Annotated in this window: 48 protein-coding genes, 1 pseudogene and 1 riboswitch (2 of these 50 running past the window's edge); of the genes and pseudogenes, 28 read left to right on the top strand and 21 right to left on the bottom strand. The window is 51.2% G+C overall.

Annotated elements, in window-relative coordinates; all coding sequences use genetic code 11:
- A protein-coding gene (gene tcuC / locus BM191_RS04200; RefSeq protein ID WP_092875471.1) for an MFS transporter crosses the window boundary here: on the top strand, nt 1–1239 show its 3' portion. Its footprint begins 126 nt before the window's first position; 1239 of the gene's 1365 nt are visible here — the last part of the coding sequence; its start codon lies beyond the left edge, outside the window; its stop codon occupies nt 1237–1239.
- A gap of 477 nt (nt 1240–1716) precedes the next feature.
- Here tcuC and exbD read toward each other — a convergent pair whose 3' ends face one another.
- Together exbD and exbB are read right to left on the bottom strand one after the other, a co-directional pair.
- Complete coding sequence (gene exbD, locus BM191_RS04195; RefSeq protein ID WP_092875469.1) at nt 1717–2142, bottom strand: TonB system transport protein ExbD; 426 nt, start codon at nt 2140–2142, stop codon at nt 1717–1719.
- A 4-nt stretch (nt 2143–2146) separates the two neighbouring features.
- Nucleotides 2147–2881 (bottom strand): tol-pal system-associated acyl-CoA thioesterase, encoded by a 735-nt coding sequence (gene exbB, locus BM191_RS04190; RefSeq protein ID WP_092876152.1) that lies wholly within the window; start codon nt 2879–2881, stop codon nt 2147–2149.
- A gap of 238 nt (nt 2882–3119) precedes the next feature.
- Here exbB and metC point away from each other — a divergent pair, with 238 nt between their 5' ends.
- Together metC and BM191_RS04180 are read left to right on the top strand one after the other, a co-directional pair.
- On the top strand, nt 3120–4319 hold the full coding sequence (gene metC, locus BM191_RS04185; RefSeq protein WP_092875467.1) for a cystathionine beta-lyase: 1200 nt from the start codon (nt 3120–3122) through the stop codon (nt 4317–4319).
- Between the two features lie 154 nt (nt 4320–4473).
- Nucleotides 4474–5136, top strand: coding sequence for a DedA family protein (locus tag BM191_RS04180; RefSeq protein ID WP_092875465.1), 663 nt, complete (start codon nt 4474–4476; stop codon nt 5134–5136).
- A 97-nt stretch (nt 5137–5233) separates the two neighbouring features.
- Here the strand turns inward: BM191_RS04180 and BM191_RS04175 are convergent, their stop codons facing one another.
- Nucleotides 5234–6127: an AraC family transcriptional regulator gene (locus BM191_RS04175; RefSeq protein ID WP_092875463.1), complete on the bottom strand. Its 894-nt coding sequence runs from the start codon at nt 6125–6127 to the stop codon at nt 5234–5236.
- Between the two features lie 220 nt (nt 6128–6347).
- Here BM191_RS04175 and dkgA point away from each other — a divergent pair, with 220 nt between their 5' ends.
- Nucleotides 6348–7172 carry a 2,5-didehydrogluconate reductase DkgA gene (gene dkgA, locus BM191_RS04170; RefSeq protein WP_092875460.1) on the top strand — a complete coding sequence of 275 codons (825 nt, stop codon included), beginning with the start codon at nt 6348–6350 and terminating at the stop codon, nt 7170–7172.
- Between the two features lie 327 nt (nt 7173–7499).
- On the opposite strand, the gene ftsP is transcribed toward dkgA, so the two are convergent.
- The 4 genes and pseudogenes from ftsP to BM191_RS04150 all read right to left on the bottom strand — a co-directional run bounded on the left by ftsP (nt 7500) and on the right by BM191_RS04150 (nt 12995).
- A complete protein-coding gene (ftsP, locus tag BM191_RS04165; protein ID WP_092875458.1) occupies nt 7500–8927 on the bottom strand; it encodes a cell division protein FtsP in 1428 nt (475 codons plus the stop codon).
- A 106-nt stretch (nt 8928–9033) separates the two neighbouring features.
- Nucleotides 9034–9771 carry a 1-acylglycerol-3-phosphate O-acyltransferase gene (locus tag BM191_RS04160; protein ID WP_092876151.1) on the bottom strand — a complete coding sequence of 246 codons (738 nt, stop codon included), beginning with the start codon at nt 9769–9771 and terminating at the stop codon, nt 9034–9036.
- 131 nt (nt 9772–9902) lie between these two features.
- Entirely contained in the window at nt 9903–12173 is a 2271-nt protein-coding gene (gene parC, locus BM191_RS04155; protein WP_092875456.1) for a DNA topoisomerase IV subunit A, read from the bottom strand.
- Between the two features lie 133 nt (nt 12174–12306).
- Nucleotides 12307–12995 (bottom strand): annotated as a pseudogene (locus BM191_RS04150) (transporter substrate-binding domain-containing protein).
- A gap of 804 nt (nt 12996–13799) precedes the next feature.
- Between BM191_RS04150 and cadC the strand changes: the two are divergent.
- From cadC to BM191_RS04130, 4 genes are all read left to right on the top strand, one after another.
- Nucleotides 13800–15326, top strand: a complete 1527-nt coding sequence (cadC, locus tag BM191_RS04145) for a lysine decarboxylation/transport transcriptional activator CadC (protein WP_092875454.1) — start codon at nt 13800–13802, stop codon at nt 15324–15326.
- Nucleotides 15327–15686: 360 nt separating this feature from the next.
- The gene (gene cadB / locus BM191_RS04140) at nt 15687–17021 is read left to right on the top strand and encodes a cadaverine/lysine antiporter (protein ID WP_092875452.1); all 1335 of its coding nucleotides are present in this window, start codon (nt 15687–15689) and stop codon (nt 17019–17021) included.
- Nucleotides 17022–17115: 94 nt separating this feature from the next.
- The gene (cadA, locus tag BM191_RS04135) at nt 17116–19254 is read left to right on the top strand and encodes a lysine decarboxylase CadA (RefSeq protein ID WP_092875450.1); all 2139 of its coding nucleotides are present in this window, start codon (nt 17116–17118) and stop codon (nt 19252–19254) included.
- Nucleotides 19255–19315: 61 nt separating this feature from the next.
- Nucleotides 19316–20776 carry an oligopeptide:H+ symporter gene (locus BM191_RS04130; RefSeq protein WP_092875448.1) on the top strand — a complete coding sequence of 487 codons (1461 nt, stop codon included), beginning with the start codon at nt 19316–19318 and terminating at the stop codon, nt 20774–20776.
- 510 nt (nt 20777–21286) lie between these two features.
- On the opposite strand, the gene parE is transcribed toward BM191_RS04130, so the two are convergent.
- From parE to nudF, 5 genes are read right to left on the bottom strand one after another with little or no spacing between them, the layout of a single operon-like run.
- A complete protein-coding gene (parE, locus tag BM191_RS04120; RefSeq protein ID WP_092875444.1) occupies nt 21287–23182 on the bottom strand; it encodes a DNA topoisomerase IV subunit B in 1896 nt (631 codons plus the stop codon).
- Between the two features lie 48 nt (nt 23183–23230).
- The gene (gene yqiA / locus BM191_RS04115) at nt 23231–23812 is read right to left on the bottom strand and encodes an esterase YqiA (RefSeq protein WP_092875442.1); all 582 of its coding nucleotides are present in this window, start codon (nt 23810–23812) and stop codon (nt 23231–23233) included.
- A 5-nt stretch (nt 23813–23817) separates the two neighbouring features.
- On the bottom strand, nt 23818–24645 hold the full coding sequence (gene cpdA, locus BM191_RS04110; protein ID WP_092875440.1) for a 3',5'-cyclic-AMP phosphodiesterase: 828 nt from the start codon (nt 24643–24645) through the stop codon (nt 23818–23820).
- Nucleotides 24646–24690: 45 nt separating this feature from the next.
- Nucleotides 24691–25116, bottom strand: coding sequence for a DUF1249 family protein (locus tag BM191_RS04105; RefSeq protein WP_092875438.1), 426 nt, complete (start codon nt 25114–25116; stop codon nt 24691–24693).
- On the bottom strand, nt 25113–25748 hold the full coding sequence (gene nudF / locus BM191_RS04100) for an ADP-ribose diphosphatase (RefSeq protein ID WP_092875436.1): 636 nt from the start codon (nt 25746–25748) through the stop codon (nt 25113–25115). The genes BM191_RS04105 and nudF overlap by 4 nt, the downstream gene beginning before the upstream one ends.
- 200 nt (nt 25749–25948) lie before the next feature.
- Between nudF and tolC the strand changes: the two genes are divergently transcribed.
- The 3 genes from tolC to BM191_RS04085 all read left to right on the top strand — a co-directional run bounded on the left by tolC (nt 25949) and on the right by BM191_RS04085 (nt 29476).
- Nucleotides 25949–27439, top strand: coding sequence for an outer membrane channel protein TolC (gene tolC / locus BM191_RS04095; RefSeq protein ID WP_092875434.1), 1491 nt, complete (start codon nt 25949–25951; stop codon nt 27437–27439).
- 243 nt (nt 27440–27682) lie between these two features.
- The gene (locus BM191_RS04090; RefSeq protein WP_092875432.1) at nt 27683–28312 is read left to right on the top strand and encodes a DUF1190 family protein; all 630 of its coding nucleotides are present in this window, start codon (nt 27683–27685) and stop codon (nt 28310–28312) included.
- A 3-nt stretch (nt 28313–28315) separates the two neighbouring features.
- Nucleotides 28316–29476 carry a glutathionylspermidine synthase family protein gene (locus tag BM191_RS04085; RefSeq protein WP_092875429.1) on the top strand — a complete coding sequence of 387 codons (1161 nt, stop codon included), beginning with the start codon at nt 28316–28318 and terminating at the stop codon, nt 29474–29476.
- A 136-nt stretch (nt 29477–29612) separates the two neighbouring features.
- Here BM191_RS04085 and ygiD read toward each other — a convergent pair whose 3' ends face one another.
- Together ygiD and ribB are read right to left on the bottom strand one after the other, a co-directional pair.
- Nucleotides 29613–30398, bottom strand: a complete 786-nt coding sequence (gene ygiD / locus BM191_RS04080; RefSeq protein WP_092875426.1) for a 4,5-DOPA-extradiol-dioxygenase — start codon at nt 30396–30398, stop codon at nt 29613–29615.
- A gap of 151 nt (nt 30399–30549) precedes the next feature.
- Nucleotides 30550–31206 carry a 3,4-dihydroxy-2-butanone-4-phosphate synthase gene (ribB, locus tag BM191_RS04075; RefSeq protein WP_092875424.1) on the bottom strand — a complete coding sequence of 219 codons (657 nt, stop codon included), beginning with the start codon at nt 31204–31206 and terminating at the stop codon, nt 30550–30552.
- Nucleotides 31207–31313: 107 nt separating this feature from the next.
- Nucleotides 31314–31463, bottom strand: a riboswitch (FMN riboswitch).
- A gap of 146 nt (nt 31464–31609) precedes the next feature.
- Here ribB and ubiK point away from each other — a divergent pair.
- Nucleotides 31610–31894: a ubiquinone biosynthesis accessory factor UbiK gene (gene ubiK, locus BM191_RS04070; protein ID WP_092875422.1), complete on the top strand. Its 285-nt coding sequence runs from the start codon at nt 31610–31612 to the stop codon at nt 31892–31894.
- 34 nt (nt 31895–31928) lie between these two features.
- On the opposite strand, the gene hldE is transcribed toward ubiK, so the two are convergent.
- The 3 genes from hldE to BM191_RS04055 form a co-directional block, all read right to left on the bottom strand.
- Nucleotides 31929–33356, bottom strand: coding sequence for a bifunctional D-glycero-beta-D-manno-heptose-7-phosphate kinase/D-glycero-beta-D-manno-heptose 1-phosphate adenylyltransferase HldE (gene hldE / locus BM191_RS04065; RefSeq protein ID WP_092875419.1), 1428 nt, complete (start codon nt 33354–33356; stop codon nt 31929–31931).
- Nucleotides 33357–33422: 66 nt separating this feature from the next.
- Nucleotides 33423–36293: a bifunctional [glutamate--ammonia ligase]-adenylyl-L-tyrosine phosphorylase/[glutamate--ammonia-ligase] adenylyltransferase gene (gene glnE / locus BM191_RS04060; protein WP_092875418.1), complete on the bottom strand. Its 2871-nt coding sequence runs from the start codon at nt 36291–36293 to the stop codon at nt 33423–33425.
- A 25-nt stretch (nt 36294–36318) separates the two neighbouring features.
- Nucleotides 36319–37623: a CYTH domain-containing protein gene (locus BM191_RS04055; RefSeq protein ID WP_092875416.1), complete on the bottom strand. Its 1305-nt coding sequence runs from the start codon at nt 37621–37623 to the stop codon at nt 36319–36321.
- Nucleotides 37624–37913: 290 nt separating this feature from the next.
- On the opposite strand from BM191_RS04055, the gene BM191_RS04050 reads away from it, so the two are divergent.
- Both BM191_RS04050 and BM191_RS04045 read left to right on the top strand, forming a co-directional pair.
- Entirely contained in the window at nt 37914–38534 is a 621-nt protein-coding gene (locus tag BM191_RS04050) for a TIGR04211 family SH3 domain-containing protein (RefSeq protein ID WP_092875414.1), read from the top strand.
- 104 nt (nt 38535–38638) lie between these two features.
- The gene (locus BM191_RS04045) at nt 38639–39868 is read left to right on the top strand and encodes a multifunctional CCA addition/repair protein (RefSeq protein WP_092875412.1); all 1230 of its coding nucleotides are present in this window, start codon (nt 38639–38641) and stop codon (nt 39866–39868) included.
- Nucleotides 39869–39900: 32 nt separating this feature from the next.
- On the opposite strand, the gene bacA is transcribed toward BM191_RS04045, so the two are convergent.
- Complete coding sequence (gene bacA, locus BM191_RS04040; protein ID WP_092875410.1) at nt 39901–40719, bottom strand: undecaprenyl-diphosphate phosphatase; 819 nt, start codon at nt 40717–40719, stop codon at nt 39901–39903.
- 134 nt (nt 40720–40853) lie between these two features.
- Nucleotides 40854–41219, bottom strand: coding sequence for a bifunctional dihydroneopterin aldolase/7,8-dihydroneopterin epimerase (folB, locus tag BM191_RS04035; RefSeq protein ID WP_092875408.1), 366 nt, complete (start codon nt 41217–41219; stop codon nt 40854–40856).
- A 107-nt stretch (nt 41220–41326) separates the two neighbouring features.
- Between folB and plsY the strand changes: the two genes are divergently transcribed.
- The gene (plsY, locus tag BM191_RS04030) at nt 41327–41932 is read left to right on the top strand and encodes a glycerol-3-phosphate 1-O-acyltransferase PlsY (protein ID WP_092875406.1); all 606 of its coding nucleotides are present in this window, start codon (nt 41327–41329) and stop codon (nt 41930–41932) included.
- 19 nt (nt 41933–41951) lie between these two features.
- On the opposite strand, the gene tsaD is transcribed toward plsY, so the two are convergent.
- Nucleotides 41952–42965 (bottom strand): tRNA (adenosine(37)-N6)-threonylcarbamoyltransferase complex transferase subunit TsaD, encoded by a 1014-nt coding sequence (tsaD, locus tag BM191_RS04025; RefSeq protein ID WP_092876150.1) that lies wholly within the window; start codon nt 42963–42965, stop codon nt 41952–41954.
- Nucleotides 42966–43228: 263 nt separating this feature from the next.
- Here tsaD and rpsU point away from each other — a divergent pair, with 263 nt between their 5' ends.
- The 3 genes from rpsU (at nt 43229) to rpoD (ending at nt 47482) form a co-directional block, all read left to right on the top strand.
- Nucleotides 43229–43444, top strand: a complete 216-nt coding sequence (gene rpsU, locus BM191_RS04020) for a 30S ribosomal protein S21 (RefSeq protein WP_001144069.1) — start codon at nt 43229–43231, stop codon at nt 43442–43444.
- A gap of 231 nt (nt 43445–43675) precedes the next feature.
- Nucleotides 43676–45421, top strand: a complete 1746-nt coding sequence (gene dnaG / locus BM191_RS04015) for a DNA primase (protein ID WP_092875404.1) — start codon at nt 43676–43678, stop codon at nt 45419–45421.
- Nucleotides 45422–45646: 225 nt separating this feature from the next.
- A complete protein-coding gene (gene rpoD, locus BM191_RS04010) occupies nt 45647–47482 on the top strand; it encodes an RNA polymerase sigma factor RpoD (RefSeq protein ID WP_092875402.1) in 1836 nt (611 codons plus the stop codon).
- 75 nt (nt 47483–47557) lie between these two features.
- On the opposite strand, the gene mug is transcribed toward rpoD, so the two are convergent.
- The gene (gene mug, locus BM191_RS04005; RefSeq protein ID WP_230479512.1) at nt 47558–48091 is read right to left on the bottom strand and encodes a G/U mismatch-specific DNA glycosylase; all 534 of its coding nucleotides are present in this window, start codon (nt 48089–48091) and stop codon (nt 47558–47560) included.
- 985 nt (nt 48092–49076) lie between these two features.
- Here mug and BM191_RS04000 point away from each other — a divergent pair.
- The 10 genes from BM191_RS04000 to BM191_RS03955 form a co-directional block, all read left to right on the top strand.
- On the top strand, nt 49077–50345 hold the full coding sequence (locus BM191_RS04000; RefSeq protein ID WP_329957239.1) for an ammonium transporter: 1269 nt from the start codon (nt 49077–49079) through the stop codon (nt 50343–50345).
- A 95-nt stretch (nt 50346–50440) separates the two neighbouring features.
- Complete coding sequence (locus BM191_RS03995; RefSeq protein WP_092875398.1) at nt 50441–50743, top strand: urease subunit gamma; 303 nt, start codon at nt 50441–50443, stop codon at nt 50741–50743.
- Nucleotides 50744–50828: 85 nt separating this feature from the next.
- The gene (locus BM191_RS03990) at nt 50829–51248 is read left to right on the top strand and encodes an urease subunit beta (protein WP_092875396.1); all 420 of its coding nucleotides are present in this window, start codon (nt 50829–50831) and stop codon (nt 51246–51248) included.
- Nucleotides 51249–51273: 25 nt separating this feature from the next.
- Entirely contained in the window at nt 51274–52989 is a 1716-nt protein-coding gene (locus BM191_RS03985) for an urease subunit alpha (RefSeq protein ID WP_092875394.1), read from the top strand.
- Nucleotides 52990–52999: 10 nt separating this feature from the next.
- Complete coding sequence (gene ureE / locus BM191_RS03980) at nt 53000–53584, top strand: urease accessory protein UreE (RefSeq protein ID WP_092875392.1); 585 nt, start codon at nt 53000–53002, stop codon at nt 53582–53584.
- 5 nt (nt 53585–53589) lie between these two features.
- Nucleotides 53590–54276 (top strand): urease accessory protein UreF, encoded by a 687-nt coding sequence (locus tag BM191_RS03975; RefSeq protein ID WP_092875390.1) that lies wholly within the window; start codon nt 53590–53592, stop codon nt 54274–54276.
- Between the two features lie 22 nt (nt 54277–54298).
- Nucleotides 54299–54934: an urease accessory protein UreG gene (ureG, locus tag BM191_RS03970; protein WP_092875388.1), complete on the top strand. Its 636-nt coding sequence runs from the start codon at nt 54299–54301 to the stop codon at nt 54932–54934.
- Nucleotides 54931–55878, top strand: a complete 948-nt coding sequence (locus BM191_RS03965) for an urease accessory protein UreD (protein WP_092875386.1) — start codon at nt 54931–54933, stop codon at nt 55876–55878. The genes ureG and BM191_RS03965 overlap by 4 nt, the downstream gene beginning before the upstream one ends.
- Before the next feature lie 21 nt (nt 55879–55899).
- Nucleotides 55900–56877 (top strand): urea transporter, encoded by a 978-nt coding sequence (yut, locus tag BM191_RS03960; protein WP_092875384.1) that lies wholly within the window; start codon nt 55900–55902, stop codon nt 56875–56877.
- 28 nt (nt 56878–56905) lie between these two features.
- Nucleotides 56906–57671: the 5' portion of a HoxN/HupN/NixA family nickel/cobalt transporter gene (locus tag BM191_RS03955; RefSeq protein WP_092875382.1), read on the top strand. The gene runs 284 nt beyond the window's last position; 766 of the gene's 1050 nt are visible here — the first part of the coding sequence; the start codon lies at nt 56906–56908; its stop codon lies beyond the right edge, outside the window.

Genomic DNA, 57671 nt, shown 5'->3' with positions numbered 1-57671 from the left:
GCTAAAACCTTTTTCCCTGGTGACGATCCTTACGCATCGCTGATGATGACGCTTATGACCTTCGGTGCCGGATTCCTGATGCGGCCATTGGGTGCCATCATCCTGGGCGCCTATATTGATCATTACGGCCGCCGTAAGGGCCTGCTGCTGACCCTTAGTCTGATGGCAATAGGAACACTAACCATCGCCTGCGCACCCGGCTATAACACGCTGGGGATCGCAGCGCCCATCCTGATCCTTTTAGGACGCTTACTTCAGGGATTTTCCGCCGGTGTGGAGTTGGGTGGCGTGTCGGTTTATCTCGCCGAAATCGCGCCCAAAGAGCGTAAGGGCTTCTATGTCAGCTGGCAATCGGGTAGCCAACAAATAGCGGTGATTTTTGCTGCGCTACTTGGCCTGGCGTTGAACCATATTCTGGAAAAAGATCAGGTGACCGAATGGGGCTGGCGCCTCCCCTTTGTTATTGGCTGCATGATCGTGCCATTTCTGTTCTGGATCCGGCGCATGCTGGCAGAAACCGAAGCCTTCAGTAAACGTAAACATCATCCCTCGATGGGCGAGATTATACGCTCAGTTGCCAGCAATTGGGCATTGGTGCTGTCAGGCATGTTGATGGTAGTGACCACTACCGTGATGTTCTACGCCATTACCGCGTTTACTCCCACATTTGGTAAAACCGTTCTGATGATGAGCGACAGACAGAGCTTTTTTGTTACGCTCTGCGTTGGCCTGTCAAACCTCATCTGGCTACCGGTAATGGGCTCCCTCTCTGACAGGATCGGACGCCGTCCCCTATTGATCACCTTCACCATACTGGCCGCGTTAACTTCATGGCCGGTATTATACTGGCTGGTCAATGCGCCGAGCTTTACTCATCTGCTGGTTGCTGAACTGTGGCTATCCTTTCTTTATGCCAGCTATAACGGTGCAATGGTGGTATATCTGGCAGAGATTATGCCCGCAGAGGTGCGTGCTGCGGGCTTTTCGCTGGCGTATAGCCTCGCGACGGCGCTGTTCGGCGGTTTTACACCGGCGATCTCCAGCTATCTGATCCACACCACCGGCGATAAAGCCATGCCCGGTGTCTGGATAACGTTTGCTGCTATCTGTGGCCTGATAGGCACGTTGTGCATTAAACGTCTGTTAAAACAGTATCAGGCTCCACAGCAAACTGATGGCCAGGCGGTACACAGTAAGTTAGCGCACACACCATCGGCGAATACTGGTGCGGCTAAATGAACGTCTGCAAACTCATGCCATTACAGCATAGTGGTGCCCATCGATTAAAGAGCGATTGAACAGGCTAAAAATGGTCTGAAAATCCGTAATCTCTCAGGGATTACGGTTTTTTTTAAACGATTTCCGCTGCCCTCCTTAACTGACACCAGGAGTGCTTCCAGCTCTCCTCCCATGAACTGATCAAGCAACACCCGGAGCATGGCAATGATAGTCCGGGCGGCAACGAACTGGCATTACCTACCTCACGACACAAGTCAATTAGCAGTGTTATTAGCAGCAAAAATGCGACAGAGAGTCAATGAGATACGAGTAATGGCAGAAAATTCTGTTATGTCAATTCGCAGGCGGAGCACGACGCTTCAGCGGTAAAAAAAGAAGCCGTAACGCTACTCGTTACGGCTACCTTCGAAGCTTACCTGACAAGCATTAACCAGAGCCGGTGTTTTTTGTCGTATGAGGTTACAGATATACCATCACTTAATTGCGCGCGACGGTTTCCATTCCCATCAGACCCACTTTCAGATAACCCGCCTGGCGTAGCTGGTCCATAACACTCATCAGCGTTTCGTAGTCTACGCTCTTATCCGCCTGGAAAAAGATGGTGGTGTCTTTTTTATCTGCGGTTTGCGCATTCAGCACGTTAACCAGCGTTTCAGGAGTGACCGGATCGTTACCAATAAACAGCTGTTTATCGGCTTTAATCGACAGGTAAACTGGCTTCTCAGGACGTGGCTGCGGTGTGCTGGTAGATGGCGGCAAATTAACGCGTATGTCTACGGTAGCAAGCGGTGCGGCAACCATGAAAATAATGAGCAGAACCAACATGACATCAATAAACGGTGTCACGTTGATTTCATGCATTTCACCGTTGTCATCGAGATCGTCGTTCAAGCGCAATGCCATAAACTTACCCCACGCGCAGCGTTTGAGTGACCTTCGCCTGTGCCAGCTGACATGACGTCTTCAGGTCGATATCGCGACTTTGCAGCAACATAATCTGGGCGGCGACATCGCCAAGAGAGGCTTTATAGCCGGCTATCATGCGTACAAAAACATTGTAGATAACCACCGCAGGAATAGCCGCAACCAGTCCAATCGCCGTTGCCAACAGCGCTTCAGCGATCCCCGGCGCAACCACTGCAAGGTTGGTGGTCTGCGTTTGTGCAATACCGATGAAACTGTTCATAATGCCCCACACGGTGCCAAACAGCCCCACAAAAGGCGCTATGGTGCCAATCGTGGCCAGAAAGCCGTTTCCACGTCCCGCGTAGCGGCTAAAAGCCGCTACGCGGCGCTCAAGGCGAAAACCGGTGCGGTCTTTAATTCCTTCGTTATCCTGACTTCCCTGCGATAACGCAAACTCATCCTGCGCCTCTTTAATCAATCGCGCTGACAGGCTATTGCGGTGGAAATTGCGGCTAATTTCTTCAGCCTGATCGAGTGAACGAGCGTCGGCTAACGCATTCTGTTCTTTTTTTACTCGTTTTATGGCGCCACTTAATTCGGTCAATTTGCCAAAAAAAATCGCCCAGGTCACCACAGAGGCAAGTAGCAAGCCAATCATCACTATCTTGACAATGATATCCGCATGCAAATACATGCCCCAGACGGAAAGATCCGTCTGCATTAAGTCATTCATCACGCTGTGTCTCCAACGTTGTCTCACTTTGAAATTTCCGGCGAGGATCATATCAAAATCAGCCTGAATTGATAGTGGTTCTCATTACTATTTACATTTTGAACATTTTTTCCTCATCCCCCTTTGTCTTTATCACTCGCTTTCTTAAGCAAAATTTCTGACTTTCTCTGATGATAATATCCTGATGCTGGCTGGCATGTTAACCTCAGCCTGAACCCATCACCAACAGAACCCGTTCAGAATGACGAGCAAAAAAATCGAAACTGTGCTTATTTCTGCCGGCCGCGATCGCCGCTACACGCAGGGCGCGGTAAATAGCGTGATTCAACGTGCTTCTTCACTGGTTTTTGACAGTGTCGCCGATAAAGCGCGTGCAACGGCCGGACGAGCCGAACGCGAACTCTTTTACGGACGTCGTGGTACGCTAACCCACTTTGCACTTCAGGATGCGATGGCTGAGCTGGAAGGCGGTGCCGGTTGCTATCTTTTCCCCTGTGGTGCTGCCGCAGTAGCAAACACGATCCTGGCATTTGTTAGCAGCGGCGATCATATCCTGATGAGCGGTGCAGTTTATGAGCCAACACAGGATTTATGCACCAAGCTCTTGATAAAAATGGGGGTGGAAACCAGCTGGTTCGATCACTGCATTGGTGAGCAGATTGCCGCGCTTATCCGTCCCAATACCCGCGTAGTATTTCTGGAGTCGCCCGCCTCGATCACCATGGAGGTTCAGGATGTCTCCGCGATTGTCGCCGCCGTACGTAGCAAAGCACCCGATACCGTCATCATCCTTGATAATACCTGGGCGGCTGGCGTGCTTTTTCGTCCGCTGGAAATGGGCGTGGATATTTCCATCCAGGCGGGAACGAAGTATCTTATCGGCCATTCCGACGCAATGATTGGCACCGCCGTAGCAAATAATCGCTGCTGGCCGGAACTACGTGAGAAGGCCTATCTGATGGGGCAGATGGTTGATGCTGATACCGCCTATTTGGCCAGCCGTGGTCTGCGTACGCTAGCAGTTCGTTTACGTCAACATGGTGATAGTAGTCTGGCAATAGCAAACTGGCTGGCAGAACATCCGCAGGTGGCGCGAGTAAATCATCCCGCACTGGCGTTATGTAAAGGGCATGATTTCTGGCGACGCGATTTCAGCGGCTGCAGCGGACTGTTCTCATTCATATTAAAACAGCGACTAACGCCCCTGCAGCTGGCGCACTTCCTTAATAATTTCATCCACTTTCGTATGGCATATTCGTGGGGCGGCTATGAATCGCTAATACTGGCTAATCAACCTGAAGAAATCGCCGCAATTCGCCCCGCCGGCGGCGTTGATTTCAGCGGTACTCTGGTGCGGATACATGTCGGGCTGGAACACGTCGACGATCTCATTGTCGATCTCGCCGCCGGTCTTGCCAGGATCGCTGAGACAGCGCAATGAAATTGTCGACATAAGGGAATAACAGCGGCTCAACTATCATTAGCAGGACCTCGCCTGACGCCAGCAGGATTACTGTAGAAATGATATTATTTGCCAGCTGATTTGAGTCTTCGCACTCGACATTGGGGTTAAATGCAGTTAATCAGGATAAAAAATGAGTGTAATGCATGAGATTGTAAGGGCAATGTGGCACCAGGACTTTGCCGCGCTCAGCAATCCCGAAGTGCTATGGGTAGTTTATGGCATCATGTTTATCGTGCTGCTCCTGGAGAATGGTCTACTGCCCGCGGCTTTTTTACCCGGTGACAGCCTGCTTTTATTAGCTGGCGCAATGATATCTAAAGGCGTGATGGAATTTTTGCCGACGATGATCATTCTGACATCAGCCGCCAGTCTCGGCTGCTGGGTTGGCTACCTCCAGGGGCGATGGCTGGGTGATACACGGCTGGTAAAAAGCTGGCTGCTCCATCTGCCGGCTCAGTATCATCAGCGTGCCTGGAATCTGTTTCACCGCCATGGTCTCATGGCGCTGCTGGTCGGTCGTTTTCTGGCTTTCGTGCGGACCTTATTGCCCACTCTGGCGGGTATTTCAGGGCTTAAAAAAGGCCGTTTTCAGCTGTTCAACTGGCTCAGTGCGCTTCTTTGGGTGGGTATCCTTATCACGCTTGGCTATGCAATCAGCCATGTTCCTTTCATCAAACGCCATGAAGATCAGGTTATGGCGATACTGATGCTGATCCCTGTCGTGCTACTGTGCGTTGGCTTTCTTAGCAGCATTGCCATGGTCATAAAGCACAAAAAACGCGCTAAGTCCTGAACACAACGGGAAGCCCCAGCGCTTCCCGATAACACCCCACCCCATTGGCGTCAGACAGGCGTCGCCTCGTTGATATAGTATAATTCCCAGCCGATCGTTATCCCCCCTGACGCACTCTCAGCATCTCTTCTCCGGGCGTAACGCCGAAATAGCGCTTAAATTCACGGGAAAACTGCGACGCGCTTTCATAACCTACGCGTATTGCCGCCGCGCTGGCTTTTAACCCCTCATACAACATAAGCGTGCGTGCCTGATGTAAACGATAGCTTTTGAGGTATTGCAATGGTGAAGTGCTGGTCACGGCCTTAAAATTATGATGAAACGCCGAAACGCTCATATTAACCTCCGATGCCAGCAGCTCCACGCTGAGGTTCTCAGCATAGTGACTCTCAATGCGGTGTAATGCGCGCGCAATCTGACTAAACTGAGTCTGACGACTTACCATTGTTAGCAATGCGCCACCACAGGGGCCAAGCAGGACATAATAAAGCATCTCCCGCACCAGCTGCGGGCCAAGTACTCGGGCATCGCGCGGATTGCTCATCACGTCCAACAGGCGCTCCGCTGCGCACAGCATTTCCTCAGTCAGGTCAGCAGAATGAATGCCACTTGACATTGGCTGCGACTTGAAGATGCTGTCATCACCTATATCCATCAGCAGATCCTGTAGCTTCAGGCTATTAACCCGCAGCGAAATACCGGCTAACGGTTCCTGAGGGCTGGCAAAAGTTTCACACTCAAATGGTAACGGCACCGTCAGCATCAGATAACGCGTAGGATCGTAATGAAATATCTTGTCGCCGAGATAGCCAGTTTTACGTCCGCGAAACAGGATAACGATCCCCTGCTGATACATAACTGGTCGACGCGCGCAGGGCGCGTCGACGAAAATAAGCGAGACGTCGGGTATCGTAGCTTGCACGTGCTTGCGCTGTGTCATCAGCGTGGTGACTTGCTGTGCCAGCCGATCGCAAACGGCTTCTCTGTTCATTGCAATTCCCCTGTTCCGTAATGGGAATATCATGCCCTGAAGCTGTTATATTCACCAGTTCAACGTAGGATCAGGCAATATCATGACAGGATCAGGCATTAAAATCTGCCGGTTGGCGAATATCTAAAGTTCTTTAAACGAGAGCGTATTTCCCGGCTAAACTTAAGAGCGTATGACGCGGCGCACAGCGTTGACCTGATCGCAGATGAAGGAGTGAAACATGGCAGAACAACCGATTATCAAACTGCATGATGGCACAATGATGCCGCAGCTTGGGCTGGGCGTCTGGCAGGCCAGCATTGAAGAGGCCAAAATTGCGGCACTTAAAGCCCTTAAGATTGGCTATCGTTCAATTGATACCGCCGCTATCTATAAAAATGAGGAAGGCATTGGTCAGGCGTTGCAGGAGGCGGGCCTGCCGCGTGAAGAAATATTCATTACCACCAAACTTTGGAATGATGACCAGCTGAACGCTCTTTCAGCGATAAAAATCAGCCTGAAAAAGCTGCAACTTGAGCAGGTTGATCTGTACCTGATGCACTGGCCCTGTCCCGGTAAAGATAACTATGTTGAAGCCTGGAAGCAGATGATCAGATTGCAGGAACAAGGCCTGACAAAAAGTATTGGCGTGTGCAACTTTCATGAAAGCCATCTCAAGCGCCTGATCGATGAAACCGGCGTAACACCAGTAATAAATCAGATTGAGCTGCACCCGATGTTACAGCAGCGCAAGCTACAGACCTGGAATGCGATGCATAAAATCCAGACCGAATCATGGAGCCCGCTGGCGCAGGGCGGCAAAGGCATTTTTGATCAGCAGGTGATTAAACGCCTGGCGAAAAAATATGATAAAACACCCGCGCAAATCGTTATACGTTGGCACCTTGACAGCGGTCTGGTGGTGATCCCCAAATCCGTTACCCCATCGCGTATTGAAGAAAACTTTACTGTATTTGATTTCCGCCTGGAGAAGCCGGAAATCAGCGAAATAGCCACCCTCGACAATGGTAACAGACTGGGTCCAAATCCTGACCAAATAAACTGATCGCGCCCGAAGGATCGTCAGGCTACGACGATCCTTTTTTATCCGCGTACCCAATAGCAAGCTGGACGTCTCGCCCGGCATCGCGAGCCGCCGGAATGTCACATTACCAGCTTGTTTGGTAGAAACGCAGACAAATGCATTGCGTAACAAATCCGATGCGTGGCCTGAACAGGTTTTTGCTCGCTCAATGTAAACGCCTTCAGTGGCATAGCATTTCCAGCCATCCCCCGCGCAGTAAGTCCAGTCATAGTCAACCTGACGCAGGATTGACCTGAGCGCGGGTCCTTAAATGCCCCTTTTTTCCAAATAAAGTGAGATCATCGTGTCTCAGGACGTCAGGGCCGACACCACCTGTAGCTGCCCCGCCGTGCCGCGATCCGCCATTTCCAGCGTCTGACTGTAATAGATAAACGGGAAATGATCGGATGAAATCTGGGCAAAAGAGACCAGCAGCTCCACCTCACCATCCACCCAAACGGTGTCCTTCCAGCCACGATCTTCTGCCATCGCAGAAGCGCCGTTAACACTTTTAATCAGGAATTTTACTCCCTGAATATAAAAAGACTGCGGCATTTTCGCATGTATTATCCAGCGTTCAAGGCTACCTTGCTGCACCTGCACATCAATGCGTTGCCTATCCCACAGGGCTCCATTAATCCCCGGCTTTCGATCACCGAGACGAAACTCACGCGTGCGGCTAACCACACCGTCCGCCAGCTGCTCGGCCTGCAAGCGCATCGGCAAATTACTGGTGACAAGCGGCAGTAATCCGGTCGGGCGTAGCGTCAGAACGATCGTATTAGACAGCGTTGTGGAGGGCTGAAAAAAATCGCTCAGGCGATCCATTAAACTCGCGGCTTCGCCGGCGGTAATCGAAACCTCATTTCCCTGAGTCATATTAACCACGATCTCCCGCCGCTCACCCGGCGCCAGCGACAGCTTCTGCACGCTCACCGGTGCGGGCAGATAGCCTTGATCGCTGGTGATAACGTTGAAGGGTCGGCCATCGCTCATGCTGAGTTGAAAGCGCCGACTGTTGGCCGCGTTAAGCAGGCGTAAACGCACCCAGCCTCGGGACACGTCAAGATAAGGATTCTGTATGCCATTGACCAGCAGCGTGTTGCCCATAAAACCACCGTTGGACGGCGGGTCATATACCGGTGCGCCGAAGTTATCCAGCAACTTATCCTGAATGATGAGTGGAAAATCATCGACGCCATAATGATTTGGCAACGGCAGAGATTTACTCGCCTCGTCTTCAATCAACCACATGCCTGCCAGACCATTGTAAACATGAGGCGCCATATGGTTGGGTGTGGTGGCATGATACCAGCAGGCGGCAGCAGGCTGACTTATGGGTATCACCGGCGCCCAGTCAGAACCGCTGGACATCTGACGTGGCGGACCGCCCATCAGGACGCCGGGGACTTGTAGTCCGCTGACGCTCATCGCTACCGGTTCCGGCAGGCGGTTGCTCCAGATGATTTTGACATCGTCGCCGCTGCGCACGCGCACAGTCGGCCCAAGATACTGACCATTAATTCCCCATACCATGGATTTATTCGCGTTACTGCCGGAAAAAGACCAGTGGCTATGTTGCAACGTCAGAAATATCGGCTGTCCACGATGTGACTCAATCAGCGGAGGAACGGGTAAAGGGTTCGCGCTGCCGCTGGCACGCGTACATAAAGGCAGTGCCGACGCACAAAGCGCCAGGCCGGATACCTGAATAAACTGACGTCGACTAATGGCCATAAATACTCCGTACTATAGCGGCGCTTCAGGCGCCGCTATAGTTTACTATGATGTTAACGCTTTGCTGTGCGCGATAGAGTTCAGCGCCAAACCGGCAGGCCGCCGGTTAAACATTACCGTTGGTTTCGCGCTGCGCGACCTCTGCGTTTAACGCATCGAGCCTGGCAGACATCAGTTCACGGCAATGGGTGGCCAGCTTGCGTACCGACTCTTTTTCAAAAGCAGAGGTGTCGACAGCTGGCATCATTTCAACGATAACCAGTCCATTGTTACGGCGGTTGAGTTTTATCTTATCGTGGGTATTGGAAACCACTACGGGAATGATCGGTACGCCAGCAGCAACTGCTGCATGGAAAGCGCCGGTTTTGAAAGGTAAAAGACCTCGTCCCCTGCTGCGCGTACCTTCCGGAAACATCCAAAAAGAGATGGTTTTCTTTTTGAACTGCTCAACAATCAGCTCAATCGTGCCGTGCGCTTTAGTGCGGTTATTACGATCGATTAACAAATTACCGGTCAACCAGTAAAGCAGGCCGAAAAAAGGGATCCACAGCAGGCTTTTTTTACCTACTGTGACCGTATTTGGCTGAACAATATTTGCTGCGGTTATCATATCGTAATTATTTTGATGATTAGCGATATAAATAGCATTGGGAAAACTGGCCGCTTCCGGCGGTAAGCGAAGCTCAACCTTGACGCCGAATAGTGGCGACAACCTGCCGAACATGTGGCCAAAACGCGCCACGTGGTTTGGATGCCTGGGACTAAATAAGCACCAGATACAACCCACGACACAAACCAGAATGGAATAGATGACTACGGTAACAATACGAAAAAGTGCGAGCATTCCAACCTCAATGATCATGACTACCTGAACACACCAGAACTCAGACAACTCCGCCTGATATTATAACGTCTCCAGACTAAAAACACTGCGCTGCGAGCCGGGCAGAATACGACCGCTGCCCGACGGCATAATTATCCGATCTCTTCTTCGTCTGCGCTATTCGGCTGATCAACATCAACCCGGTCGATGCGCTGTAAACCACGCGGTAACAACGTGCCACGGCGACCACGCTCAGCGCGGAACTTCGCCAGATCATCAGCTTTCAAGGTCATTTTACGCTTGCCAACATGCAAAGTGATAGCGCAATCCGGCGGTAGCAGTAGCAGCCACGCAAGGCCATCTTCACCTGAAGTCACCTGCGAGGAAGGAATAGAGATAATTTTATTGCCCTTACCTTTCGCCAGCTGTGGTAGACCGCTTACCGGGAAGGTGAGCATGCGGCCCGCCTTCGTTATTGCCAGCAGCATCATGTCGTCGCTGACAATGGCTAGCGGAGGCATGGCTTTCGCATTCTGCGGCAGGCTCAATAAGGCTTTGCCGGCACGATTGCGCGATACAAGGTCGTTGAAGGTACAAACAAAGCCGTAGCCCGCATCAGACGCCATCAACATCTTCTGCTCATCGGCTTCCATTAACACCTGCTCGACACTAGCACCAGGTGGTGGTGTCAGTTTGCCGGTTAAGGGTTCACCCTGGCCACGCGCCGATGGTAGCGTTATGGGATCAAGCGCATAACTGCGACCCGTGGAGTCGATAAATACCACCGGCTGATTCGTTTTACCCCGGGCGGCGGCACGGAAGCTGTCACCGGCTTTGTAGCTTAACCCTTGCGGGTCGATATCATGCCCTTTAGCACTACGCACCCATCCCATTTGTGACAGGACGATAGTTACCGGTTCAGAAGGGATCAGCTCGGCCTCGCTAATCGCTTTCGCTTCGTCGCGTTCCTGCAACGGAGAGCGACGCTCATCGCCATATTTGTCACTATCTGCCTGCAGCTCTTTTTTCAGCAAGCTGTTCATTTTACGCTCAGACGCCAGCGTCGCCTGAATGTTATCGCGCTCTTTTTCCAGCTCCGCCTGCTCACCACGAATTTTCATCTCTTCAAGCTTTGCCAGGTGACGCAGTTTCAGCTCAAGAATTGCTTCCGTCTGAGTTTCTGAAATGGCAAACCGCGCCATCAGCACCGGCTTAGGTTCATCTTCAGTTCGGATTATGTGGATCACCTCATCAATATTGAGGAACGCCACCAGCAAACCTTCAAGGATATGCAAACGCCGCAGCACTTTATCCAGGCGATAATTCAGGCGGCGACGTACTGTGTCACGCCGGAATACCAGCCATTCACTCAATATCTCCAGCAGGTTTTTCACCGATGGGCGGTTATCCAGCCCGATCATATTCAGATTAACGCGATAACTTTTCTCAAGATCGGTCGTGGCGAACAGATGGTTCATCACCGGCTCCATGTCGACCCGGGTCGAACGTGGCACCAACACCAGCCGCGTCGGGTTTTCATGGTCAGACTCGTCGCGTAAGTCCTCGACCATCGGCAACTTTTTGTTGCGCATCTGGCTGGCGATTTGCTCCAGCACGCGAGCACCTGAAACCTGATGGGGCAGCGCGGTGATCACCACCGCACCATCTTCTCTTTTCCACACTGCACGCTGTCGAACAGAACCACGGCCATTCTGGTAAATTTTACGGATCTCATCGCGCGGGGTGATGATTTCAGCATCTGTCGGGAAATCAGGGCCATGAACGATATCCAGTAGCTCATCAAGGCTGGTTTTAGGACTGTCTATAAGCTTGATGGTGGCGGCAGCTACTTCACGCAGATTATGCGGCGGAATATCAGTTGCCATCCCGACCGCAATGCCGGTGGTGCCGTTGAGCAAAATATTGGGCAGCCGTGCTGGCAGCATTTTCGGCTCTTCCATCGTCCCGTCAAAATTAGCGGTGTAGTCCACCGTGCCCTGGCCCAGCTCGCCCAGCAGCACTTCAGCGTATTTTGACAAACGCGACTCGGTATAGCGCATTGCCGCAAAGGATTTAGGATCGTCAGGCGCCCCCCAGTTACCCTGACCATCGACCAGCGGATACCGATAAGAAAAAGGCTGCGCCATCAGTACCATCGCTTCGTAGCAGGCGCTGTCTCCGTGAGGATGGTATTTCCCCAGCACGTCGCCAACGGTTCGCGCGGATTTTTTAAATTTTGCGCTCGCGTTGAGTCCCAGCTCGGACATGGCATAGACAATACGGCGCTGAACCGGTTTAAGTCCGTCACCAATATAGGGAAGCGCTCTGTCCATAATGACGTACATGGAATAATCCAGATACGCCTTTTCGGTAAACTTATGCAGGGCGAGACGCTCTCCCCCATCGTGCGTCAATTCACTCATCACTATTTTATCCTCGGCAGAACGCTGATCACGCAACGCGGGCAGATTTGGCGAGGATAGTACCTCATCTCGCGCGCTTAGTCACAAACAACCCGCAATGTGACTCAGTCTGGCCTGGCCAGCCATTAGCAGGTTAGTTCGTGGCAATCCACTGACTAAGTATCCTTTGGTATTTACCGGTCGCTTTACTGAGATGCAACCACTGGTCGACATACCACTTCCAGCTAATATCATTACGCGACAGCTTGTAAGCTTTTTCACCTTACTGCAGGGGTTTTTGCGGATTTAGCCCGCAATGCTGTGGGTAGTGCTTCATCTGGAACTGCGCTCCAGAAGCATCGGTGAACATGACATGCGCTCGGTTATCCACCATTTGCTGAAAAATCTTCAGATTGTCATAAAACAGCGACAAAGACGCTCGCGGCAAAGGAGAATGAACAAAGGCTTCGTTTGTGCCCCCTGCAGGCTCAATCAGACGGACAACCGGTTGGTTGCGTTGCTCAATGGTTTGATAGTTAGTTCTATCTGCACAGCGCACCCGCGAAATATTTTCATCAGTATCCAGACGTTCAGCAAACCACGCCTGCTGGCACTGCAGCGTAACGGAGATACCGCCCATTGCGATGTCGCATTTTTTCTTATGAAAAAATCCATCAAGGTTTTCCAATCGATCTGCACCCTTTTTATTTTGGCAGCCAGGCTGTCAGCTAACGATTACGCCATGCTGATATCGATCCCTTCATAACTCCCGTAAGGCTTTTTCAGGCCAGAGGATTTGTAACCACCGGTAGTACAAACGCTAAGCGTTTTACTTTGTCTCACGCTGACTAAATGCGACGCAGCTTAACCACGCCAGTAAAGACGTGCCGCAAACAGATAAATATTTTCGATGTTGTGCTCTGGTGCGCCAGCTCAGGTTTAGGTGCTAAAACAGTAATCTGTTTAATGTTATTGTTGCTCAACCTGCAAAATTCTAGTGATTTATCGCGCATTTTCAGTGGTAACTTATAATGCTATACGACGCTGTCGGCACGGTTGTAAAGGCGCCAGAGTCTCGGTCATATTCTTAGCACAACGGCTGTTGCTAACAGTCTTTCCGTAACGAAAACACCGTGATCGCTTCACGCGGGCCTCAATTGCAGTGTCTGTCAATTAACATTATTCTGGCAGCCCAGTCGCAGGAGCAGATAATTTAATTATCCTTAACATCATAGTCATGAAGGTATATCTGCCATCATCAGCGATCGCTAATGTAATATTATTTAGTAACAACCTCTGAGGTTTACCATTATCCAGCTTGTCCCTCAGGAAATATTAAAAGCGGATTAAATAATGTAAAATTTAACTCTTATGGCCTTTAAGTTTGAATGGATAAAATATAGCCATAGATAAAATTGGCTAAGGAGGTGCGGGCTTACATTGGCGAGAATATCTTAACAGTTAGCCAATTACTAAGAATTATCTGTATAAAAAATGTAAGACTAATTTGGTTTTTAAGCTTAAACTTTATAAGGCTAATCTCATAAGGTATGTGAATAAGCGAGATCAACGCTATCGGGTTAAAAAAATCACTCCGGATTGCGTTGATATTGTTATCTAATCAGCTTTTCGTAGGCTCTCATAAAAATGCAGCAATCTGTTGTGCGTGTTGGTAAATGGCTGGTGACACCTTCAGTCAACCAAATTACTCTTCCTGATCGCGTGGTTACGCTAGAACCACGCTTGATAGACCTTCTGGTTTTCTTTGCTCATCATCCTGATGTAGTGCTGAGCCGGGATGAGCTAATAGACAGCGTATGGACGCGCAACATCGTCACTAATCATGTGGTAACGCAAAGCATTTCGGAGCTTCGCAAGTCGCTGAAAGATGGCGATGAAGATAACGTTGAATACATTATTACGGTGCCTAAACGTGGCTATAAATTAGTAGCACCGGTAATCTGGTGTACTGATGAAGCTAATCCCGGCGCGCCAGATTCTTCAGGCTCTACCGATGCTCTGCAGCCAGCAGTGCACGTAGCAGTGGCGTCCATCGCCACTGCTACGCCAACTTTTCCGGTTATGACAAACGGCAGGCAAAAAAAAATAACGCCCATTTTAGTCTGGTTGCTGTTTATTATTTCACTGATAAGCTGTGTCACCCTGGTCGCTCTCTCCAGCATGTCAGGCCGATCACCGCAGGTAAAAACGCTGCTGATGTTAAATCCGCGCGACATTGATGTCCGCCTGCTCAATGGTGACTCTTGCAATGAGCACTCGCTGCAATATCCCTATGCCGTCGGCATCGGCGATCTGATCACCACCTCACTGAATACGTACTCCACCTTCATGGTGCACGATAGAACTAACTACAATGTAAATGAGCCTGACTCGTCGGGTAAGACACTGACTATTGAGTTTGTTAATCAGCGCCACTATCGTTCTCAGCAATGTTTCATGTCGGTTAAACTGATCGACAATGGCGATAGTAGCGTGATGCTGGACAAGCGCTATTTCATCACCAACGACAATCAGCTATCAATTCTTAAAGATCTGCTCAACAACCTGTCAACGGCACTGGCTCAACCCTGGCCTACAGAGATGCAAAAGATGCTGGATGCCTATCTGCCAAAACAGGGCATGGCGCTGGCGCGTTTTTATGATGCTCATCAGCTATTACTGAAGGGTGATGCTGATTCACTTTCTCAGGCCAGTGATATTCTGGCTGGGATCATCAAACAGTGGCCGGATTATACCTGGGCTTATGCGGAAAAGGCATTGGTAGACACTCTAAGGTATTCACAGCAACCCAGTGATGACAGCCGTGATGACGGGCTACAAAGCGAAATCAATCAGGTAACCGCCATGCCGCAGATTAATGGCAGCGCCATTTATTATCAGATAAAGACCATTGATTATCTGGAACACGGCAAGGTCAATGATGCCTATGCAATGATTAACCTGGGAATTGGGCAGGAAATGTCATGGCTCAATTATGTACTGCTCGGCAAAGTATACGAAATGAAAGGGGATAACCGGCAGGCCGCAGATGCTTATCTCACCGGGTTTAATTTGCGTCCGGGCGCCGACACACTCAACTGGATTGAAAACAGCGTATTTCAGACATCCATTCAAGAGGTGGCACCCTATTTAATGAGGTTTAATATCAAATAAGTGTAATGACACCCGACAAATATAAATCAGCCCGCCTGATGCTGGCTAAATAAATGTATCGGAAAAACATCAATAATTAAATTATATTAAACAAAAACAACATCAAATTAACAACGTTAAAACATTACAAAATAAATGCATCTCATTGAATATGCTCAATGTTTACTTTTATTTGATCTAAACATTTACTCTTTACCTGCTGCTTTAATTTCTCAACAAACAGGTTTATAACTTAATTCCCTTAAATTAACTTTATCTTTAGGACTTTCCTCAAGCCCATCTCTATTCTTCTCGCATCTGGTCGGATCTGAATCATTAAGCGCAAATCTGGCCGCATAAAAAAATATTGAGGAGAATTACATGAGTTCTGCTAAAAAAATTGGGCTTATTGCCTGCACCGGGTTGGTGGCCGGAAATATGATGGGGAGCGGGATAGCTTTATTACCCGCAAATCTCGCCAGCATCGGTACAATATCTATCTGGGGTTGGGTTATCTCACTGATTGGCGCAATGTCACTGGCTTATGTTTATGCAAGGCTGGCGACTAAAAATCCGCAACAGGGTGGCCCAATAGCCTATGCTGGTGAGATCTCTCCTGCTTTTGGTTTTCAGACCGGCGTTCTTTATTATCACGCTAACTGGATTGGGAACCTGGCCATTGGCATTACCGCCGTATCTTACCTGTCCACCTTCTTTCCGATATTAAACAGTCCGCTCCCAGCAGGTATCGCTTGCGTGGTGATTGTCTGGCTGTTTACCTTCGTTAATATGCTGGGCGGCAGCTGGGTAAGCCGACTGACCACCATCGGTCTGGTACTGGTACTGATCCCTGTGGTTCTGACCGCAACTGTAGGCTGGCACTGGTTTGATTTGACCACCTATAGCAGCAACTGGAACACGTCCACCACCACCAATTATCATGCGGTAGTGAAGAGTATTCTGCTCTGCCTGTGGGCCTTCGTCGGCGTTGAATCAGCAGCAGTCAGTACTGGGTTGGTTAATAATCCGAAACGTACCGTGCCGTTGGCAACCATGTTAGGTACCGGACTGGCGGGGATTGTTTATATCGCAGCCACCCAGGTAATCGGTGGAATGTATCCAGCAGCAAAAATGGCTGCATCCGGCGCACCTTTTGCCTACAGCACTTCCACCATGTTTGGTCACTGGGCCGCACCGGTTGTTTCTGCATTCACGGCTTTCGCCTGCCTGACTTCACTCGGATCGTGGATGATGCTGGTAGGACAGGCTGGCGTCCGCGCGGCAAACGATGGCAACTTCCCGAAAATTTACGGCGAAGTGGATGATAAAGGCGTGCCTAAAAAAGGCCTGCTGCTGGCAGCAGTAAAAATGACCGTGCTGATGGCGCTGATCACCATCATGAATTCCAAAAGCGGCAAAGCTTCGGATCTGTTCGGTGAATTAACGGGTATCGCGGTATTGCTGACCATGCTGCCTTATTTCTACTCCTGCGTTGACCTGATTCGCTTTGAAGGCGTCAATATCGGTAATCTGGTAAGCCTGCTGTGCTCAGTATTGGGCTGTGGCTTCTGCTTTATTGCCCTTTCAGGTGCCAGCTCTTTTGAGCTCTCAGGAACCTTCATTGTCAGCCTGATCATCCTGATGTTCTATGGCCGCAAAATGCATCAGGGAAAAACCGCGCAGGAAAAAGATAACACCACGGCTGACGCACTTTAAGTCGTTAATCGATTTTAGTCATAAACCTAATTTCATCGCCCCTGTTTTATACATTGCTGATAACAGCAGGGGTTCGTTGTGCCAGGAGAATATTATGAATGTTATCGCTATAATGAATCACATGGGCGTTTATTTCAAAGAAGAACCCATTCGTGAACTGCATAATGCACTTGAGCGCCTCGACTTCCGTATTGTTTATCCTAACGACCGTGAAGATTTACTTAAACTTATCGAAAATAATGCCCGCCTGTGCGGCGTCATTTTCGACTGGGATAAATATAATCTCGAACTGTGCCAGGATATTAGCGCGCTGAATGAATACATGCCGCAATATGCTTTTGCCAACAGCCACTCTACCCTTGACGTTAGCCTTAACGATCTGCGTATGCAGGTACGTTTTTTTGAGTATGCGTTGGGTGCGGCTAATGATATCGCAGCAAAAATAAAACAAAATACCGACGAATACATTGATAAAATTTTGCCGCCGTTGACTAAGGCATTATTCAAATATGTTCGTGAAGGAAAATATACATTCTGTACGCCAGGACATATGGGCGGCACCGCCTTCCAGAAAAGTCCGGTAGGCAGCCTGTTTTATGATTTCTTCGGTCCAAACACCATGAAGTCGGATATCTCAATTTCCGTTTCCGAACTGGGATCTTTACTCGATCACAGTGGGCCGCATAAAGAAGCAGAAGAGTATATTGCCCGTGTATTTAATGCTGAACACAGCTATATGGTGACCAACGGCACCTCGACGGCGAACAAAATTGTCGGGATGTACTCTGCTCCGGCTGGCAGCACGATCCTTATTGATCGTAACTGTCATAAATCGCTAACGCATCTGATGATGATGAGCGATGTGACACCAATTTATTTCCGCCCGACCCGCAACGCCTATGGCATTCTCGGCGGCATCCCGCAGAGCGAATTTCAACACGCAACCATCGCCAAACGGGTAAAACAGACGCCAAACGCCACCTGGCCAGTTCATGCTGTCATCACCAACTCGACTTATGATGGCCTGCTGTACAACACCGATTACATTAAAAAAACCCTGGACGTTAAATCAATACACTTTGATTCAGCCTGGGTGCCATATACCAATTTCCACCCAATCTATGCCGGGAAATGCGGTATGAGCGGTGATCGTGTTGAAGGCAAAGTGATTTATGAAACGCAGTCTACCCATAAACTGTTGGCGGCGTTTTCTCAGGCTTCAATGATCCACGTAAAAGGTGATCTCTGTGAAGAGACCTTTAACGAAGCCTACATGATGCACACGTCAACCTCGCCGCATTACGGCATTGTGGCCTCTACTGAAACCGCCGCTGCCATGATGAAAGGCAACGCCGGCAAACGCTTAATCGACGGTTCAATTCAGCGCGCAATTCGCTTCCGTAAAGAGATTAAACGCCTGAAAGGTGAATCAGAAGGCTGGTTCTTCGACGTGTGGCAACCCGAACACATTGACGGTGCTGAATGCTGGTCACTGCGCTCCGACAGCGCATGGCACGGCTTCAAGGATATCGACAATGAGCACATGTATCTCGACCCGATTAAAGTGACTATCCTGACACCGGGGATGAAGAAGAACGGCACGATGGACGAATTTGGCATTCCCGCCAGCATCGTCGCGAAATACCTCGATCAGCACGGCATCATTGTTGAAAAAACTGGCCCTTATAATCTGCTGTTTTTGTTCAGCATCGGCATTGATAAAACCAAAGCCCTGAGCCTGCTGCGCGCCCTGACTGATTTTAAACGCGCTTTTGACCTCAATCTGAGGGTGAAAAATATGCTGCCTTCGCTGTATAGCGAAGCGCCAGAATTTTATGAAAACATGCGTATTCAGGATCTGGCACAAAGCATTCACAAACTGATCGAGCATCATAATCTGCCAGAACTGATGTACAAAGCGTTCGAAGTACTGCCAGCAATGGTCGAAACCCCTTACAAGGCGTTCCAGAAAGAGCTGCATGGCGAGGTTGAAGAAGTGTACATGGAGGAGATGGTCGGCCGGGTCAATGCCAACATGATCCTGCCGTACCCGCCGGGTGTTCCGCTGGTAATGCCAGGAGAGATGATCACCGAAGAAAGCCGCCCGGTATTGGAATTCCTGCAAATGCTTTGTGAAATTGGTGCGCATTATCCAGGCTTTGAAACCGATATTCACGGCGCTTACCGTCAGCCAGACGGCCGCTATACCGTTAAGGTTCTGAAAGCCGAATAATAACAACAGAAGCAGTTAAAGGGGAGGCGTGTCAGCCTCCCTTTTTTAATCAGGAGCTCACATGAAAACACCCTCACAACCTCCCGCGATTTACTACATCGTGGGATTGCAAATCTGGGAATACTTCAGCTTTTACGGCATGCGTGCCTTACTCATTCTCTATCTGACTCACCGCATGGGTTTTAATGACAGCCATGCCATCAGCCTGTTCAGCGCTTACGCTTCACTGGTCTATGTCACCCCTATTTTTGGCGGCTGGCTGGCAGACCGCTTCCTCGGCAACCGTATAGCGGTCATCTGCGGCGCACTGATGATGACGCTTGGTCATTTCGTGCTCGGTTGCGTACCCGACTCACTGTCCGGTCTTTATTTCGCACTGGCTATTATTATTTGCGGATATGGCTTGTTCAAATCCAATATCAGCTGTCTGCTGGGTGAACTTTATAAACCCGAGGATAGCCGACGGGACGGTGGTTTTTCACTGATGTACGCGGCGGGTAACCTGGGGTCGGTTATTTCCCCCATTGCTTGTGGCCTTGTTGCTCAACGCTATGGCTGGCACCTTGGCTTTACCCTGGCAGGTATCGGCATGGCGATTGGCTTGCTGATCTTTTTAACCGGGCAGCGTCATTTCATCCATACCGCCGGTGTAAATAAAAAAGCATTACGCGCGATCAATGTTGTCCTCCCAAGCTGGATATGGCTGGTGTTGACCTTACTTGTCGCGCCTTTTTTTTTCGTTATCCTGCTGAAATACCATCTGACCGGCTATCTGTTACTGCCCGTCAGCCTCGTCGCCGCTTTTCTGATCGTCAAAATGATGCTGGCTGCCCCCGAACACCGTCGCGCTCTGTGGCAAATCGTTGCGCTGATGGCAGTCGGGATGCTGTTCTGGGTGATGGCACAGCAAGGCGGAAGCTCAATCAGCCTGTTTATCGATCACTTCGTTAATCGTCGCTGTTCAGGTATTGAAATCCCAACAGCACTGTTTCAGTCGGTGAACGCCATCGCTATCATCACCGCCGGTGCGCTACTCGGTTGGCTTTCACGATCTGCCAGACCGCAAAGTAATGGCCCCGTCTTATGGATAAAATTCATTTTCGGTCTGCTGCTGATGGGCTGTGGATTTATGTTGCTGGCTTTTAACGCCCGTAGTGCTCACGCACCAGGGCAGGCGTCGATGAGTATAATGATCATCGGACTGTCGGTGATGGGCGTCAGCGAACTGTTTATCGATCCGATCGCGATGGCACGCATCACCAGACTGGACATGCCGGGTGTTACCGGGGTCCTGACTGGCATTTATATGCTGGTAACCGGTGCGCTAGCCAACTGGCTGGCTGGCGTGGTGGCAATGAATGCCACTGAGCCTCAGCCCAATCAAAGCGCGATGCTCGGTTATCAGCGTTTCTTTTCACACATGGGAATATGGACGCTGGCGCTGGTGGCGCTGATTGCGATGCTGGTTGCTGTATTCGGCCTTATTGGACATAAAAAACCACCATGCCATCAGGATAAGTAGCCGCCTCAGTTGGTAGCGGACTGAGTCAAACTGCTGACTACCCTGCCGCTGACATCCGTCGCAGCTGTCGAGTCGCTTATCTTCGAGTGTGCAACTGACGGCGTAGTAAAAAAATGCAGAGAAGTTAAACCTGCTTCTCTGCATTTCATATAATGAGGTTCTGCGCCAGAACCGCATAGAACACGCTTTTAGACGACCTTCACGGGCGTGCTTTATGGGGTTATAGGCTGGAATCGTCGAAATCTCCGTGACGCATAATTTTGGCGTTCGCTGGCCTGTACCTAAGATCGCTGACAACCGGCCAGCAAAGAAATAGCCGTTTGGAGCGGAAGATCACTGATTGCAATGTTCCATAGAGATGATACGAATTCATTCTCATTCATGTCATCATAAACGTACGCATCAACATACCAGTCATACTTCAAAAATCGATTAATCCCAGTGCCGGAAATTTCGGTGGTTCCGGCATCTGGCCCCAACGTTATTACCCTGCGTGAGCAACGCTGAAAATCAAGCTTCCAGGTCCGCCCGATCACCATACTCCTGTAACCAGTTACGTCGGTCTTCAGAACGCTTCTTCGCCAGTAGCATATCCATCATCCGCAAGGTCTCATCCATATCATCATCGTCGATCGCCAGCTGAACCAGACGACGGGTATTAGGATCAAGCGTCGTTTCCCTCAGCTGCGGTGGATTCATCTCACCGAGGCCTTTAAAACGCTGTACGCCCGGCTTGCCTTTTTTACGCTTCAGCTGGTCGAGAATGCCCTCTTTTTCGGCTTCATCGAGGGCGTAATAAACTTCTTTACCGAGGTCTATACGATACAGTGGGGGCATCGCAACGTAGACGTGGCCGTGCTGTACCAGAGCGCGGAAATGTTTCACAAATAGCGCACACAGCAGCGTGGCGATATGTAACCCATCTGAGTCGGCATCCGCAAGAATGCAAATTTTGCCGTAGCGCAGCTGGCTGAGATCTTCGCTGTCTGGATCGATGCCAATCGCCACCGAAATATCATGCACCTCCTGGGAGGCGAGCACTTCATCAGACGAGACTTCCCAGGTATTCAAGATTTTGCCTTTCAGCGGCATAATCGCCTGAAATTCACGATCACGTGCCTGTTTAGCCGACCCTCCCGCCGAATCACCTTCAACCAGAAAAAGCTCAGTTTTTGCCAAATCCTGCGCGGTGCAATCAGCCAGTTTTCCAGGCAAAGCCGGGCCGCTGGTCAATTTTTTACGCACCACTTTTTTCGCCGCACGCATGCGGCGCTGGGCGCTGGAAATCGCCAGCTCGGCCAGCTGTTCGGCTTGCTGGACGTTCTGATTAAGCCACAAGCTGAAAGCGTCTTTTACCACGCCGGAGACGAATGCTGCGCACTGACGCGACGACAAGCGCTCTTTGGTCTGGCCGGCGAACTGCGGATCCTGCATTTTTACCGAAAGCACGTAGGCGCAACGATCCCAGATATCTTCTGCCGATAGCTTGACGCCGCGCGGCAGAATATTTCGGTATTCGCAGAATTCACGCATTGCATCCAGCAGCCCCTGCCGAAGACCATTAACATGGGTACCCCCCTGCATGGTGGGTATCAGGTTAACGTAACTTTCGGTCAGCAGCTCACCGCCTTCAGGAAGCCAAAGCAGCGCCCAATCAACGGCCTCAATCTCTGCCGCATAGCTACCAACAAACGGTTTTTCTGGCAGCGTCGGCAGGCCGTTCACCGCCTCACTCAGATAATCCGTCAGGCCATCTTCATAACACCAACGTTGCTCGGTATTGTTAACATTATCTTTGAAGACTATTTCAACGCCAGGGCAGAGCACCGCCTTCGCTTTGAGTAAATGAGACAGACGGGAGACTGAAAAGCGAGGGCTATCGAAGAATTTACTGTCCGGCCAGAACTGTACGCGGGTACCCGTGTTACGTTTACCGACAGTCCCCGTAACCGTCAACTCTTGCACTTTGTCACCATTTTCAAACGCCATGTCATAAACCTGGCTGTTGCGGCGCACCGTCACTTCCACTCGCGTTGATAGCGCATTGACTACCGAGATGCCGACACCATGTAGACCACCTGAAAACTGGTAATTTTTATTGGAGAATTTCCCGCCGGCGTGCAGGCGGCAGAAAATAAGTTCGACGGCGGGGACGCCCTCCTCCGGATGGATATCTACCGGCATGCCGCGTCCGTCGTCAATCACTTCCAACGACTGATCGGCATGAAGGATCACCTCCACTCTTTGAGCGTGGCCGGCCAGCGCTTCATCTACGCTGTTATCAATCACTTCCTGCCCGAGATGATTGGGGCGCGTGGTGTCAGTGTACATTCCCGGACGCCGCCGCACGGGTTCAAGGCCGCTGAGTACCTCGATGGAATCAGCGTTATAGCTGGATTGAGTCATCGTCAATTTCTGATAGTGGAGAAAAAATAGTCGCCATCCCTTGTGGCTTCAGTGTGAACTAAAACCAAGGAAATCCATTATCGCCGGGAAATGGCGCTCAAAACCGATGAAAGCATGATTGCCGCCTTCCTCAACCCATTGACGACAGGCCTGGTAATATTCCAGCGCCTGGCGATAGTCAAGGACTTCATCGCCGGTTTGTTGCATCAGCCAGATTAAATCCGGCGACTCCAGCGGGTCAATCTGCATCACTTTCAGCTCATAAATGTGGCGAGACTCTAACACATATTGCTCACCGGTGTACGGATTCTCGTTATCGCCGAGATAATCCAGCAACAGTTCAAAGGGACGCACAGCCGGATTAACCACCACGGCAGGCAGGGTGAAACATTGCGACAACCAGGTAGCGTAGTAGCCACCAAGCGAAGAACCCATCACCGCTAACTTTTCCCCCGTACGGGCCATGACCAGTTCCTCCAGCATCTGCGCAGCTTCGGCAGGAAAAGACGGTAACTGGGGGACCACCAAAGTAATGTCAGGACGCCGCGCCATCAGCCAGTCACTGAGCAGAGTCGCTTTTACTGAGGCAGGCGAACTGTTAAAACCATGCAGATACAGCAGCGTTGACATAGCGATCAGTAGCCTTCTGAGTCGAGGTCGGGGGTGAAAGCACTGATCGTCAGGCGTTCAATAACCGTTTCGACACGGCCATCAGCATAGAGATCAAGCCACCGCCAGCCCGGAGGTTCTTTATCAATTGTAAAACGGGTGCAATGCGGTTTGAACTGCACACAGGTGGAGGGCGTGGCCAACACGCGTCGCCCGTTCCAGTCCAGATCGAGCGCCTGGTGGATATGCCCGCAAACTAACGTTTTAGCGAGTGGAAAGTGTCTCAACACATCATCCAGCATAGGCGCGTTACGTAGGCTGTGTTGATCGAGCCAGGTACAACCCGACGGCATAGGGTGATGATGCAATAGAACCAGCGTATGACGCTGCGGATAGCGCGCTAGCGCCTTTTCAAGCCAGTCGAGTTGATAGTCGCTCAGCTCACCGTAAGGTACACCGGATACCTGACTATCCAGCAGTACCAGCTGCCAGCTATTCCCCAGCAGTACCTGCTTAGCTTGTTCAATTTTTGCTGCCGCAAGCGTCGCGTGCATTGCGGGCTGAAAATCATGATTACCCGGCAGCCACACGCAGGGTGCTGGCAGCCGTTGTATACCTTCAACAAAATGCTGGTAAGCTTCGATACTGTGATCTTGTGCTAAATCGCCGGTAGCGATAATCAGATCATAATGCGTTGACTGAAGGTCGATAGCATCCAGCACCGCTTTATAACTAGCCCAGGTATTAACGCCAAGCAGCGTTTCATGTTTACCAGCAAAAAGATGAGTATCTGTTAGTTGTAAAATCCTGACAGAGGCCCCACTTGCCATCGAAAGTTTCAGCAGGCTATCCAATCAAAATCCTCAGGTTCACGCCATCTCAACATCGGATTAGCGTTATCAGAAAACCGGCGCCACCATCGCACCGTGGGTCAGGCAATGGCGTAACCAATCGCCGAGAAATTGGTTTATCTGATGTTTTTCGTCACGGTGGTGCATTTTTTTATTCGGATAATCATAGCGCGCTTTGAAGCGATAGATCTGCTGCGTCGAACACACTTCTGCAACCATCGCATCGTGATAAAGACGAACAGACATGGATGGCAGACTCCAGTAGCTGACAACCGGCGCAATCTGACGAATCTCAACCAGGGTAGTATAGCGCGTAGCCTCCTGAATCGTCAGCCGGAAGCTGGTGCCATTGACCTGATAATCAATCACCGCTCCCACCTGCTCTTCACGGGGCAGTAACCGACGTAACTGGGCAAAGTTGGTTTCGCACAGTCGCATCATTTCTGGAAAGTCAGGGGTATAGCGCTTGTTCATTCAGTATCCCACTCTTTACGTAATTTCTTATGATTGAGCTGCAACCATTGCAAAGCAATGACAGTGGCCGCGTTATCAATAATCCCCTCTTCTACCCAACTGTAAGCCTGTTCACGGTTAACCACATGGACAAGCGTATCCTCGTTCTCTTCCTCCAGACCGTGATTACCCTGCGCCACGCGGGCATCCACTTCTCCAACCATAATTGCGAGACGTTCGCTGGTACCTCCAGGACTGGCCAGATAGCTTAGCACCGGCTCAATCCGCCGCGGCGTTAAGCCCGCTTCCTCCTGCGCCTCACGCCGGACAACATCCTCAGCACTTTCACCTTCCTCAATAATACCGGCGACTAATTCTAACAGCCAGGGCGAAGGGCTGCTGTCAAAAGATGCAATCCGGATTTGCTCTATTAAAACAACCTGGTCGCTTATCGGATCGTATGGCAGTAGCACCGCCGCATGGCCTCGCTCAAATATTTCACGGCTGACTTCTGCGCTCATCTCACCATCAAAACGACGGTGACGAAATCGATAGCGAACCAGCGAGAAAAAACCCTGGTACAGGGTTTCCCGCGCGATAATTTCCACATCGTTTTTGTTGAATGTTACCGGTAATTCATCTGGTGGACTCATATGAAAGTTTCTCTGTCAGTTAGCGGCGGTGCCTGACTGGGCGATCTGCAAGTAGTTATTTGCCGTTAAATTGCGTAAATTAAGGCCAAATGGCACTTTCAGCCAACTTGCCTTGATGAAAGTCTCTGTTAGAATCGGCGCTAATTTTTCGTTCGCGTCAGCGCTAATCTAGCAATTTTGCTGCACAACAAGGAATGCAAATGAAGAAACTGCTCTCTGTTATTATTGGGCTGAGTCTCGGGGCCTTCAGTATCAATAGTCAGGCTGAGGATTTATTGCAAGTTTATAAACAAGCCCTGCTGACTAACCCTGACCTGCGCTCAGCAGCAGCAAATCGTGATGCGGCATTTGAGAAAATTAACGAAGCCCGCAGCTCCCTGTTGCCACAGCTGGGTCTGGGTGCCGATTATACCTACAACAGCGGCTACCGTGATAACAGCGGTATTCGTTCTAATACCACCAGCGGATCGTTACAGCTAACACAAACTATTTTCGATATGAGTAGATGGCGCGCCCTGACCCTGCAAGAAAAGACAGCGGGTATTCAGGACGTGGTGTATCAGACTGCCCAACAAAATCTGCTGCTAAACACCGCTACAGCTTATTTTAACGTACTGCGCGCCATTGATTCTCTCTCTTATACTGAAGCGCAAAAGCAATCTATCTATCGCCAGTTAGATCAAACCACCCAACGTTTTAACGTTGGCCTGGTCGCTATTACCGACGTGCAGAATGCTCGTGCGCAGTATGACAGCGTGCTGGCAAGTGAAGTTACCGCCCGCAATAACCTGGATAATGCGCTGGAGCAATTGCGTCAGATCACCGGTTCTTTTTACCCGTCGCTAGCGGCACTGAATATCGCGCACTTCAAGACATTGAAGCCGCAGCCAGTCGCAAGTCTGCTGAAAGAGGCTGAGAGCCGTAATCTCAACCTGCTTTCCGCTCGGCTGTCTCAGGGACTGGCTCGCGAGCAGATTCGCTCGGCAGAAACCGGTTACATGCCGACGCTTAATCTGACCGCCTCAACTGGCTTAACAAACAACCGATATGGTGGACGTGATGCTAACCAGACAGCGGCGAGAACTGACAACATCGTCGGAGCAAATCAGGTCGGGCTCAGCTTCTCGATGCCATTATTTAGCGGTGGTTCAACCTCTTCTCAGGTTAAGCAGGCACAGTACGCATTCGTCAGCGCCAGCGAGCTAATGGACAGTGCTCACCGCGAGGCGGTCCAAACCGTTCGCTCTTCGTTTAACAACGTTAATGCAGCAATCAGCAGCATTAATGCTTATAAACAAGCCGTGATCTCTGCGCAAAGTTCATTGGATGCTATGGAAGCGGGTTATCAGGTTGGTACCCGCACCATCGTTGACGTACTGGACGCGACAACGACGCTATATAACGCTAAGCAGCAGCTTTCCAACGCCCGCTACGACTACCTGATAAGCCTGCTGGATATTAAGCAGGCCGAGGGGACGCTAAATGAGCAGGATTTGATGCAACTCAACAGCATGCTAGGCAAAGATGTCTCTACATCGCCAGATATCGTCGCACCTGAAAATCAGCAACAGACACTTAAAGCCGATGATAGGCCGACTTTGACACGGGTTTCCTCATCTACGTCTGTGCGTAACCCCAGCGACAATTTTGCCGATAATATCCGTCAACACGGCAATCCGTTCCAGAACTAACCCACGTTATGACGCCGCTCTGTTTTAAACGGTATGTGAGACCGGTGTTCAGGCATCTCCTTACGGCCAGCCCGGCCAGTATGTGACCGGGTCGGTCGAAGCCAGCAGTTACGACGTTCAGAGCACATAAGATAAAGTCATTCGTATAGCAACGTAAAGATCGTCCCCCACCACACGCCACGGCTTCAATTGTCACCGCATATCTCCTATTCTGATGATCCTTTGGGTATAAGGAAAATAATGATGAAACGGACAAAGGCAATAAATCATGCCGCTTTTCGTAAAAACTGGCGTGCCAGGCATTTGACGCCGGTAGCGCTGGCGGTTTCAGCCGTCTTTATGCTGGCAGGCTGCGAGCAGTCGGACCAAACCGTCTCAATGTACCAGAATGTCGATGACTGCACTAAAGCCAATCCTGGACAAAGTGAACAGTGTAAAATCTCTCATGACAATGCGCTAAAAGAGGCTGAAAAAACTGCGCCTAAATACGCCACGCGCGAAGAGTGCATCGCCGAGTTCGGCGAAGGCCAATGCCAGCAAACCGCTCAGGCCAGCGCTGGCGGCGGCAGTTTCTGGATGCCGCTGATGGCGGGGTATATGATGGGCCGCATGATGGGAGGTGGATTTGCACAGCAGCCTTTGTTCACCTCACGTAATCCGGCCAGCCCGGCCAATGGTAAATTTGTTGACGCTTCCGGCCGCAACTATGGTAGCGCAACGTCAGGCCGTAACATCAGCGTGCCTAAATCAGCACTGGCGCCGAAGCCAGCAACCACCACCACGGTCACTCGCGGCGGGTTTGGCGAAACGGTAGCCAAACAGACAACCATGAGCCGCAGTAGCGCTACGGCAGGCCGCAGTTTTGGAGGCTAGGCCATGAAACGTCTCAGCATCAGTGAACGTCCTGACTGGCGTGAGCGCGCGAGTGAATATGGCTTTCGCTTTCATACTATGCACGGTGAGCCATATTGGTGTGAAGATGCCTATTATCAGTTCACCCTCGCGCAGATTGAAACGCTGGAGTCAGTTACCAGCGAGCTGCATCAGATGTGTTTGCAGGTAGTAGATAAAGTCGTGAAAAGCGAAGCGCTGCTGACACGATTTGGCATTCCCAGGCATACTTGGGACTTCGTACGCGACTCATGGCGTAGCGATCAGCCCTCGCTTTATTCACGCCTCGATCTGGCGTGGGACGGTACGGGCGATGCCAAATTATTGGAAAACAATGCGGATACACCGACCTCATTGTATGAAGCGGCATTTTTCCAATGGATCTGGCTGGAAGATCAGCTTAAAGCGGGCAACCTGCCACAAGACAGCGATCAGTTTAATAGCTTGCAGGAAAAGCTCATTGACCGTTTTGCAGAGCTAAAGCAGCAGCATGGTTTCAATTTTCTGCATTTTTCCTGCTCCCAGGATTCCGAGGAAGATCGCGGTACTGTGCAATATTTACAGGACTGTGCCAGCGAAGCTAGCCTGGAAAGTGCTTTTTTGTATATGGATCAAATTGGCCTCGGCGAGAAGGGACAATTCACCGATGTTGACGACCGGGTAATCAGCAATCTGTTTAAGCTTTATCCGTGGGAATTCATGCTACGTGAGATCTTTTCTACCAAGCTTGCAGACGCCGGCGTGCGCTGGCTGGAACCAGGCTGGAAAAGCATCATATCCAATAAAGCACTGCTGCCGATGCTGTGGCAGATGTTCCCAAACCACCCTAACCTGCTGCCTGCCTTCTTTGCCGACGATAACCCGCCGGCGCTGGATAAATACGTGGTGAAGCCGCTATTTTCCAGGGAAGGTGCCAACATTCGCATTGTGGAAAACGGCAATGAAATCGCCCGTGTTGATGGCCCTTACGGTGAAGAGGGCATGATCGTACAACAGTTCCATCCGTTACCAAAGTTTGGCGACCGCTATACGCTAATCGGTAGCTGGCTGATTAACGACCAGCCAGCAGGTATTGGTCTGCGTGAAGATAAACAGCTTATCACCCAGGATCTCTCACTTTTTTATCCGCATACCTTTGTTGAATAAATCCAGGCACGCGCGGTAAAGCCATTCAGAATGCCCTGGCTATTTGCTGCAAAGGCGAAAAGACGCCCGCCAACACAACAAACATACCGTAGCCGGTACGTAACCTCACCGGCTACGAATGCGATATTAATTATCATTAGCCAACCTGTACCGAAAGCATGCTTAACGCGGCCATAACATTGCCATCGACCAGCACCGTAACGGACTCATCAGGCTGACGGCAACCCAGCACATAAAGCAACGGGAGAAAGTGTTCCGGCGTCGGATTTGCCAGCGCAGCCCACTCATGCTGCATAAAGTTAACCAGCGGGTGCTGATCAGCCACTCCCTGCCAGTTTAGGTTATCACGAACAAACTGATTAAATGACAGAGCCCAGGGCCAGGCCTGATTATCACCCTGCCATTGAAGCATCCGCAGATTATGCACCACGTTACCACTGGCGACGATCATAACCCCCTGATCGCGCAGCGCTGACAACTTTTTTCCCAGTTCATAGTGCCAGAGCGGTGGTTTAGTTGCGTCGACACTGATCTGAACCACCGGGATATCCGCATGCGGATACATCTTAATCAACACGCCCCATGATCCGTGATCGAATCCCCATTCCTGATCCAATGTCACCGGCAACGGTGCCAGTAGCGCCGCGACCTGTTTTGCCAGTGCAGGCGAGCCGGGAGCGCGATAGTAGGTATCAAATAGCGCCTGAGGAAAACCACCGAAATCGTGAATAGTACGCGGTTGCTCCATTGCAGTTACCGCTGTGCTGCGCGTATACCAGTGAGCCGAAACGGCCAGTATCGCCTTAGGCCGGGGCAGTGTATCGCCCAGCTGACGCCAGGACTGAGTAAAGGTGTTTTCTTCAAGCACGTTCATCGGGTTGCCATGTCCGATAAACAGTGCGGGCATGCGGGACTGTGTCATGATTTCCCCCTGAGAATCTAGAGTTCATAGGAAATACGATACGCCTGGCCGCAAAATTAAAAACGCAGATAAGCATGATGAAGATCATCAGAAAATTTGAAAAAACTGAGGGTCAAAAATGCAGGCGGAATCATCCTACCTGCATTTTCAATTAACTGGCCCGGCGGGTTTCACGTGCCTGACGATAGGCAATCAGATCTTCAATGCTGACAACCGGCATCTGCTGCTTTCTGGCGAAAGCGACGCATTCCGGTGCGCGTGCCATTGAACCATCATCGTTACTCAGCTCGCACAGAACGCCGGCAGGTTTGAAACCGGCCAGGGTCACCAGATCAAGCGTTGCCTCCGTATGGCCACCACGAACCAATACACCGCCTTCGCGCGCGCACAGAGGGAAGACATGGCCAGGGCGATGCAGATCAGCAGGCACGGCATTATCAGCAATGGCGGCACGAATGGTCGTAATACGATCGCTTGCCGATACGCCGGTGGTTACGCCTTTAGCCGCTTCGATTGTGACGGTAAAACCTGTGCCGTAAGCGCTGGTATTGTTTTCTACCATCATCGGCAGATCGAGCTGACGGCGGCGCGTTTCAGGAATAACCAGGCAAACGATACCGCTACCATGACGGATTGTCAGTGCCATTTGTTCAGTCGTCATAGTCTCAGCTGCAAAGATCATGTCGCCTTCATTCTCGCGATTTTCATCGTCAAGCACCATCACACCGCGGCCTTCATGCAGCGCTGCGATTGCACGTTCTACACGCTGTTCCGGCGTGCCAAATTCAGAAAGTAGCGTCTGATTCATGGTAAATAAACCTTAAAAATTACATGGGTTACCAGAACCAGGGCGGACTTAGGAGCGTCATGAATGACGGTATAACGGCGAGCGGACGCAATGCGCCCGGCAAGAATCGTTACTCTCTCCCATCCGGACTTTAACCGTCGGCTCCGGAATTACACCGGATCTGCTGACCTCCAGGCTGTTACCCGAAGCGCTCGCGGGCTTTCAGCATAAGCTGATTTACCGCCGGTGGGGAATTTCACCCCGCCCTGAGAATAAGCGAATTTACTATAGCGCTAACCCTGGTCCTGCGCAATGAACAAAAAATGCCGTGCCAACCGACGAAAACTTCTGTCACTTTTCAGGTTTATCAATAACCCAACAGGGATTACACTTAACAAATAATTGCCGTGAACAGGATATATCCATGATTGACCCGAAAAAAATTGAACAACTCGCCCGCCAGGTACATGAGTCTATGCCAAAAGGAATCCGCGAGTTTGGCGACGATGTGGAGAAGAAGATCCGCCAGACGCTGCAAGCGCAGCTTTCCCGACTGGATTTAGTTAATCGCGAAGAATTTGACGTACAGACCCAGGTCCTGCTGCGCACCCGTGAGAAGCTGGCGATACTCGAGCAGCGCGTTTCAGCGCTGGAAAGCCGTGCTGGTAACAGCGGCAGTTCGGTGATCAAAACAGAAGATATACAATAGTAACATCGGGCGGCACAACGTCCGCCCACATCGATTAAACGTTTTTCTTAATACTGTTGATGATATTAGTCGTTGAAATACCATCCTCGAAGTTAAGCACCCGCACTTCACCGCCGTTCGCCCACACCTCTTTACTGCCGGCGATATCCTCCGGTTTATAATCCCCGCCTTTGACGAGCATATCAGGCAATATTTTGCCAATCAGACGCTGAGGTGTATCTTCTTCAAACGGCACAACCCAATCCACCGCTTCCAGTGCGCCAAGCACAATCATACGGTTAATCAACGGGTTCACCGGGCGGCTCTCTCCTTTCAGACGACGGGTAGATGCATCGTTGTTTACCGCGACAATCAGGCGGTCACCAAGCTTGCGGGCATTGGCAAGATAGGAAACGTGGCCAGCGTGCAGAATATCGAAGCAGCCGTTTGTCATCACCACTTTCTCGCCTCGCTGGCGCGCCTGCTCCACCGCCTTTTTGAGTTGATTTTCGCTCATTACGCCAAAACCGCTTTCCGGGCGAGCACGGATAGCGTTTTCCAGCTCTACCGTTGATACTGTAGAAGTTCCCAGTTTACCAACGACTACGCCAGCCGCGGCGTTCGCCAGAAAACAGGACTCTTCCAAGGAATCTCCGGCTGCCAGCGCAGCGGCCAGCACACCGATAACGGTATCTCCCGCGCCGGTGACATCATAAACTTCCTGTGCCTGAGTGGGCAGATGCAGCGGTGCTTTTTCTGGCTGCAACAGTGTCATACCGTTCTCTGAGCGAGTTATCAGTAGGGCGGAAAGCTCAAACTTCTTCAGCAACGCCATGCCACGCTCAACCAGCTCGTCTTCGGTTTTACAACACCCGGCAACCGCCTCAAATTCAGCGAGATTTGGCGTCAGCAGCGTGGCACCGCGATAGCGTTCAAAGTCCGCACCTTTAGGGTCGATCAGTACCGGTACGCCCACGGCTCTGGCCTGCTGAATCATGTTCTGTACGCTGCTCAGCGCGCCTTTTGCGTAGTCCGACAGCACCAGCGCCCCCACGACGGGTAGTGCCTGGTCAATGCGCTCATGCAGCGGCTGCGGATCAACGGCCGAAAAGCCCTCTTCAAAATCCAGCCGGATCAGTTGCTGATTGCGCGACAGTATTCGCAGCTTGGTAATGGTGGGGTGACCGGGTACGGTAACGAAGTCGCAGTTGACATTAAACGCCGTCAAAGAGTTTTGCAGCACTTTAGCAGCATCATCGGGGCCAGTAAGCCCCACCAGCCGCGAACGGGCACCCAGCGCTGCGATATTCATAGCCACATTGGCGGCACCCCCGGGGCGTTCTTCAATCGTTTCAACTTTTACCACCGGAACTGGCGCCTCGGGGGAGATGCGGCTGGTCAGGCCGTACCAGTAGCGATCCAACATAATATCGCCAACCACCAGAACTCCCGCATTCATAAAATCGGGCAGGGTAACTTTCATTCCAGAGACTCCAGACAACGATGAATAAGTTTGCGCGGATAATAACATACATCCCGCAATGGCTGATCACTCATTGGCACCGTCTCTATTAGCAGGTGACAGCCAGCGCTGCCAGCTACGATAGACCTGTTGTTTTTGCTTAATAAAGGCGTCTGGCTCAACGTGTCCTGGTAATGATTGCAGCGCCCGATGATGCAAAGCGTCACGGAGCGTAATGTAAGCGGCAATTAACGCCCGGGACTCATCCTCCGGCATGTGCGAATACTGCGCCATCAGTTCAAATATCCGGACATTATCTGACCAGCGAGTCAGCTCTGGCTGACTCGCTGCGTAACACAACACCAGAAACTGGGCGATGAACTCAATATCGGTAATGCCAGCGGCATCAGCTTTAATATCCCAGCGCCCCTTATGCTTATTACTCAGATGCTCGCGCATTTTTTCGCGCATCTCACGCACCTCAGTCCTGAGTTGACCCGGATCACGCTGGCGGCAAAGAATATCTCGCCGGATGGTATTAAAACGGGCAGTAAGCGCTGCATCGCCATACACAATTCGCGCCCGGACCAGTGCCTGATGTTCCCATGTCCAGGCATCATCGCGCTGATATTCAGCGAAGGCATTGAACGTACTTACCAACATGCCCGCAGCGCCGGAAGGCCGCAACCGGGCATCCACCTCATACAGAATACCCGAGGAAGTTCGAGTGCTGAACAGATGCATTATCCGCTGTGCCAGCCGCAGGTAGAATTGCCTGCCATCAATCTCTCGCTCACCATGAGTCATCACATCTGGCGGGCAGTCGTGCAGGAATACCAGGTCTAAATCTGAGCTATAGCCCAGCTCCCAGCCCCCTAACTTGCCATAGCCCAGCACGGCAAACCCGCGCGTTGCATCGTTTTGCAAATGCTCTGGTCGGCCATAACGCTGGACCATTGTGTTCCAGGCCTGCTGCACCACCGCATCGATAATGGCTTCAGCCAGCCAGGTTAAGTGATCGCTTACTTTCATTACCGGTAATGTGCCGGCTATATCTGCTGCAGCAATACGCAGTTGCTGTACCTGCTTAAACTGCCGAAGCGCCTCCAGCTGTTGCTCTTCATCTTCGACCGGTACACGCAGCAGATATTGCCGCAACTCGTCACGATAGGCATCAGGCGCGGTCACCTGATAAAGAGTTGAGGGATCGAGCAGCTCATCAAGCAGCAGCGGATAGTGTGCCAGCTGGCTGGCAATCATTGGCGAGGCGGCACACAGGCGGATAAGGTGGCGTAAGGCACCATGAGACTCAGTCAGCAACTCCAGATAAGTGCTGCGGCTCACAATACTGAGTAGCAGCGGCGTCAGACGATTGAGCGTTTCAGCGGCATCCTGATGCGGACAAATCTCCGCCAGCAGGCGTGGCATTAGCTGTTCAAGCGCCTGGCGTCCGCGCGGCCCGATAGTGCGGCGGTTAATGTCCTGACGAAATGTGGTAATCGCGTTCAGCAACGACAGACGCGCGGCGTTATCAAGCTGCGGTACGAACGGCAGCAGGTCGGCATCGTCCAGTTGATCCTGCCAGAGCCCCGCGTATTCACCACTATCATTCGTTTCGTCGGTTTCAGGCGCTTCATCACCGATTAGCTCATCGAAGATCGCCCTCACCTGACGCATATGACTTTCCAGCTGCTGACAAAGTCCCTGCCAGTCCGTGCATTCCATCGCCCAGGCCAGCCGCATGCGGTTAAGTTCATCTGCTGGCAAAGTCTGTGTCTGCTCATCGTTAATACTTTGCAGCAGATTTTCCAGGCGTCGCAGGTAAAGATAGGCTTCATGCAACTTTTTTACCTGCAAAGGCTGTAACAGGCCAAGCTCGCCAATCGCATCCAACGTCGGCAGAAGCGAACGCCCCTGAAGCGTACGTTCACGTCCACCGCGTATGAGTTGAAATACCTGCACGATAAACTCAATTTCGCGAATACCGCCAGCACCGAGCTTAATATTACCCACCAGTCCGCGACGTCTGACCTCACGGGCTATCATACTCTTCATAGTGCGCAGCGACTGAATGACGCTGAAGTCGATATAGCGCCGGTAAACGAAGGGGCGCAGCATACTGCGCAGCTCTTCACTCCAGGGATCATCCTGCGCCCCCATCAGACGCGCTTTGATCATTGCATAGCGCTCCCAGTCCCGTCCCTGTTCCTGATAGTAATCTTCCAGCGCAGCAAAACTCATGACCAACGGGCCGCTGTCACCAAACGGGCGCAAGCGCATGTCAACACGATAGACGAATCCGTCAGCGGTGGGTTGGTCAAGCACCTTGATCAGCCGCTGCCCCATGCGAGTAAAAAACTGTGCATTATCCAGCTCGCGCCTGCCGCCACGCGTCATACCATTTTCCGGCCAGGTAAAAATTAAATCGATATCAGAAGAAAAGTTAAGCTCATTGCCGCCCAGTTTACCCATACCCAGCACCAACAGTGGCTGCGGCTCACCCCGATCGTTACAAGGTGTTCCCATTTCGCGGCAGCAGGCAGCGTACAACCAGTCACGCGCTGCGGCAATTAGCGCCTCAGCCAGCATACTGAGTTGCAGCAGGGATACCTCTGTGCTGCAAGTGCCCAGGGTTTGCATCCAGGCAATACGGATCAGCTTTTCGCGGCGAAACAGCCGCAGGACGTGCATTAGCTGATTTTCATCCTGCACTTCTGCCAGTCGCTGCGCCAGCCCGGCGCTGTATCCGGTATATTCATCCGCCTGCGGGGGCTGCTGCCACAGCGTCTGCCACCATTGAGGGTGCGCTCGTAAACCGTCGTTAATAAAATCACTGAAAGCGCATATCGCCAATGTCTCGTCGCCTGGCGGCGGTCCCTCTGTTATCCAGTTATCTTTTATCTGCTGAAGGTGCTGGGCCAGGCGGGCGGGTAAGGGCCGGGATGAAAATGGCGACATAGTGATTCCTGATAATTAACGTTGTTTACTGGCCGCTATGCTTCCAAAAGGGTGCCTGTTGAAGTGCCTCACGCGACCGGGCTTTTAGCAGCTGTTGCTGGAGAACCTCGATCGTTCTCGCCAGAAGCTGCCAGCGCTCCAGCCAACAACGCACGGCTTCAGCCTCGTAAATACCACCCAGTAGATGGACCGCCAGCAGCTGACGATGCAGACGCATTAACTTATCCTGGTACTGGCCTGGCTGCTGAACATTTTCAAAGGTTTCCCGCAGATTGGCGGCAATACGCGACAGCATAATGTCGGCGAAACGTTTGAATGATCCTTGCAAACCTGCGCGATCTTTTTCATTAAGAAACATCAGCCAGCGTTTGCTCACCAGCCAGTCCGTCAGTGCTATCTGGGGTTGTAACCATGCGGCAGAAAAGCAGATATCACTGGCCGTCAGCGGCGTATCACAGAGAATATTTTCCAGTACAGTAAGCTGCTGACGTAGACCGGCGCTCGCTTTACGCGGCACCAGCGCCCCGAACAGCGCCAGCGCTTCCCGAACGAGTGACAGGGCTTTTTTTATTTCCACCAGCGCCTCAGGATCACCGCGTAACCAGAGTTCTTCGTGATATTGCCATTGTGCCAGCCCCAACTGGAGTGCTGCCTGCATCCCTTCTTCAACCCTGGCTTTATTTTTTACCGCCAGCAGTGGCAACGGACGAAGCGAGTATTCCGGGTTCCCCTGAGCCAGCGCGTAGCCACGGGCGGCCTTGCTGAGGCTACCAAGACGTAAACCATCATAGCGGGCCAGTTCAGCGGCAAACGCCATCAAATCTTTACGCTCACCGTGTTTCAGCTCGAGCTCAATTTCATGCAGTACTTCACTCAGGTCGCCTGCAACCACCTCTCCGCGATCAAGCGCGACTTCAATTTCGCTTTGCTGATAAGAAATGACCCATTTTTCACGCACAAAATGCGTGCTAAACAGAGGATTAAGCTGCTGTTGTAACGCCATTACATCGGTATTCTCCGGCCAGATATCACCCGGGAACAGGGAGAGCTCCAGCCTCGGTTGGCTAAGAGGCACATTATATTCCGCGCGCTGATGCAGGCCACCAATGCTGTCTCCTTTCGCCTTCAACGTCATCTCATAGCTATCGCCAAAGCCACGTATGCGCAATCCCATATCCCAACGACGCAGCTGATGATCGACAGTTTCAAAATATATGTTGGTTAGTTTTACACCTTCGTGATGCTGATGGGGCCAGGCTGCGAGCCAGAGTGGTACATTCAATACCGCGGCATCGTTGGCAATGAACTTAACTTCGATTTCTATGGTCATATTTTTTAAATTCAGCTTATTACCGGTTAAATTTGACTTCTGAGTTGATTATAACGCTCTTCTTCTGACATTTTTGCCGTTGTATCCGGCTGAAACAACTATTCTGATAGTGCAACGCGATCCAGATGACGTTCACATAACGCAGAATCACCGGAAAGTGCTTTACCCTGAATATTTTCCGCGCGGACATTCCAGCGTAATGAGACTGAGATTGTTCTCATTTAGAATAATGTTGAGTAGTTTCAGACTGGATCGTTACTTCTTCCAGAAATTAGCTAAAAAGATATCGAATGAAAAAAACACACCTGATTAGCCTGACTTTACTGAGCGTTAGCATCGCAACATCCGTCTATGCCGAAGAAAAACGATACGTTTCCGATGAACTCACTACCTGGCTGCGCAGCGGCCCCGGTAACCAGTATCGATTGACGGGGACCGTTAACGCGGGTGAACAAGTCACACTATTGCAAACTAACGAAAACACCCATTACGCACAGGTTCGCGATGCAAACGGTCGTATCGCCTGGATCCCGCTATCACAGATCAGCAAGGACCCCAGCCTGCGCACCCGCGTACCGCAGCTTGAGCAGCAAGTGAAGGATTTAAGCGATAAACTCACCAACATAGACAGCAGCTGGAAACAGCGCACGGCGGATATGCAGAAAAAGGTGGCGACCAGCGACAGTATTATCAGCAGCCTGAAAAATGAAAATACACAGTTGAGGCAGCAACTTATTATCGCGCAAAAAAGGGTCAGTGCAGCGAATGTTCAGCTTGATGAAAAGCAGCGTGCGATTATTATGCAGTGGTTCATGTATGGTGGTGGCGTAGCTGGCATCGGCCTTCTGCTGGGTCTGCTACTCCCGCATATGATCCCCCGGCGCAAGAAAAGCGACCGCTGGATGAGTTAAGCTTTTGCCATCTATACGAAATACATAGGGGCCTCCTGTCCGGTGTCCCTTCTATCTTGGTCGCCATGGTGTAAGATAATCATTCTCTTTTCGTGGAGGACCTAGTGAAAACCTTTCTCGTCGGCGGCGCAGTCCGCGATACGCTGCTGAATCTACCAGTTAAGGACCGGGACTGGGTTGTAGTCGGTGCCTCACCAGAACAGATGCTGGCTGAGGGTTTTAAGCAGGTAGGCCACGATTTCCCGGTGTTTTTACATCCACAAACACAGGAAGAGTATGCACTGGCGCGCACAGAACGAAAAAATGGCAGCGGCTATACCGGGTTCACTTGCTACAGTGCACCGGATGTTACCTTAGAGCATGACCTGCAACGACGCGATCTGACAATCAACGCCATTGCACGCGATGAAGCCGGCCACTACTACGACCCCTGGCAGGGCCGACGCGATCTGCAACTGCGCCTGCTACGCCACGTATCACCCGCGTTTAGCGAGGATCCGCTACGCGTACTGCGCGTAGCCAGGTTTGCCGCCCGCTACGCTCATCTCAACTTTCGCATTGCTGATGAAACCGCTGTGCTAATGTGCAAGATGGTTGCCAGTGGCGAACTCAATGCACTGACGCCCGAGCGAGTATGGAAAGAGACGGAAAATGCACTCGTCAGTGCGAATCCACAGGTTTATTTCCAGACGCTGCGAGACTGCGGCGCGCTGGCCATCCTGTTTCCGGAAATCGATCGTCTGTTTGGTATACCAGCTCCGGCGAAATGGCATCCGGAAATTGATACCGGCGTTCACACATTGATGGCGCTGGCAATGGCAGCTCAACTCAGCCCGGAGGTGGATATTCGCTTTGCGACGCTGTGCCATGATATCGGTAAAGGCCTGACGCAGCCGGCGCTTTGGCCCAGCCATCATGGACACGGTCCGGCGGGAGTGCTTCTGGTAAAAGAACTTTGCCAGCGGCTGCGCGTACCTAACGCTATCCGCGATCTCTCTCAGCTGGTTGCCGAATTTCACGACCTGGTACACACCATTGATAAACAGTCAGCTGCGGTTCTGATCTCTTTATTCGATAGTATTGACGCCTGGCGTAAACCTCATCGCGTTAAGCAGATTGCCCTGACCAGTGAAGCTGATGCTCGTGGTCGCGCCGGGTTTGAGAGCCACCCCTACCCCCAAGCTCACTATCTGCGCCATGCCTGGAGGGTGGCTTCCGGAGTTGAGGCGCGCGAGGTAATCAATGCGGGATTTAGCGGCGCCGGAGTACGCGAAGAGCTAACACGTCGGCGTATTGCCAGGCTTGCGCAATGGCAGGAACAACAGAAGAAATAAGCAAGAGAGAAATCCTCCCCCGTCGGTAGGTGTTACGCAAATACCTGGTAAACCGCCGCTGCAATAATAAAACGATAAATAGCGAAGGGGACGAACGAGATGTTCTGGATCAGTTTTAAAAAGACGTTGATAGCAATCAGCGCACCGATAAACGCGGTCACAAAACCGGTAGCAAACAGTGGAAGAACGGTCATTTTTAGGTAGAGTACACTCTTGTAAAGATCGCGTACTGTCGCCCCCATCATCACCTGCACCGCAAGAATGAAAGAGAATTCAGAGGTGGCATAGCGGCTCACCCCCACCAGCATACCACCGGAAATGGTCGCCCCGGCGTGTGAAAATCCAGGCCATAGCGCCAGACACTGAAAACAGCCATTAATAAAGCACTGGCGATAGGTGAGATCGTCAATACCGACAGTCTTTGGCTGCTTAGGCTTCAGGTACTCCCCTGCCAGTAGCAGAAAACCGCCGAAGATAAGGGCATCCATCACGTTTATCGGGTTAAACAGCGATTTGATCGTGTCATGTAATAACAGCCCCAGGACGACCGCCGGCACCATACCCAGCAGAATATGAATGAGGTTAAGATGCCCGACTCCGCGCCCTTCATGCGTAACGCTGCCAGAATGGATACCGATAAGACCAAACAAACGGCGCCAGAACACCACCACCACGGCCAGAATTGAACCCAACTGTATGACAACTTCAAACGTCTTTGCCGTGTCGCCTTCAAAGCCGAGCAGTTGGCCTACGATAATCATATGGCCTGTTGACGAGACGGGGAGAAACGCGGTCAGCCCCTCGACTATACCGAGGATGCACGCCACCCAGAGCAGGTGAATATCTGCCATCAAATCACCCCTTTTCTTTTTATAACCGCTGAAAAGGCGGTGAAACTCTGCAACCACTATCAAAATAGCCGCAAACCTTTAAAAGGCGTAAGGCGAGACATAATGAGGTTTGGAATCATTTTGTGGCAACCATATCAGGGCAGTTTCGGAATTGTCCCACGCTCAATAACAACACCAACTGAACGCGCCTGAGCGACCGCTCCGGGCTTGCTCACGCGCAGCCGCACCCAAGGCGTATTAAATTCGTTAATCAGCCGCTGGGCCAGCTCTTCCGCCACACGTTCTACTAACGCGAAGCGACCCGATGAGACATGTTCAATCACCATGCTGGCAACATCGGCATAGTTCAGACAAGCATTAACATCGTCGCTTTGCGCGGCGGGTCGATTAGCCCAGGCCATTTCGATATCGAACACCAGCTTTTGCTGAATGGTCTGCTCCCAGTCGTAGACGCCAATAGTCGTAAAGACTTCAAGCTGTTCAATAAATACTATATCCATGATAGACATCTCTGTTTTTGTGCTGGACGGATACCACTCGCCGGGAAATATGCGTATTATCCACAGATACCGAGAATAAAACGACCTGAATTAGACGGAACGGTGTTATGAGTGTAATCGCGCCAGCCATGATCATTTTCGCCTACCTGTGCGGCTCCATATCCAGTGCCATTTTGGTGTGCCGCCTGGCGCACCTGCCCAATCCCCGGCAAAATGGATCTGGCAATCCCGGTGCCACTAACGTATTGAGGATCGGCGGCAAAGTCTCTGCGGCAATCGTACTGGTATGCGACGTTTTAAAGGGGATGGTGCCGGTCTGGCTGGCTTATTATCTCGGACTGTCACCGATCTGGCTGGGACTTATCGCTATCGCCGCCTGCCTGGGACATATCTACCCGATTTTCTTTCGCTTTCAGGGCGGTAAAGGCGTTGCCACCGCATTTGGCGCTATCGCACCCATTGGCTGGGATCTCACCGGTCTGATGGCGGGTACATGGTTTTTAACGGTGCTGCTGAGCGGGTACTCATCGCTGGGCGCCATTATCAGCGCGCTCATTGCTCCGTTTTACGTCTGGTGGTTTAAACCGCAGTTCACCCTTCCGGTTTCCCTGCTTTCATGTCTGATTCTGTTACGCCATCATGACAACATTCAGCGCCTGTGGCGCGGTCAGGAAAATCGCTTGTGGAAACGACAACCCCGTAATAAGCCCTGATACAGCGTTTTTTATCCGCTTATTTGGCGCTCAGCTCCGCCAACGGCCAGCGTGGACGTACGGTCAGCGCCAGGGGCGTATTGGCACCGGCTTTTAATCGTACCATTCCCGCATAAGCAATCATGGCACCATTATCAGTACAAAACTCCGGGCGCGCATAGAAAACGGCCCCACCCCGTGCTTTCATCATCGTATCGAGATGCGCCCGTAAGGTACGGTTAGCACTAACGCCACCGGCAATCACCAGCCGGTTAAAACCGGTTTGCTCGAGTGCCCGTTTGCATTTAATTGCCAGAGTATCAACGACCGCATCTTCAAAAGCGCGGGCAATATCTGCGTGGGTCTGCGTATCCACAGGATTTTCACGGATAGTATTAGCGGCAAACGTTTTCAAACCAGAAAAACTAAAATCCAATCCTGGACGATCGGTCATCGGCCGCGGAAAGCGAAAGCGCCCTGGCGTGCCACGTTGCGCCATTAGCGAAAGCTGAGCGCCGCCGGGGTAATCCAGCCCCAGCAGCTTAGCGGTTTTATCAAACGCCTCACCGGCAGCATCATCTACAGACTCACCCAGTAGTTGATATTCGCCGATTGCGGTAACGCTAATAAGCTGGGTGTGCCCCCCGGAAACCAGTAGCGCAACAAAGGGAAACTCAGGCGGGTTAGCTTCCAGCATGGGTGCCAGCAGATGGCCCTCCATGTGATGCACAGCCACCGCCGGGACGTTCCAGGCAAACGCCAGAGAGCGACCAATCGTTGCACCGACAAGCAGCGCACCAACCAGCCCCGGACCTGCGGTATAAGCCACCGCGTCAATTTCATGAGGTTGCAAGCGGGCCTCTTTTAAAGCCGCGTTGATCAGCGGAACCGTTTTACGCACGTGGTCGCGCGATGCCAGCTCCGGTACCACACCACCATAATCAGCGTGTAACTTTACCTGGCTGTATAGCTGGTTTGCCAGCAGACCAGACGCTTCGTCATAAATGGCAACACCGGTTTCATCACAGGACGTTTCAATACCCAAAACACGCATCATTTCATCACCTCATTATCGCGACGCAAAGTGTAACATGAACCCGCCGCGCGGGCGATTTTGCCAACCGACTTTTTGTTTCCACTTCGATGCTATATACTCACGTCCCTGCAAAAACCGGCAGCCGCACGGGCGACATTGTTGGTTTAGTATTGCGTTAGTGCTTTACAACGCAGCCTGTGCTGAAGTAGAATTCCGCACCATTTTGAAATAAGCTGGCAGAAAGCCAGCGGCAAAACCGAATTTATCGAGGTGAGAGTTACATGCCGGTAATCAAAGTACGTGAAAACGAGCCGTTCGACGTAGCATTGCGTCGCTTTAAGCGTTCCTGTGAAAAAGCAGGCGTTCTGGCTGAAGTTCGTCGTCGTGAGTTTTATGAAAAACCGACTACTGAACGTAAGCGCGCTAAAGCGTCTGCCGTTAAGCGTCATGCCAAGAAACTGGCTCGCGAAAACGCACGCCGCACTCGTCTGTACTAATTTCGTTTCCGGTGCCTGTTTCCGGCACTACAGACGCGCAGTCGTTAACGAGCCGTGCTTCCGGAAGGAATGCGCGGCTTGTTGTCGTTTATAGAAGTAGTAAAACCCAGCTCAATTCAGACGAAACGGAATAGCGGCAACAAGACGGACATCCGGGAGCAGACATCAGTATGCAACCATGGTGAGAAACAGAAGCCAACGCAGCCAGCGATTGAAAGATGAAGGGGAAAAATGGCTGGAAGAATACCACGCATATTCATTAACGACCTGCTCGCCCGCACTGACATCGTCGATTTAATCGATGCGCGTGTGAAGCTGAAAAAGCAGGGAAAAAATTATCACGCGTGCTGTCCCTTCCACAATGAAAAAACGCCCTCCTTCACTGTAAACGGCGAAAAACAATTTTATCATTGCTTTGGCTGCGGCGCACACGGTAACGCCATTGACTTCCTGATGAATTTTGATCGTCTGGAGTTTGTCGAAAGTATTGAAGAGCTGGCGACGCTCTATGGGCTGGAAGTCCCCTACGAAGCGGGTAGCGGTCCGAGCCAGATCGAACGTCATCAACGCCAGAGTTTATATCAGTTGATGAACAGTCTGAGCGAGTTTTATCAGCAATCATTATCCCAATCGGCTGCCAGCGCAGCGCGTAATTATCTGGCCCGACGCGGGCTGAGTAATGAGGTCATTAAGCAATTTGCTATCGGTTTCGCCCCGGCAGGCTGGGATAATGTGTTGAAACGATTTGGTCTGAATCAGGAGAGTCGCCAGTCGCTGACCGATGCCGGTATGCTGGTCACCAATGATCAGGGCCGTAGCTACGATCGCTTTCGCGAACGAGTGATGTTTCCCATACGCGATAAGCGTGGCAGGGTAATCGGCTTTGGCGGTCGGATTCTGGGCGACGGGTTACCAAAGTACCTGAACTCTCCGGAGACGGATATTTTTCATAAAGGCCGCCAGCTGTATGGCCTGTATGAAGCGCAGCAAAACCATCCGCAGCCAGCTAAGCTGTTGGTGGTTGAAGGTTACATGGATGTGGTCGCCTTGGCGCAATTCGGTATCGATTATGCGGTGGCTTCACTTGGCACATCAACGACCGCCGAACACATCCAGCTACTGTTTCGTCAGACTGACTGCGTGGTATGTTGCTATGATGGTGACCGGGCAGGGCGCGAAGCCGCGTGGCGCGCGCTGGAAACCGCACTACCCTTTATGATGGATGGTCGCCAGCTGCGCTTTATGTTTCTGCCAGACGGCGAAGACCCTGATTCGCTGGTGCGCAAAGAGGGAAAAGATGCATTCGAAGCGCGTATGGACAAAGCGCTACCGCTATCAGGCTTTTTATTTGATTCACTGTTGCCACAGGTTGATTTGGCAACGCCCGATGGCCGGACCAGGCTGAGCACGCTGGCGCTGCCGCTGATAAATCAGGTTCCCGGTGAAACGTTGCGCATCTATCTGCGCCAGCAACTGGGCAATAAGTTGGGCATTCTGGATGATAACCAGCTGGACAAGCTGATACCTAAACAAGCAGAGAGAACCAAACCAACGCCGCCTTCTCAGCTAAAACGTACAACCATGCGTATACTTATTGGTCTGCTGGTGCAAAATCCAGCAATGGCGATACAAGTCCCCTCGCTGGTCGGACTGGATGAAGAAAAGCAGCCGGGCCTTGAGCTATTTAATGAGCTGATTGATGCCTGCGTCGAACATCCAGGCATTACCACAGGGCAGCTGCTGGAGCGCTATCGTGAAACGAAATATGCGCCGACCCTTGAAAAGTTGTCTATGTGGGACGATATAGCAGATAAGGAAATTGCTGAAAAAACGTTCACGGACGCGTTGAATCACCTCCTTGATTCCGCACTTGAACTACGATTAAACGAATTGATTGCACGCGCGCGTACTCAGGGCCTTACGCCACAGGAGCGCGAAGAAGTTCGGGTGCTTAATCAGGTTCGGATGAAAAAATAGTGATGACTCACCTACTTAAAGCAGGTACCTGACTGTAAGGGCCTGAAAAACAAGTTAGTCTGAGTCAGACAGTACCAAATTTAGCGGCTTAACTGCCGATTATCCACCAGGGATAACCTGGTAGCCGCCATGCGGGCAGCGGCAATAACCAAAAGCCCGCACAGTATTTGTTGGCAGTTTAGCCGACCGACACCAACCTTATAACAGAAGTGTGGATACCGTCTTATGGAGCAAAACCCGCAGTCACAGCTCAAGCTGCTTGTCACCCGTGGTAAGGAGCAAGGCTATCTGACCTATGCTGAGGTCAATGACCATCTGCCGGAAGATATCGTCGACTCCGATCAGATCGAAGACATCATCCAGATGATCAACGACATGGGCATTCAGGTGGTTGAAGAAGCCCCGGATGCCGATGATCTGATGCTCAATGAAAATAGCTCCGATACCGACGAAGACGCTGCTGAAGCGGCGGCTCAGGTGCTATCCAGTGTTGAATCCGAAATCGGTCGCACCACCGATCCTGTACGCATGTACATGCGCGAGATGGGCACAGTTGAACTGTTAACCCGCGAAGGCGAAATCGATATCGCTAAACGCATTGAAGACGGGATTAATCAGGTTCAATGTTCCGTAGCTGAATATCCAGAAGCCATCACCTATCTGTTGGATCAGTACGATCGCGTGGAAGCGGGAGAAGCCCGCCTGTCCGATCTGATCACCGGCTTTGTCGATCCCAATGCTGAAGAAGACCTGGCGCCCACGGCGACTCACGTTGGCTCTGAACTCTCAGAAGAAGAGCGGGACGACGACGACGAAGATGAGGACGACGACAGCAGCGATGACGATAACAGTATCGATCCTGAACTGGCTCGAGCAAAGTTCGGCGAGCTGCATACCCAGTATGAAGCCACCCGCCTGACGATTAAAGCTAAAAGCCGCAGCCACGCTGATGCGATAAAAGAAATTCAGAATCTTTCGGAAGTATTCAAACAGTTCCGCCTGGTACCTAAGCAGTTTGATTACCTGGTCAACAACATGCGTGAAATGATGGAGCGCGTCCGTACCCAGGAACGCGTCATCATGAAGCTCTGCGTTGAACAGTGCAAAATGCCGAAGAAAAACTTCATAACGCTGTTTACCGGCAATGAAACCAGTGAAACCTGGTTCAAAGCTGCACAGGCGATGAACAAACCCTGGTCAGAGAAGCTTCAGGAAGTGGCTGATGAAGTACAACGCAGCCTGCATAAACTTTTGCAGATTGAAGAAGAAACCGGCCTGACCATCGAACAGGTAAAAGACATCAATCGTCGCATGTCTATTGGCGAAGCCAAAGCCCGCCGTGCAAAGAAAGAGATGGTCGAGGCTAACTTGCGTCTGGTTATCTCTATTGCGAAAAAGTATACCAACCGGGGTCTGCAGTTCCTCGATTTGATCCAGGAAGGCAACATCGGCCTGATGAAAGCCGTCGATAAATTTGAATACCGCCGTGGTTATAAGTTCTCAACTTACGCGACCTGGTGGATCCGCCAGGCTATCACCCGTTCCATCGCTGACCAGGCTCGTACCATTCGTATTCCGGTACATATGATTGAAACCATCAACAAGCTCAATCGTATCTCCCGTCAGATGCTACAGGAAATGGGTCGCGAGCCCACGCCGGAAGAGCTGGCAGAGCGTATGCTGATGCCGGAAGATAAAATCCGTAAGGTGCTGAAAATCGCCAAAGAACCAATTTCGATGGAAACACCAATCGGCGACGATGAAGATTCACATCTGGGTGATTTTATCGAGGACACCACCCTCGAACTGCCGCTGGATTCTGCTACCTCAGAAAGTTTGCGCTCTGCCACCCATGATGTGCTGGCCGGCCTGACCGCTCGTGAAGCAAAAGTCCTGCGTATGCGTTTCGGTATTGATATGAACACCGACCATACACTGGAAGAAGTAGGCAAACAGTTTGACGTTACACGTGAACGTATCCGCCAGATTGAAGCCAAAGCGCTACGTAAACTGCGCCATCCAAGTCGTTCAGAAGTACTACGTAGCTTCCTGGATGATTAAATGCAGTGCAAGGACTAAATCTAACCCCGGCTTGCCGGGGTTTTTCTTTACTGCACTACGCCGCATCCGAGTAGACTAACAGCCGCGCACAGCCAGCGCATGATCAAGCTCACGATAGGACTGCACCAGTTTATCCAACGATGCACGATTCAATCCGCTGGGATTAGGCAGCACCCATATTTCGGTATCACCAATGGTTAGCGGCTGACATCCCCACTCAACCCGACTCTGACGAAAGGCTTTTTTGTAAGCCTCCTTGCCCAATACCGCCAGAGCCAACGGCTGGTAGTGATGAACTTTTTCCACCAGCTGACGCCCCCCTTCCCGCAGCTCAGTGCCTTTCACTTCTCCTGCAAGAACCGTTGGCCGCTCCACCAACATAGTGATGCCACAACCGGTATCTAGCAGAGAGTGCTCCTGCTCAGGTTTTAGCAAACTTTCAGTAAAGCCGGCCTGCCAGATAACTCTCCAGAAACGATTGCCAGGGTGGGCAAAATGATAGCCGGTATGCGCCGAGGATTTGCCCGGATTAATACCGCAAAACAGTACGCGCAGGCCAGGCTCAATAATGTCCTGAATACCGTGGTCGTCTACATCATTTCCACTCAAAATAGCTCCTATACTTTATCCGGTAGAGAGAGAAAGAGAACCGTATTTAACAACCGTGCCAGACATGTGAATCTCTTCTGATCATCAGTCATAGCGCTACGCTATCACGACTGAGTATGGCGTACAGGCTGGCTATTGACATCTCATTCATCATTTATCGGTCAGGCAAGATTGCTGTAATCAAAACAAGGATACTTCGGCGGAGCATCAATATCTCACAGCGCCCCGATAAGATCAGCAATTCATGCGCCACATCGGCGGGCCATCAATCTCACGCTTTACGGCAACTTATCTGGTTAAAGAAAAAAGTATTCCCAGTCTAATCAGACGTTATCAGCCTGTAACCTTGACTGATGCTGAGCCTCAGCATTCTCCCCTTACAACCTTCTTTTAAAGCGAAGCTCACTGTAACAATTTTATTCGCTAAACCTGAGAAAAATAAAATAAATGTGTTTTTACAATGAGATAAAAAAAAAGATAAAATATGTATCGTTCAGGTACCGCAAAATACTCATGGGAGAAAGTACTTGTCGCACGATTCGTGCATTTTGTGCCAGCCCATCAAGAGTATATTCCAGGAAGAACATTAGTAGATATTGTTACCGATAAAAAATAGGATAAAAGAAAGAGTTAGACAGTAATATGGAAAAAATTTAATCGATTGGTGATCGACCAAATCGATCAAAATCACGCTTTCAATAGACAAAAACTTATATTGTCAAAAAATTGATCGATATAATGTATTTCACATTACCTTGAACAAATTATATTGTCATATCATCTTAATAAAATCATTTGATGATAATTTATTATTCAAAAATAAAGTTGGCGTAAACCAAAACTATATTTGTTCTTTTACATAACAACCAAGGATGGATTTTTTGCAAAATACATAACTGAAATAATAATGAAACAAGTTAAATATAATTTCATCTTGCCAAATTGAGAGGTAATCGGCTATTTGAAATGAAATAGTAAAGACTAAATGGAATGTCTTATACAAGGGATAGAAATGAATATTTTTACGGATATACCAATTATTTTTGACGCTTCTAACGTCGCATTTATTTTATTATGCAGCAGCCTTGTTATGCTTATGACGCCGGGTCTGGCTTTTTTCTACGGTGGATTAGTTTCACGAAAAAGCATCGTCACTATCATGCTGCAATGTTTCATCTCTATGAGCTGGACAGCTATTTTATGGTTTGCCGTCGGTTATTCTCTCAGTTTTGCTCCTTCCTCAAACGGTATTATCGGCGATCCATTTTATTATGCATTCCTGAATAATGTTAGTCCGCAAACATTGTACGCCGGAAATCAGGCTGGCGTGCCACTACTGGTCCATTTTGTCTATCAAATGATGTTCGCCATCATCACTCCGGCATTAATAACCGGCGCCTTTGCACACCGGGTTAATTTCAGCGCCTATATGATATTTTTAACTCTGTGGACGCTGCTGGTTTACTGCCCTTTCGTACATATGATTTGGAGTCAGGATGGCGTGTTTGCTAAATGGGGCGTAGCGGATTTTGCTGGTGGCATCGTCGTGCATGCTACGGCTGGACTGGCAGCGCTGGCCTCGGCTATCTACGTTGGCAAAAGAATGGTCGGGAAAAGGGAGGATCACAATATTCCTTTCGTCGCGCTCGGTGCCGGACTGCTTTGGTTTGGCTGGTATGGCTTCAACGCTGGCTCCGAATTTCAAATCAACACCATCACCGTGTCCGCCTTTGTCACCACGGATATATCCGCAGCCTTTGCTGCCATAGTCTGGTTACTTCTTGACAAAATGCGTGGGGGCACAATCAAACTCTCTTCGTTTCTGACTGGCGCAGTCGCGGGGCTGGCAACAATTACTCCTGCGGCAGGTTACGTTTCCATTGGCTCATCTGCGCTGATAGGGATCATTGGCAGCATTGTGTGCTACTACAGCGTCTTACTGGTGCGGCGTTATATCGACGATGCGTTGGACGTATTCGCGGTTCACGGTATGGGCGGTATCACCGGCTCAATTCTGGTGGGTGTTTTCGCCTCGCTAGTCTGGAGCCAGTCTGGCTCAGTTAAACCAATCGACAGCGGTGTAATGCAAGTAGTGAAACAGAGCTGTGCCGTGCTGGCGGCAGCGGGCTGGTCTTTTGTCGCAACGCTCATTATTTTAAAACTGGCCGATATGATTACGCCGGTGAAAATAAACAAAGATATCGTTGGTGACGATCTCGATCAAAAACTTCTTGGAGAGAGCGCCTATGACTAATTATTAATAGAAAAAATTGATCTCCAACAAGATTTAATTGGAAAAGAATTAAACGACCCTCTGTAAATAACACTCTTTGATTAATGAGGAATGGTATGAAACTCACGCCGAGAGAAATGGAAAAAGTATTAATATACACAATCGCAGACATCGCCAGTCGCCGTAAAAAAGATGGACTTAAGCTTAATTATCCTGAAGCGGTGGCCATGATTACAGCCTCAGCGTTAGAAGGTGCACGCCGGGGTAAAACAGTAGAAGAAGTTATGGATGATGCCCGCCTGGTATTAACGCATGATGATGTTATGGATGGCGTCGCTGAGTTAATTCCTAATGTCCAGGTTGAAGCAATATTTACCGACGGCAGCCGGCTTATTACCGTACATAGTCCTATCCAATAAAATTAGAATACGCGAGTAAACTAACGAATTATTCAGGCAGGACATAGTCAAGCAAAGCTTAATAAAGCTAAGAGGAATAGATGATATGGGCAGTAAAAAAGATCTGACGCAGATTGCGCCAGGAGGCTACGTACTGGCAAAAACACCGATCAGCTTTAATCAGGATAAAACCGAAACAAGACTTAAAGTCCGTAACACCGGGGATCGTCCTATTCAGGTTGGCGCTCACTTTCACTTTTTTGAGGCTAACAAGGCGCTGAAATTTGACAGAAAAGCCGCCTGGGGAAAACGCCTGAATATCACCGCTACCACGGCGATACGCTTTGAGCCTGGCGATGAAATCGAAGTTGGCCTGATTGATTTTGGCGGTAAGCAGACTGTTTACGGTTTCAACAACCTGGTGGACGGCTGGGTAGGATGTAGCCCGGTCGCGGTGGGTGAACGCGCAGAAAAAACAAGCTCGGTAAACAAAGCCATTGCACTTAATTATCAAACCATTGAATAAAACCTGACGTTTTTAAGGATAAAATATGCCCGTAATCTCACGGCAGGAATACACAAACTTATTTGGTCCCACCACTGGCGATAAAATTCGCCTTGGCGACAGCGACCTGTTTATAGAAATCGAAAAAGATCTGCGCGGCTATGGCGATGAGTCGGTATATGGCGGCGGAAAATCGCTACGCGATGGCATGGGTGTCAATAATGTCATGACCAGTGAAAACGTGCTCGATTTGGTTATCACTAACGTCACCATTGTTGATGCCCGTCAGGGCGTGATTAAGGCCGATGTCGGCATCAAAAACGGTAATATCGTGGGGATTGGCAAAAGCGGAAACCCGAACGTCATGTCAGGCGTCACGCCGGGCATGGTGGTCGGCGTCAGTACCGATGCAATTTCAGGCGAACATCTCATTCTGACCGCGGGCGGTATTGATAGCCATATCCATCTGATTTCACCTCAGCAGGTTGAACACGCACTGTCAAATGGGGTCACCACCTTCTTTGGCGGCGGTATCGGCCCTACCGACGGCACCAACGGCACAACCATTACCGCCGGCCCGGTCAACCTGCACCGCATGCTGCGCGCCGTTGAAGGGTTGCCAATTAACATCGGCCTGCTGGGTAAAGGTCATGCCGCGCGCCGCGCGCCGCTGGAGGAGCAGGTCCGCGCCGGCGCTGCGGGTCTGAAAGTTCATGAAGACTGGGGCGCTACCGGTTCAGCGTTGCGTCATGCTTTACGCTGCGCCGATGACATGGATATTCAGGTCGCGGTGCACACCGATAGTCTCAACGAAGGCGGCTACGTGGAAAACACGCTTGATGCCTTTGAAGGCCGCACCATTCATACATTTCACACGGAGGGCGCTGGCGGCGGGCATGCCCCGGATATTATCAAAGTCGCCTCACTGACCAACGTGCTCCCCAGTTCCACCAATCCCACCCTGCCCTTCGGCATTAACAGCCAGGCTGAACTGTTCGACATGATTATGGTGTGCCATAACCTCAATCCCAACGTTCCGGCCGACGTCGCTTTCGCCGAAAGCCGCGTTCGTCCTGAAACCATCGCGGCAGAAAATGTTCTGCACGACATGGGAGTCATCTCAATGTTCTCCAGCGATTCCCAGGCGATGGGTCGGGTTGGTGAAAACTGGCTACGGGTCGTGCAAACCGCCCATGCCATGAAACAGGCGCGCGGCAAACTGCCTGAAGATAGTGCAAGCAACGATAATTTTCGCGTACTGCGCTACGTCGCCAAAATCACTATCAATCCGGCCATTGCCCAGGGTATCAGCCATCGGATCGGCTCGGTAGAAGTGGGGAAATTCGCCGATCTGGTGCTATGGGAACCGGCATTTTTCGGTGCCAAACCCAAGATGATTATCAAAGGTGGGATGATCAACTGGGCGGCGATGGGCGATCCTAATGCTTCGCTGCCAACGCCTCAGCCAGTGTTCTACCGACCGATGTTCGGCGCTTGTGGTAAGACGATGCAGGATACCTGTATTACCTTCTTATCCCGCGCGGCGATGGATGACAATCTGGGAGAGCGGCTGGGGCTGACCCGCCAGCTAAGCGCCGTGAAGAACTGTCGGGCGATTGGCAAAAAAGAAATGGTGCGCAACGACCAGACGCCACAGATTGACGTAAACCCTGAAACCTTCGCCGTGGCCGTAAATGGGCAAAACATCACCGTCCCCGCCGCCAAATCCGTTGCCCTCAACCAACGCTACTTTTTCAGCTAGGGAGACAATCATGAGGATCGTTGAACGGGTGTTGGGTAACGTAAAAAAGGATAGCAGCTGGAAGCAGCAGATGCAGTCCCTCACGCCGGACAGGTTGATTCTGTCGCAGTGGGAGGCGCAGAAAAGTCGCTGTCGCAAATATACCGAGGGTGGTCTGGAGTTGGGGATCATGCTCGATCGCAACCTGCAGCTGGAAGACGGCGACGTGTTGCTGTGGGACGCCGAACAGCAGCTGATGGTCATCGCTGAGCTGAAGCTACCCGAGGTGATGGTGCTTTATCTCGGACTGCTGCAAGGCGATGTTCCACGGCTAATGACGGCTTGTTTTGCGCTGGGACACGCGCTGGGTAATCAGCACTGGAAAGCGTTGTTTAAAGATAATCGGGTGCTGATCCCATTGACCGTCCCGCGCCGCATGGTCGAATCGGTCATTAAAAGCCACGGGTTCGACAAACTCCCTTGCGCCTGTGTGAAGGGTGAAACGCTGATTGAAGAGTTAACGCAATCTCAGGCGCGTCTACTTTTTGCCGGTGCGGAAGATGCTTCTCATCACGTAGAGGTTGCTCCGCACCCATCAGACATTCAACCAACGTGACAACCATGAACGCATTGCAGTTAATCAGAATAATGCAGTTTGGCGACTCGATGCTACCGGTCGGCGCATTTGCCTTCTCCAATGGCATCGAGTCCGCTATTCAGTGCGGCATAGTCAGTAACGTTGATTCGTTGCGCGACTTTACCCGTCAGGCCTTGCAGCAAGCCGCCAGTGGAGACGTTCGGGCTGCTGTCTCCTGCTGCAGGGCGCTCAGTCAGGACGATCGTGATGCTGTACTGGCGCACGATCGGGCGCTGTTTAACCGCAAGCTTAACGCCGAGAGTCGGGTAATGGTCGCGCGGATGGGCAAAAAGCTGGCAGAAATTGCCGTACTGGTCGACGGAAATCCGCTGCTTACGTGGTGGCTGACGCAAATCAAAGAGGAAAAAACACCGGGAAGTTACCCCATCAGTCAGGCGGTGGTGATGAGCGCCATGCAGATCCCCCCACGCGACGTCGCGGTTATCGGTCTGTATGGCGTCGCCGTCACCCTGCTCAGCGCGGCGCTGCGCCTGATGCGGGTGACTCATCTCGAAACCCAACGCATCCTTTTTGAGGTACTTGGCGAAGTGGAAAGCCTGTGTAACACCGCCGAAGAGGGGGGGATTGCACAGATGGCAAGCTGGGCACCAACCACCGACGTGCTGTCCGCTATGCATGTCGCTGCATGGACGCGGCTATTCAGCAGCTAACAATAATTAAGGAGCAACTCGCATGAAAAAAATAACCCGCATTGGTATCGGCGGCCCGGTCGGTTGTGGTAAGACGGCAATTATCGAAGTGATTACGCCGAAACTACTTCAGCAGGGCATTAAGCCACTGATTATCACTAATGATATCGTCACTACCGAAGATGCCAAACAGGTTAAACGGACGCTGAAAGGTATTCTCGACGAAGAGAAAATCGTCGGTGTTGAAACCGGTGCCTGCCCTCATACTGCCGTGCGGGAAGATCCCAGCATGAACATCGCCGCCGCAGAAGAGCTGGAAGCACGCTTTCCCGATAGCGACGTGTTGCTGATTGAAAGCGGTGGAGACAATCTAACGCTGACCTTCAGCCCGGCACTGGCAGATTTTTATATCTACGTGATTGACGTCGCTGAGGGTGAAAAGATCCCGCGAAAAAATGGCCCTGGACTGGTACAGGCGGATATCCTGATAATTAATAAAATCGACCTTGCCCCCTATGTCGGTGCCAGCCTGGAGGTGATGGAGCATGATACTCGCCAGGTTCGCGGAACGCGTCCATGGGTACTGACAAACTGCAAAACAGGTGAGGGTATTGATGAGCTGCTGGCGCTGATTATGCACAACTTTTTGTTCACCCATACGGAGCAGAAAAGCGTATGAACGCCATTTCCCGGACACTTCAACAGCTCAACGAGTTGGGCGCCACGGCGCCAGGATTAGCGCACTATCAACAGCAGCCCCCGCAACTGGCCGTGGGGTCACCGGGAAAAAATGGTTACCTGTCTTTGCGCTTCGCCCGCAGGGGCGAGCGCAGCGTGCTGGCGAATATGACACACCGTTCGCCGTTCCTGGTCCAGCGTCCGCTCTACTGGGATGAGGCGTTACCGAATTTACCCTGCCTGTTTCTCATCAGCACCGCTGGCGGCATATTACAAGGCGATCGACTGGTACTGGAGGTGGATATGCAACCCGGTTCATCGGCCCACATTACGACCCAGTCGGCGACAAAAGTTCAGTCAATGACGCATAATTACGCCGCCCAGCTGCAACAAATAACGCTGCAGGAGAACAGCTATCTGGAGATGATGCCGGAGCCGACTATCCTGCACAACAATGCGCGTTTCATCTCATCGACCCGATTGCAAATTCATCCCAGCGCCACTTTACTTTATAGCGAAGTGCTGACCTGCGGACGTAAGCACCATCCGACAGACGGCGGTTTCAAGTTCGATGTATATTCCGCTCGCACTGAGGCACAGGATCTGAACGGACACGATCTGTTCAGCGAACATTACCTGCTGGAGCCAAAGCTCCGGCCGCTGAACGGTGCGGGCATCATGGAAGGCTTCCACGTCGCTGGCAATGTGATACTGCTGACGCCTGAAAAACACCACCAGACTATTCTTACGCGCATCAAGCCTTGCTATGACGCTACCGCGGGCATCGCATTCGGTGCCAGCCTGCTCCCGAATCAGTGCGGAATAATTTTTAAAGCACTTGGCAGCGAAGCGTATCAGGTCAAATCCGCCATTCATACTTTCTGGCAAGCAGCACGAGAAACCATTACCGGCGCCTGCGTGCCAGCTCCTTTTTTATGGCGTTAACTCTAGTGCAGGGTACTACTAATGGAAAAGAAAACACGCTGGTTAACCTACTGCGATCGCGTTCCGGTGCTCAGCTGGCTGGATTGGGTACTGCGCGGTTTCAGCCAGGTAATGTTCCAGAATAACCCGCTGACCGGACTGCTCTTTTTTGCTGCGATCGTTGTCAGCGCCTGGCAAGCCAACGCGCCACAGGTTGCATGGGGATGCTTACTGGCAACCCTCGTCGCCACCTTGTCAGCACGCTTACTGCTGAAGGACAGAACAGCATTAACCCGTGGTATGCTGGGCTATAACGGCTGTCTGGTCGGCGCGGCACTGCCAGCCTTTCTGGCCCCTTCAGCATGGCTTTGGCTGTGTATCATCTTCAGCGCACTGATGTCGGTTATCGTTACGGTAGGCGTAAACCGCTTGCTTAAGCAATGGCAAATCGCCGCACTGACTGCGCCTTTTGTATTCACGACCTGGACGGTGCTGCTGGCAAGCCATTCCTTTTTACGCTTAGCGCCGTTGCCACAACCCGTGCTGGTATCGGTCACCCCGCCCGACATGCTGCCGCAGCTCTCGCATATCATCCCCGCGACGCTTGACGGCGTCTCACAAGTGTTTTTGTGCAACAGCCCGGCTGGCGGCATTTTAATGTTGCTGGGCTTGGCCGTCAGCTCGCGCCTGGCGATGATGATGGCACTGGCTGGCTCGCTGATCGCGGTGCTGATTGCGATGCTGGCAGGCGCGGGTAGCCAGCCTATTGAGTCCGGTATGTACGCATTCAGCCCGGTGCTGACCGCCATCGCGCTTGGCGCCGTATTCAATCGCTTAGGTATCAAAACGCTGTGCTATACGTTAACCGGCGTCGTATTTACCGTGCTGATGCAAGGCGCATTTAATACACTGCTCAAGCCGCTCGATATTCCAACGCTGACAATGCCCTTTGTCATCGTCTCATGGCTGTTTCTACTGGCAAATCAGAACGAAAACTCCCCCTTATCCTCTGCCCCTTAAAGGGGCATTACTTTTCAGGAAGAATATTATGGCGACTCATTTTACGCACCTCTCTGGCTCTACACGTCGACGTGCCGCCTGGCTATTGTCAGGGCTTGTTGCACTTAACCTGATAGTCTGGCTTCTGACCGCTGCCGTTTTCAGCCATAACGCAGCACTGATGGGCACCGCGCTGCTGGCCTGGAGTTTCGGCCTGCGTCACGCGCTGGATGTTGACCACATTGCGGCAATAGATAACGTTACCCGTAAGCTGATGCAACAGGGACGCACGCCGTTAGGGGTCGGTGCCTGGTTTTCTCTTGGCCATTCTACGATTGTCATCCTGGCGACGGCCGCCATTGCCGCCACAACGATGCTGTTTCGCCAGCATCTGGAGACTTTTCACTCCATAGGGAGTGTTATTGGCACGCTGGTATCGGCTGTATTTTTACTGGCGATTGGGCTGATCAACCTCATCATTTTATTTGAAGTCTGGCAAAAATTCCGCCAGCTAAAACAGGGCAAGCTCTATGATAGCGCCTCGCTGGATTTATTCGCGGGTGGTGGCATTTTTACCCGTCTGCTAAAACCGCTGTTTAATATGGTGAACCATAGCTGGCAAATGTATCTGGTGGGGTTTCTGTTCGGTCTGGGTTTCGATACCGCAACAGAAGTTGGCCTGCTCGGTATTGCCGCCGCCAGTGCCCAGCAGGGCATGAACCTCTGGGCGCTGATGCTTTTTCCCGCGCTGTTTACCTCGGGCATGATGCTGGTTGATTCCATCGATAATCTGGTTATGGTCGGTGCCTACGGCT

The sequence above is a fragment of the Izhakiella capsodis genome (genome assembly GCF_900115045.1).
GTDB lineage: Bacteria > Pseudomonadota > Gammaproteobacteria > Enterobacterales > Enterobacteriaceae > Izhakiella > Izhakiella capsodis.
Note: the sequence above shows the minus strand (reverse complement) of the source record. Positions and strands in the feature narration are given on the sequence as shown.

What these genes read in the sequence shown, in the direction of transcription:
- glnE (WP_092875418.1), bottom strand. Translation starts at nt 36,293, where the DNA reads ATGTCGCCATTTTCATCCCGGCCCTTACCCGCCCGCCTGGCCCAGCAC.
- rpsU (WP_001144069.1), top strand. Translation starts at nt 43,229, where the DNA reads ATGCCGGTAATCAAAGTACGTGAAAACGAGCCGTTCGACGTAGCATTG.
- exbD (WP_092875469.1), bottom strand. Translation starts at nt 2,142, where the DNA reads ATGGCATTGCGCTTGAACGACGATCTCGATGACAACGGTGAAATGCAT.
- parE (WP_092875444.1), bottom strand. Translation starts at nt 23,182, where the DNA reads ATGACTCAATCCAGCTATAACGCTGATTCCATCGAGGTACTCAGCGGC.
- BM191_RS04090 (WP_092875432.1), top strand. Translation starts at nt 27,683, where the DNA reads ATGAAACGGACAAAGGCAATAAATCATGCCGCTTTTCGTAAAAACTGG.
- BM191_RS03965 (WP_092875386.1), top strand. Translation starts at nt 54,931, where the DNA reads ATGAACGCCATTTCCCGGACACTTCAACAGCTCAACGAGTTGGGCGCC.
- BM191_RS03985 (WP_092875394.1), top strand. Translation starts at nt 51,274, where the DNA reads ATGCCCGTAATCTCACGGCAGGAATACACAAACTTATTTGGTCCCACC.
- tsaD (WP_092876150.1), bottom strand. Translation starts at nt 42,965, where the DNA reads ATGCGTGTTTTGGGTATTGAAACGTCCTGTGATGAAACCGGTGTTGCC.
- BM191_RS04055 (WP_092875416.1), bottom strand. Translation starts at nt 37,623, where the DNA reads ATGACCATAGAAATCGAAGTTAAGTTCATTGCCAACGATGCCGCGGTA.
- cadA (WP_092875450.1), top strand. Translation starts at nt 17,116, where the DNA reads ATGAATGTTATCGCTATAATGAATCACATGGGCGTTTATTTCAAAGAA.
- ribB (WP_092875424.1), bottom strand. Translation starts at nt 31,206, where the DNA reads ATGAATCAGACGCTACTTTCTGAATTTGGCACGCCGGAACAGCGTGTA.
- hldE (WP_092875419.1), bottom strand. Translation starts at nt 33,356, where the DNA reads ATGAAAGTTACCCTGCCCGATTTTATGAATGCGGGAGTTCTGGTGGTT.
- BM191_RS03990 (WP_092875396.1), top strand. Translation starts at nt 50,829, where the DNA reads ATGGGCAGTAAAAAAGATCTGACGCAGATTGCGCCAGGAGGCTACGTA.
- metC (WP_092875467.1), top strand. Translation starts at nt 3,120, where the DNA reads ATGACGAGCAAAAAAATCGAAACTGTGCTTATTTCTGCCGGCCGCGAT.
- BM191_RS04130 (WP_092875448.1), top strand. Translation starts at nt 19,316, where the DNA reads ATGAAAACACCCTCACAACCTCCCGCGATTTACTACATCGTGGGATTG.
- BM191_RS04175 (WP_092875463.1), bottom strand. Translation starts at nt 6,127, where the DNA reads ATGAACAGAGAAGCCGTTTGCGATCGGCTGGCACAGCAAGTCACCACG.
- ureE (WP_092875392.1), top strand. Translation starts at nt 53,000, where the DNA reads ATGAGGATCGTTGAACGGGTGTTGGGTAACGTAAAAAAGGATAGCAGC.
- BM191_RS04160 (WP_092876151.1), bottom strand. Translation starts at nt 9,771, where the DNA reads ATGCTCGCACTTTTTCGTATTGTTACCGTAGTCATCTATTCCATTCTG.
- rpoD (WP_092875402.1), top strand. Translation starts at nt 45,647, where the DNA reads ATGGAGCAAAACCCGCAGTCACAGCTCAAGCTGCTTGTCACCCGTGGT.
- yqiA (WP_092875442.1), bottom strand. Translation starts at nt 23,812, where the DNA reads ATGTCAACGCTGCTGTATCTGCATGGTTTTAACAGTTCGCCTGCCTCA.
- parC (WP_092875456.1), bottom strand. Translation starts at nt 12,173, where the DNA reads ATGAGTGAATTGACGCACGATGGGGGAGAGCGTCTCGCCCTGCATAAG.
- nudF (WP_092875436.1), bottom strand. Translation starts at nt 25,748, where the DNA reads ATGAGTCCACCAGATGAATTACCGGTAACATTCAACAAAAACGATGTG.
- dkgA (WP_092875460.1), top strand. Translation starts at nt 6,348, where the DNA reads ATGGCAGAACAACCGATTATCAAACTGCATGATGGCACAATGATGCCG.
- cadC (WP_092875454.1), top strand. Translation starts at nt 13,800, where the DNA reads ATGCAGCAATCTGTTGTGCGTGTTGGTAAATGGCTGGTGACACCTTCA.
- BM191_RS04000 (WP_329957239.1), top strand. Translation starts at nt 49,077, where the DNA reads ATGGAATGTCTTATACAAGGGATAGAAATGAATATTTTTACGGATATA.
- ubiK (WP_092875422.1), top strand. Translation starts at nt 31,610, where the DNA reads ATGATTGACCCGAAAAAAATTGAACAACTCGCCCGCCAGGTACATGAG.
- BM191_RS03995 (WP_092875398.1), top strand. Translation starts at nt 50,441, where the DNA reads ATGAAACTCACGCCGAGAGAAATGGAAAAAGTATTAATATACACAATC.
- cadB (WP_092875452.1), top strand. Translation starts at nt 15,687, where the DNA reads ATGAGTTCTGCTAAAAAAATTGGGCTTATTGCCTGCACCGGGTTGGTG.
- BM191_RS04050 (WP_092875414.1), top strand. Translation starts at nt 37,914, where the DNA reads ATGAAAAAAACACACCTGATTAGCCTGACTTTACTGAGCGTTAGCATC.
- BM191_RS04180 (WP_092875465.1), top strand. Translation starts at nt 4,474, where the DNA reads ATGAGTGTAATGCATGAGATTGTAAGGGCAATGTGGCACCAGGACTTT.
- BM191_RS03975 (WP_092875390.1), top strand. Translation starts at nt 53,590, where the DNA reads ATGAACGCATTGCAGTTAATCAGAATAATGCAGTTTGGCGACTCGATG.
- yut (WP_092875384.1), top strand. Translation starts at nt 55,900, where the DNA reads ATGGAAAAGAAAACACGCTGGTTAACCTACTGCGATCGCGTTCCGGTG.
- dnaG (WP_092875404.1), top strand. Translation starts at nt 43,676, where the DNA reads ATGGCTGGAAGAATACCACGCATATTCATTAACGACCTGCTCGCCCGC.
- tolC (WP_092875434.1), top strand. Translation starts at nt 25,949, where the DNA reads ATGAAGAAACTGCTCTCTGTTATTATTGGGCTGAGTCTCGGGGCCTTC.
- BM191_RS04105 (WP_092875438.1), bottom strand. Translation starts at nt 25,116, where the DNA reads ATGAACAAGCGCTATACCCCTGACTTTCCAGAAATGATGCGACTGTGC.
- ftsP (WP_092875458.1), bottom strand. Translation starts at nt 8,927, where the DNA reads ATGGCCATTAGTCGACGTCAGTTTATTCAGGTATCCGGCCTGGCGCTT.
- bacA (WP_092875410.1), bottom strand. Translation starts at nt 40,719, where the DNA reads ATGGCAGATATTCACCTGCTCTGGGTGGCGTGCATCCTCGGTATAGTC.
- plsY (WP_092875406.1), top strand. Translation starts at nt 41,327, where the DNA reads ATGAGTGTAATCGCGCCAGCCATGATCATTTTCGCCTACCTGTGCGGC.
- ygiD (WP_092875426.1), bottom strand. Translation starts at nt 30,398, where the DNA reads ATGACACAGTCCCGCATGCCCGCACTGTTTATCGGACATGGCAACCCG.
- BM191_RS04085 (WP_092875429.1), top strand. Translation starts at nt 28,316, where the DNA reads ATGAAACGTCTCAGCATCAGTGAACGTCCTGACTGGCGTGAGCGCGCG.
- ureG (WP_092875388.1), top strand. Translation starts at nt 54,299, where the DNA reads ATGAAAAAAATAACCCGCATTGGTATCGGCGGCCCGGTCGGTTGTGGT.
- folB (WP_092875408.1), bottom strand. Translation starts at nt 41,219, where the DNA reads ATGGATATAGTATTTATTGAACAGCTTGAAGTCTTTACGACTATTGGC.